The sequence below is a fragment of the Peptostreptococcus anaerobius 653-L genome, from assembly GCF_000178095.1.
GTDB classification, from domain to species: domain Bacteria; phylum Bacillota; class Clostridia; order Peptostreptococcales; family Peptostreptococcaceae; genus Peptostreptococcus; species Peptostreptococcus anaerobius.
Map to the genome: position 1 here is coordinate 1 of NZ_ADJN01000002.1, position 57671 is coordinate 57671.

General features: G+C 35.4%; 60 protein-coding genes (1 of these 60 running past the window's edge). 47 read left to right on the plus strand and 13 right to left on the minus strand.

Annotated elements, in window-relative coordinates; all coding sequences use genetic code 11:
• Positions 1 to 52 precede the first annotated feature (52 nt).
• Complete coding sequence (gene nagB / locus HMPREF0631_RS00065) at positions 53 to 784, minus strand: glucosamine-6-phosphate deaminase (protein ID WP_002842558.1); 732 nt, start codon at positions 782 to 784, stop codon at positions 53 to 55.
• A 387-nt stretch (positions 785 to 1171) separates the two neighbouring features.
• Between nagB and HMPREF0631_RS00070 the strand changes: the two genes are divergently transcribed.
• The 7 genes from HMPREF0631_RS00070 to nagA all read left to right on the plus strand — a co-directional run bounded on the left by HMPREF0631_RS00070 (position 1172) and on the right by nagA (position 7984).
• On the plus strand, positions 1172 to 1870 hold the full coding sequence (locus HMPREF0631_RS00070) for an N-acetylmannosamine-6-phosphate 2-epimerase (protein ID WP_002842525.1): 699 nt from the start codon (positions 1172 to 1174) through the stop codon (positions 1868 to 1870).
• A 107-nt stretch (positions 1871 to 1977) separates the two neighbouring features.
• A complete protein-coding gene (locus HMPREF0631_RS00075) occupies positions 1978 to 2898 on the plus strand; it encodes a dihydrodipicolinate synthase family protein (protein WP_002842580.1) in 921 nt (306 codons plus the stop codon).
• Positions 2899 to 2911: 13 nt separating this feature from the next.
• A complete protein-coding gene (locus tag HMPREF0631_RS00080; protein WP_002842556.1) occupies positions 2912 to 4423 on the plus strand; it encodes a sodium:solute symporter in 1512 nt (503 codons plus the stop codon).
• 13 nt (positions 4424 to 4436) lie between these two features.
• Positions 4437 to 4886: a YhcH/YjgK/YiaL family protein gene (locus HMPREF0631_RS00085; RefSeq protein ID WP_002842533.1), complete on the plus strand. Its 450-nt coding sequence runs from the start codon at positions 4437 to 4439 to the stop codon at positions 4884 to 4886.
• 125 nt (positions 4887 to 5011) lie between these two features.
• A complete protein-coding gene (locus HMPREF0631_RS00090) occupies positions 5012 to 5923 on the plus strand; it encodes an ROK family protein (protein ID WP_002842520.1) in 912 nt (303 codons plus the stop codon).
• 10 nt (positions 5924 to 5933) lie between these two features.
• Positions 5934 to 6758 carry a MurR/RpiR family transcriptional regulator gene (locus tag HMPREF0631_RS00095; protein WP_002842532.1) on the plus strand — a complete coding sequence of 275 codons (825 nt, stop codon included), beginning with the start codon at positions 5934 to 5936 and terminating at the stop codon, positions 6756 to 6758.
• A 77-nt stretch (positions 6759 to 6835) separates the two neighbouring features.
• Complete coding sequence (nagA, locus tag HMPREF0631_RS00100) at positions 6836 to 7984, plus strand: N-acetylglucosamine-6-phosphate deacetylase (RefSeq protein ID WP_002842555.1); 1149 nt, start codon at positions 6836 to 6838, stop codon at positions 7982 to 7984.
• 173 nt (positions 7985 to 8157) lie between these two features.
• Here nagA and yaaA read toward each other — a convergent pair whose 3' ends face one another.
• Entirely contained in the window at positions 8158 to 8928 is a 771-nt protein-coding gene (gene yaaA / locus HMPREF0631_RS00105; protein ID WP_002842493.1) for a peroxide stress protein YaaA, read from the minus strand.
• Positions 8929 to 9368: 440 nt separating this feature from the next.
• Between yaaA and purE the strand changes: the two genes are divergently transcribed.
• From purE to HMPREF0631_RS00160, 11 genes are all read left to right on the plus strand, one after another.
• Entirely contained in the window at positions 9369 to 9845 is a 477-nt protein-coding gene (gene purE / locus HMPREF0631_RS00110; RefSeq protein WP_002842575.1) for a 5-(carboxyamino)imidazole ribonucleotide mutase, read from the plus strand.
• 111 nt (positions 9846 to 9956) lie between these two features.
• Positions 9957 to 11033 (plus strand): phosphoribosylformylglycinamidine cyclo-ligase, encoded by a 1077-nt coding sequence (gene purM, locus HMPREF0631_RS00115; RefSeq protein WP_002842489.1) that lies wholly within the window; start codon positions 9957 to 9959, stop codon positions 11031 to 11033.
• A gap of 26 nt (positions 11034 to 11059) precedes the next feature.
• The gene (purN, locus tag HMPREF0631_RS00120) at positions 11060 to 11653 is read left to right on the plus strand and encodes a phosphoribosylglycinamide formyltransferase (protein ID WP_002842557.1); all 594 of its coding nucleotides are present in this window, start codon (positions 11060 to 11062) and stop codon (positions 11651 to 11653) included.
• A gap of 15 nt (positions 11654 to 11668) precedes the next feature.
• Positions 11669 to 13198: a bifunctional phosphoribosylaminoimidazolecarboxamide formyltransferase/IMP cyclohydrolase gene (purH, locus tag HMPREF0631_RS00125; RefSeq protein ID WP_002842534.1), complete on the plus strand. Its 1530-nt coding sequence runs from the start codon at positions 11669 to 11671 to the stop codon at positions 13196 to 13198.
• Positions 13199 to 13266: 68 nt separating this feature from the next.
• Entirely contained in the window at positions 13267 to 14535 is a 1269-nt protein-coding gene (purD, locus tag HMPREF0631_RS00130; RefSeq protein ID WP_002842528.1) for a phosphoribosylamine--glycine ligase, read from the plus strand.
• Entirely contained in the window at positions 14519 to 18301 is a 3783-nt protein-coding gene (locus HMPREF0631_RS00135; protein WP_002842565.1) for a phosphoribosylformylglycinamidine synthase, read from the plus strand. The genes purD and HMPREF0631_RS00135 overlap by 17 nt, the downstream gene beginning before the upstream one ends.
• Positions 18302 to 18556: 255 nt before the next feature.
• Positions 18557 to 18841 (plus strand): ArsR/SmtB family transcription factor, encoded by a 285-nt coding sequence (locus HMPREF0631_RS00140; RefSeq protein WP_002842538.1) that lies wholly within the window; start codon positions 18557 to 18559, stop codon positions 18839 to 18841.
• A gap of 36 nt (positions 18842 to 18877) precedes the next feature.
• Positions 18878 to 20608 (plus strand): CoA-disulfide reductase, encoded by a 1731-nt coding sequence (locus HMPREF0631_RS00145; RefSeq protein WP_002842505.1) that lies wholly within the window; start codon positions 18878 to 18880, stop codon positions 20606 to 20608.
• Positions 20609 to 20906: 298 nt separating this feature from the next.
• Positions 20907 to 22319, plus strand: a complete 1413-nt coding sequence (locus HMPREF0631_RS00150; RefSeq protein WP_002842503.1) for a sulfurtransferase — start codon at positions 20907 to 20909, stop codon at positions 22317 to 22319.
• A 64-nt stretch (positions 22320 to 22383) separates the two neighbouring features.
• Positions 22384 to 22845, plus strand: coding sequence for a hypothetical protein (locus HMPREF0631_RS00155; RefSeq protein ID WP_002842543.1), 462 nt, complete (start codon positions 22384 to 22386; stop codon positions 22843 to 22845).
• Between the two features lie 64 nt (positions 22846 to 22909).
• Positions 22910 to 23278, plus strand: a complete 369-nt coding sequence (locus HMPREF0631_RS00160) for a Spx/MgsR family RNA polymerase-binding regulatory protein (RefSeq protein WP_002842563.1) — start codon at positions 22910 to 22912, stop codon at positions 23276 to 23278.
• Positions 23279 to 23409: 131 nt separating this feature from the next.
• On the opposite strand, the gene HMPREF0631_RS00165 is transcribed toward HMPREF0631_RS00160, so the two are convergent.
• Together HMPREF0631_RS00165 and HMPREF0631_RS00170 are read right to left on the minus strand one after the other, a co-directional pair.
• The gene (locus HMPREF0631_RS00165; RefSeq protein WP_002842567.1) at positions 23410 to 24783 is read right to left on the minus strand and encodes an MATE family efflux transporter; all 1374 of its coding nucleotides are present in this window, start codon (positions 24781 to 24783) and stop codon (positions 23410 to 23412) included.
• Positions 24764 to 25249, minus strand: coding sequence for a MarR family winged helix-turn-helix transcriptional regulator (locus HMPREF0631_RS00170; protein ID WP_002842570.1), 486 nt, complete (start codon positions 25247 to 25249; stop codon positions 24764 to 24766). The genes HMPREF0631_RS00165 and HMPREF0631_RS00170 overlap by 20 nt, the downstream gene beginning before the upstream one ends.
• A 204-nt stretch (positions 25250 to 25453) precedes the next feature.
• Here HMPREF0631_RS00170 and HMPREF0631_RS00175 point away from each other — a divergent pair, with 204 nt between their 5' ends.
• The 5 genes from HMPREF0631_RS00175 (at position 25454) to HMPREF0631_RS00195 (ending at position 28307) form a co-directional block, all read left to right on the plus strand.
• Positions 25454 to 25933, plus strand: a complete 480-nt coding sequence (locus HMPREF0631_RS00175) for an NUDIX hydrolase (protein WP_002842518.1) — start codon at positions 25454 to 25456, stop codon at positions 25931 to 25933.
• Positions 25934 to 25949: 16 nt separating this feature from the next.
• Positions 25950 to 27485 (plus strand): protein adenylyltransferase SelO, encoded by a 1536-nt coding sequence (locus HMPREF0631_RS00180; protein ID WP_002842516.1) that lies wholly within the window; start codon positions 25950 to 25952, stop codon positions 27483 to 27485.
• A gap of 123 nt (positions 27486 to 27608) precedes the next feature.
• A complete protein-coding gene (locus HMPREF0631_RS00185; RefSeq protein ID WP_002842571.1) occupies positions 27609 to 27860 on the plus strand; it encodes a ribonuclease domain-containing protein in 252 nt (83 codons plus the stop codon).
• A complete protein-coding gene (locus tag HMPREF0631_RS00190; RefSeq protein ID WP_002842578.1) occupies positions 27860 to 28075 on the plus strand; it encodes a barstar family protein in 216 nt (71 codons plus the stop codon). The genes HMPREF0631_RS00185 and HMPREF0631_RS00190 overlap by 1 nt, the downstream gene beginning before the upstream one ends.
• Before the next feature lie 40 nt (positions 28076 to 28115).
• The gene (locus HMPREF0631_RS00195; RefSeq protein ID WP_002842560.1) at positions 28116 to 28307 is read left to right on the plus strand and encodes an XRE family transcriptional regulator; all 192 of its coding nucleotides are present in this window, start codon (positions 28116 to 28118) and stop codon (positions 28305 to 28307) included.
• A 64-nt stretch (positions 28308 to 28371) separates the two neighbouring features.
• Here the strand turns inward: HMPREF0631_RS00195 and HMPREF0631_RS00200 are convergent, their stop codons facing one another.
• On the minus strand, positions 28372 to 28887 hold the full coding sequence (locus HMPREF0631_RS00200) for an ECF transporter S component (RefSeq protein WP_002842531.1): 516 nt from the start codon (positions 28885 to 28887) through the stop codon (positions 28372 to 28374).
• A gap of 114 nt (positions 28888 to 29001) precedes the next feature.
• Positions 29002 to 29418 carry a MarR family winged helix-turn-helix transcriptional regulator gene (locus tag HMPREF0631_RS00205; RefSeq protein WP_002842513.1) on the minus strand — a complete coding sequence of 139 codons (417 nt, stop codon included), beginning with the start codon at positions 29416 to 29418 and terminating at the stop codon, positions 29002 to 29004.
• Positions 29419 to 29753: 335 nt separating this feature from the next.
• Between HMPREF0631_RS00205 and HMPREF0631_RS00210 the strand changes: the two genes are divergently transcribed.
• The 3 genes from HMPREF0631_RS00210 to HMPREF0631_RS00220 all read left to right on the plus strand — a co-directional run bounded on the left by HMPREF0631_RS00210 (position 29754) and on the right by HMPREF0631_RS00220 (position 33549).
• A complete protein-coding gene (locus HMPREF0631_RS00210; protein WP_002842530.1) occupies positions 29754 to 30500 on the plus strand; it encodes a DeoR/GlpR family DNA-binding transcription regulator in 747 nt (248 codons plus the stop codon).
• Positions 30501 to 30697: 197 nt separating this feature from the next.
• Complete coding sequence (gene pfkB / locus HMPREF0631_RS00215) at positions 30698 to 31630, plus strand: 1-phosphofructokinase (protein WP_002842527.1); 933 nt, start codon at positions 30698 to 30700, stop codon at positions 31628 to 31630.
• A gap of 20 nt (positions 31631 to 31650) precedes the next feature.
• The gene (locus tag HMPREF0631_RS00220; protein ID WP_002842541.1) at positions 31651 to 33549 is read left to right on the plus strand and encodes a PTS fructose transporter subunit IIABC; all 1899 of its coding nucleotides are present in this window, start codon (positions 31651 to 31653) and stop codon (positions 33547 to 33549) included.
• Positions 33550 to 33700: 151 nt separating this feature from the next.
• Here the strand turns inward: HMPREF0631_RS00220 and HMPREF0631_RS00225 are convergent, their stop codons facing one another.
• Positions 33701 to 34144, minus strand: a complete 444-nt coding sequence (locus HMPREF0631_RS00225) for a C-GCAxxG-C-C family protein (RefSeq protein WP_002842523.1) — start codon at positions 34142 to 34144, stop codon at positions 33701 to 33703.
• Between the two features lie 186 nt (positions 34145 to 34330).
• On the opposite strand from HMPREF0631_RS00225, the gene HMPREF0631_RS00230 reads away from it, so the two are divergent.
• Positions 34331 to 35173 carry a DUF5685 family protein gene (locus HMPREF0631_RS00230; protein ID WP_002842546.1) on the plus strand — a complete coding sequence of 281 codons (843 nt, stop codon included), beginning with the start codon at positions 34331 to 34333 and terminating at the stop codon, positions 35171 to 35173.
• 15 nt (positions 35174 to 35188) lie between these two features.
• Positions 35189 to 36556 (plus strand): MATE family efflux transporter, encoded by a 1368-nt coding sequence (locus tag HMPREF0631_RS00235; protein WP_002842529.1) that lies wholly within the window; start codon positions 35189 to 35191, stop codon positions 36554 to 36556.
• Between the two features lie 29 nt (positions 36557 to 36585).
• Here HMPREF0631_RS00235 and HMPREF0631_RS10075 read toward each other — a convergent pair whose 3' ends face one another.
• Both HMPREF0631_RS10075 and HMPREF0631_RS00240 read right to left on the minus strand, forming a co-directional pair.
• Positions 36586 to 36732 carry a hypothetical protein gene (locus HMPREF0631_RS10075; protein WP_330360444.1) on the minus strand — a complete coding sequence of 49 codons (147 nt, stop codon included), beginning with the start codon at positions 36730 to 36732 and terminating at the stop codon, positions 36586 to 36588.
• 38 nt (positions 36733 to 36770) lie between these two features.
• Positions 36771 to 37259 carry a class A sortase gene (locus HMPREF0631_RS00240; RefSeq protein WP_242821646.1) on the minus strand — a complete coding sequence of 163 codons (489 nt, stop codon included), beginning with the start codon at positions 37257 to 37259 and terminating at the stop codon, positions 36771 to 36773.
• A gap of 277 nt (positions 37260 to 37536) precedes the next feature.
• On the opposite strand from HMPREF0631_RS00240, the gene HMPREF0631_RS00245 reads away from it, so the two are divergent.
• The 9 genes from HMPREF0631_RS00245 (at position 37537) to HMPREF0631_RS00285 (ending at position 45723) form a co-directional block, all read left to right on the plus strand.
• Positions 37537 to 38778, plus strand: coding sequence for a SpaA isopeptide-forming pilin-related protein (locus HMPREF0631_RS00245; RefSeq protein WP_002842544.1), 1242 nt, complete (start codon positions 37537 to 37539; stop codon positions 38776 to 38778).
• 222 nt (positions 38779 to 39000) lie between these two features.
• A complete protein-coding gene (gene sufC / locus HMPREF0631_RS00250) occupies positions 39001 to 39792 on the plus strand; it encodes a Fe-S cluster assembly ATPase SufC (protein WP_002845041.1) in 792 nt (263 codons plus the stop codon).
• Entirely contained in the window at positions 39782 to 41194 is a 1413-nt protein-coding gene (gene sufB / locus HMPREF0631_RS00255; protein ID WP_002842512.1) for a Fe-S cluster assembly protein SufB, read from the plus strand. Before sufC ends, sufB begins: the two co-directional genes overlap by 11 nt.
• 11 nt (positions 41195 to 41205) lie before the next feature.
• Entirely contained in the window at positions 41206 to 42036 is an 831-nt protein-coding gene (locus tag HMPREF0631_RS00260; RefSeq protein WP_002842539.1) for a SufB/SufD family protein, read from the plus strand.
• Between the two features lie 111 nt (positions 42037 to 42147).
• The gene (locus HMPREF0631_RS00265) at positions 42148 to 43383 is read left to right on the plus strand and encodes an aminotransferase class V-fold PLP-dependent enzyme (protein ID WP_002842524.1); all 1236 of its coding nucleotides are present in this window, start codon (positions 42148 to 42150) and stop codon (positions 43381 to 43383) included.
• On the plus strand, positions 43373 to 43819 hold the full coding sequence (gene sufU / locus HMPREF0631_RS00270; protein WP_002842581.1) for a Fe-S cluster assembly sulfur transfer protein SufU: 447 nt from the start codon (positions 43373 to 43375) through the stop codon (positions 43817 to 43819). Before HMPREF0631_RS00265 ends, sufU begins: the two co-directional genes overlap by 11 nt.
• Positions 43820 to 44020: 201 nt before the next feature.
• Positions 44021 to 44605: a hypothetical protein gene (locus tag HMPREF0631_RS00275; protein WP_002842536.1), complete on the plus strand. Its 585-nt coding sequence runs from the start codon at positions 44021 to 44023 to the stop codon at positions 44603 to 44605.
• 11 nt (positions 44606 to 44616) lie between these two features.
• Complete coding sequence (locus HMPREF0631_RS00280) at positions 44617 to 45165, plus strand: chromate transporter (RefSeq protein WP_002842551.1); 549 nt, start codon at positions 44617 to 44619, stop codon at positions 45163 to 45165.
• Positions 45166 to 45723, plus strand: a complete 558-nt coding sequence (locus HMPREF0631_RS00285) for a chromate transporter (RefSeq protein ID WP_002842508.1) — start codon at positions 45166 to 45168, stop codon at positions 45721 to 45723.
• Positions 45724 to 46355: 632 nt separating this feature from the next.
• On the opposite strand, the gene HMPREF0631_RS00295 is transcribed toward HMPREF0631_RS00285, so the two are convergent.
• The gene (locus tag HMPREF0631_RS00295; RefSeq protein ID WP_002842579.1) at positions 46356 to 46766 is read right to left on the minus strand and encodes a hypothetical protein; all 411 of its coding nucleotides are present in this window, start codon (positions 46764 to 46766) and stop codon (positions 46356 to 46358) included.
• A gap of 57 nt (positions 46767 to 46823) precedes the next feature.
• A complete protein-coding gene (locus HMPREF0631_RS00300; RefSeq protein ID WP_002842561.1) occupies positions 46824 to 47555 on the minus strand; it encodes an HAD family hydrolase in 732 nt (243 codons plus the stop codon).
• Positions 47556 to 47706: 151 nt separating this feature from the next.
• On the opposite strand from HMPREF0631_RS00300, the gene HMPREF0631_RS00305 reads away from it, so the two are divergent.
• From HMPREF0631_RS00305 to HMPREF0631_RS00320, 4 genes are all read left to right on the plus strand, one after another.
• Positions 47707 to 48855 carry a hypothetical protein gene (locus HMPREF0631_RS00305; protein WP_002842559.1) on the plus strand — a complete coding sequence of 383 codons (1149 nt, stop codon included), beginning with the start codon at positions 47707 to 47709 and terminating at the stop codon, positions 48853 to 48855.
• A gap of 123 nt (positions 48856 to 48978) precedes the next feature.
• Positions 48979 to 49635, plus strand: a complete 657-nt coding sequence (locus tag HMPREF0631_RS00310; protein ID WP_002842553.1) for a helix-turn-helix transcriptional regulator — start codon at positions 48979 to 48981, stop codon at positions 49633 to 49635.
• 252 nt (positions 49636 to 49887) lie between these two features.
• On the plus strand, positions 49888 to 50178 hold the full coding sequence (locus HMPREF0631_RS00315) for a hypothetical protein (RefSeq protein WP_002842535.1): 291 nt from the start codon (positions 49888 to 49890) through the stop codon (positions 50176 to 50178).
• Between the two features lie 116 nt (positions 50179 to 50294).
• Complete coding sequence (locus HMPREF0631_RS00320) at positions 50295 to 51242, plus strand: hypothetical protein (RefSeq protein WP_242821647.1); 948 nt, start codon at positions 50295 to 50297, stop codon at positions 51240 to 51242.
• Positions 51243 to 51336: 94 nt separating this feature from the next.
• Here HMPREF0631_RS00320 and HMPREF0631_RS00325 read toward each other — a convergent pair whose 3' ends face one another.
• Positions 51337 to 51591: a hypothetical protein gene (locus HMPREF0631_RS00325; protein WP_002842548.1), complete on the minus strand. Its 255-nt coding sequence runs from the start codon at positions 51589 to 51591 to the stop codon at positions 51337 to 51339.
• Positions 51592 to 51724: 133 nt separating this feature from the next.
• Between HMPREF0631_RS00325 and HMPREF0631_RS00330 the strand changes: the two genes are divergently transcribed.
• Genes HMPREF0631_RS00330 through HMPREF0631_RS00345 form a run of 4 tightly spaced genes read left to right on the plus strand, consistent with a single transcriptional unit; the run spans position 51725 to position 54722 of the window.
• Positions 51725 to 52636, plus strand: a complete 912-nt coding sequence (locus tag HMPREF0631_RS00330; protein WP_242821648.1) for an MBL fold metallo-hydrolase — start codon at positions 51725 to 51727, stop codon at positions 52634 to 52636.
• A 22-nt stretch (positions 52637 to 52658) separates the two neighbouring features.
• Positions 52659 to 53465: a GTP pyrophosphokinase gene (locus HMPREF0631_RS00335; RefSeq protein WP_002842577.1), complete on the plus strand. Its 807-nt coding sequence runs from the start codon at positions 52659 to 52661 to the stop codon at positions 53463 to 53465.
• Between the two features lies 1 nt (position 53466).
• Positions 53467 to 54162 (plus strand): metallophosphoesterase, encoded by a 696-nt coding sequence (locus tag HMPREF0631_RS00340; protein ID WP_002842496.1) that lies wholly within the window; start codon positions 53467 to 53469, stop codon positions 54160 to 54162.
• On the plus strand, positions 54159 to 54722 hold the full coding sequence (locus HMPREF0631_RS00345) for a 5' nucleotidase, NT5C type (RefSeq protein WP_002842491.1): 564 nt from the start codon (positions 54159 to 54161) through the stop codon (positions 54720 to 54722). Before HMPREF0631_RS00340 ends, HMPREF0631_RS00345 begins: the two co-directional genes overlap by 4 nt.
• A gap of 91 nt (positions 54723 to 54813) precedes the next feature.
• Here the strand turns inward: HMPREF0631_RS00345 and fba are convergent, their stop codons facing one another.
• Positions 54814 to 55737 carry a class II fructose-1,6-bisphosphate aldolase gene (gene fba, locus HMPREF0631_RS00350; RefSeq protein WP_002842547.1) on the minus strand — a complete coding sequence of 308 codons (924 nt, stop codon included), beginning with the start codon at positions 55735 to 55737 and terminating at the stop codon, positions 54814 to 54816.
• Between the two features lie 254 nt (positions 55738 to 55991).
• Between fba and HMPREF0631_RS00355 the strand changes: the two genes are divergently transcribed.
• Positions 55992 to 57149 (plus strand): MGDG synthase family glycosyltransferase, encoded by a 1158-nt coding sequence (locus HMPREF0631_RS00355; protein WP_002842537.1) that lies wholly within the window; start codon positions 55992 to 55994, stop codon positions 57147 to 57149.
• A 126-nt stretch (positions 57150 to 57275) separates the two neighbouring features.
• Positions 57276 to 57671, plus strand: the 5' portion of a protein-coding gene (locus HMPREF0631_RS00360) for a polysaccharide deacetylase family protein (protein WP_002842526.1). It continues 294 nt past the right edge of the window; 396 of the gene's 690 nt are visible here — the first part of the coding sequence; its start codon is at positions 57276 to 57278; its stop codon lies off the right edge, out of view.

Below are 57671 nucleotides of genomic sequence, written 5' to 3' on the forward strand. Positions count from 1 at the left end.
TNTTTTGTTTTTGAATCTAAATTTTGTAATATATATGAAAAGTATTGGATTCTTATTTTGACCACTTTGAAAGTGCAGCCTTATCTGCTACAACAATTACATCGTTATGTAACTGTAGTATACTGGCTGGAAGTTCAGGAGTGATTGGTCCATTTAGGGCCTTGTCTAGTATTTCTGCCTTGTCTTGACCAGATACTATAAGTACGATCTTTTTTGCCTGCATTATTGACTTGATACCCATTGTATAGGCCTGCTTTGGAACATCATCCTCAGAATCAAAAAATCTCCTGTTGGCCTCTATTGTAGTCTGTGCTAGATCAACACAGTGAGTTTCCTTTTCAAATTGTTCGCCCGGTTCGTTAAAGCCTATATGACCATTGTGGCCAAGTCCTAGTAACTGTAGGTCAACTCCACCTGTGTTTCTGATAATTTCGTTGTATTTTGAGGTGGCTTTTTCAGTATCCATTTCAAGTCCGTCTGGTACGAAAGTTTTTTTCTTATCTATATTGATATGATCAAAGAAGTTTGTGTTCATAAAGTAACGGTAACTCTGTTTGTTATTTGGATCTAGTCCCTTGTATTCATCTAAGTTAACACTTGTAACATTAGAAAAATCTATGTCTCCCTTTTCATACCATTCTATAAGCTGCTTGTAAGTACCAAGTGGTGAAGAGCCTGTAGCAAGTCCTAGTACACAGTTTGGTTTCATTATTACTTGGGCAGAAAGTATGTTTGCTGCCTTTCTACTCATATCTTTATAGTCTTGAGCCTTATAAATTATCATAAATATGTCCTCCTATTGATTGTTTTTTATTTATAGTACTGAATTATATTATTTGCATTTTTTAATTGTGTCATTTTCCTTATTTAATATCAAAATGTATTATTTTCTTGACTTAATGTCAAAAATAGATTTTTTAATAAATCCACTTCATAAATCCACTTCTTAGATACTAGTATAAATGAGAAAAAAATTATTTCAAGGATAAGTAGAATATTTGAAGGAACTTTCAAGAATATATATAATTAGGACTGGGAAAATGGGAAAATGGTATCATTGTTAAAGGTAATATGAAACATATTTCAGAATGAATAATATATATTGAAATATAATTCACACTAGTATATACTTAGTGGCATAGGAAGACAAATGGAAATAAGGAGGTTGATCATGACTGATAAAAGTAAGATAAAGTCTATTGAAGGCAAATTAATAGTATCTTGTCAGGCTCTAGAAAATGAACCGCTTCATTCTTCTTTTATTATGGGAAGGATGGCAAGGGCAGCTAAAGAAGGTGGAGCTGTCGGCATAAGAGCCAATACAAGAGAAGATATAGAAGAGATTCAAAAACAAGTAGACCTGCCAATTATTGGTATAGTAAAAAAGGATTACGAAGGATCTAAGGTATATATAACACCTACTATGGATGAGGTTGATGATTTGATGAAGGCTAGACCAGAGATAATAGCCATGGATGCAACTAGCGACCTTAGACCAAACAATAAGAGCCTAGATGATTTCTTTAAAGAAGTAAAGGCCAAGTATCCAGATCAATTATTTATGGCAGACTGTTCTACAGTTGAAGAGGCAGTACACGCAGATGAATTAGGTTTTGATTTTATAGGCACTACAATGGTTGGTTATACAGACCAGTCAAGAGGAGACAAGATTGAAGCCAATGATTTTGAAATCCTTAGAAAAATTGTAGAAAAGGTGAGCAACAAGGTAATCGCCGAAGGAAATATAAACACACCTGAGAAGGCAAAGAGAGTGATTGAACTTGGAGCCTACAGTGTAGTAGTTGGTTCTATAATTACAAGACCACAGTTGATTACAAAGTCTTTTGTAGAAAAGATGGAAGAAAAATAATATATAAAAACAGTAAGTAAATACAAGATATATACTACTAGTATTTGATAAATTAAAAAATGAAATTATAATATTAAATTATTTGCGATAGGGAGGAAAACGTAACTATGAAAAATCTTGAAAAGTACAAGGGAGTAATACCAGCATTTTATGCATGCTATGATGAAGAGGGTAATGTAAGTCCTGAAAGAGTAAGAGAACTTACAAAATACTTTATAGGAAAGGGAGTTAAGGGTCTATATGTAAATGGTTCTTCTGGAGAGTGTATCTACCAGAGCGTGGAAGATAAAAAGGTTATTCTTGAAAATGTAATGAAAGAAGCAAAGGGTAAATTAACTATAATTGCCCATGTTGCTTGCAACAATACTAAGGACTCACAGGAATTAGCAGCTCATGCAGAAAGCCTAGGAGTAGATGCTATAGCAGCTATACCACCTATATACTTTAGACTACCAGAATATGCAATAGCCCAGTACTGGAATGATATATCAGATGCAGCTCCAAACACTGATTTTGTAATATACAACATACCTCAGTTAGCAGGTGTTGCCCTAACAGATAGCCTATTTGCTGAGATGAGAAAGAACCCAAGAGTTATCGGTGTTAAGAACTCATCAATGCCTGTTCAGGATATACAGATGTTCAAGAAGGCTGCTGGAGAAGACTACATAATATTCAATGGTCCAGATGAACAGTTTATCTCAGGTAGAGTAATCGGTGCAGAAGGTGGAATAGGTGGTACATATGGTGTTATGCCTGACTTATTCCTAAAGATGGATGAGTATGTAAGAGCTGGTAAGTTCGATATAGCAAGAGAAATCCAGTATGATGTAAACGAAGTAATATACAAGATGTGTTCAGCTCATGGCAATATGTATGCTGTGATAAAGGCAATTCTTAAGATAAATGAAGGTCTTGAAGCTGGTAGCGTAAGAAAGCCGCTAGCAGCTCTAATAGAATCAGATATGGCAATAGTTGAAGAGGCTGCCAAGATGGTTAGGGATGCAAGAGCTAAGTACATAGGATAATCGGGAGGACTATATGCAGGGATTTACTAAGATTGATTTAATAATATTAATTGCCTACCTATCAGCAGTTTTATTTGCTGGTCTTCACTTCTCAAAAAGGGAGATGAAGGGAAAAGAATACTTTAAGGGTGATGGAACAGTACCTTGGTGGGTAACATCAGTATCAATATTCGCAACACTACTTAGTCCAATTTCATTCTTGTCATTGGCAGGTAACTCATATGCGGGAACATGGATCATGTGGTTTGCTCAGTTGGGTATGCTAGTTGCGATACCTTTTACAATAAGATTTTTCTTACCTATATACAGTAAGTTAGGTATAGATACAGCCTACCATTACCTTGAAATAAGATTTAAGAGTAAGGGACTTAGAATACTTGGAGCAGTGATGTTCATAATATACCAGGTTGGACGTATGTCTATCATAATGTACCTACCATGTATGGTACTTTCTAAGTTAATGGGTGTAAATGTAAACATATTAATTATAATAATGGGTGTTATAGCAATTATTTACTCATATACAGGTGGCTTAAAGTCAGTACTATGGACAGACTTTATCCAGGGAGCTGTCTTACTTGTAGGTGTTACTTTTGGTCTTATATACCTTCTTGCCCACATAAATGGAGGTATGGGAGCTGTTATGGAACAGTTGGCCAATAACCACAAGTTATTAGCTGTTGATCAGCCATTATTCGATGCCAATATATTTAGGGATAGTATCTTCCTATTGATAGTAGGTGCTGGTCTAAATACAATGGGATCATATGTATCAAGTCAGGATATAGTTCAAAGATTTACAACAACAACTGATACTAAGCAGTTAAACAAGATGATGGTAGCAAATGGATGCCTATCAATATTCATAGCTACAGTATTCTACCTAATAGGTACAGGACTATATGTATTCTATCAGGTACAGGGTAATATGCTACCACCAGCTGCCCAGCAGGACCAGATATTTGCATCATGGATAGCATTTGAGCTACCAGTAGGTGTAACAGGGATACTTCTTGCCGCCATATATGCAGCTGCCCAGTCAACACTTTCTACTGGACTTAACTCAGTAGCATCAAGTTGGACTCTAGATATACAGGCTCGTATAAACAAGAAAGAATTGAGTTTTGAAAAGCAGACTAAGATAGGTCAGAATGTATCTCTAATAGTAGGTATATTTGCAATAGTAGTAGCTATAGTACTTGCTCATGGTGGAGTAAAGTCAGCATATGAATGGTTCAATGGATTTATGGGACTAGTTCTAGGTATACTAGTAGGTACATTTGTACTAGGTGCCTTCACTAAGGTTGCCAACAAGTTTGGCGCTACACTTGCCTTTATAGCTGCATCATGTGTAATGGTATATATTAAGTACTTTGTTGACCCAGCTAAGATTTCTTTCTGGTCATACTCAATTATATCAATAGCAGTTTCTTTGGTTGTCGGTCTTGTAGCCTCAGTAGCTTGGGCAAAAATCAAGGGCATAAAAGAAGAACCACCAGCAAACACAACTATATACGGAGACTAGCAGGAGGTACAAAATGATATTTGGAAATGTAAAAAATTTAAGTGAATACTCATATCTTGAAGATCAAATAAAAGAGTGTTTTGACTACTATAAAAACAATGATTTAAAATCTTTTGAAAAGGGATCACACGAAATAGATGGTCAGAGATTATTTGTTAATATAGTTGAGTATACAACTACTAAGCCAGAAAATAGGTTTTGGGAAGCACATAAGAACTATTTAGATCTACATTTGATGTTGGATGGTTGTGAGCAGATAGACCTAAACTTTATAAACAACATGAAGCTAGGTGAATTTGTTGAAAAGGATGATTTCCTACCAATGGAAGGCCCTAAGAACTCTTCTGTAGTCTTAAGAGATGGAGATTTCTTGATATGTTATCCTGCAGATGCTCATATGACAGCAGTAGCAGTTGATGAGCCTCAAAAAATAAAAAAAGCTATTTTTAAGATTCAGATATAATCTTGAGTTATAATAAAGAGGCAGGATGCAAATAAGCATATGCCTCTTTGTCATGTACATATATAAATTGTATGTAACTAATAAAATTATTTAACCAATAAAGAGGACTACTAAGGAGTAATATTATGAAAAAGTATATCAGTATAGATATAGGTGGTACAGCAATTAAGTATGGTCTAATAGATGAAAATGACCAAATATTAGAAAGACACCAAATGTATACAGAAGCATCCAAGGGTGGCCCACAGATATTGACTAAGGCCATATCAATTGTGGAATCATATCTTGGACAAGGAAAAGAAAATAAGGACGATATAGTCGGCATATGTATATCTACAGCAGGAGTAGTAGATACTAAAAAGGGTATGATATATCACTCAGCTCCACTTATACCAAACTATACAGGTGTTAATTTCAAGGGGACTATGGAAGAAAGATTTGGAATAAATTGTGAGGTAGAAAATGATGTCAATTGTGCTGGTATAGCCGAATATATGTCAGGATCATCAAAGGATAGCAAACTTGCCCTTATGCTCACAATTGGTACAGGTATAGGGGGTTGTGCTATATTAAATGGTCAGGTTCTTCATGGAGTGTCTGGATCAGCTTGTGAAGTTGGCTATATGAAGATGGGGGATAGCGACTTTCAGACACTTGGTTCAGCCAAGACTCTTGTTGAAAGTGTAGCCAATATGAAGGGGGACGATATTGGTGAATGGAATGGAATAAGAGTATTTGAAGAAGCTAAGAAAAATGATAAAATATGTATGAGGGCAATAGACAATATGTGTGATGTTCTAGGTCAGGGAATAGCAAATATATGCTACATCCTAAATCCTGATACAGTTGTATTAGGTGGGGGCATCATGGCTCAGGGAGACTATCTTAGAGACAAGATAGAAAATAGTTTAAGAAGAAATTTGGAGGACGGTATATCTAGACATACTAGTTTGAAGTTTGCAAGCCATAAAAATTCAGCTGGTATGTTAGGCGCCTACTACAATTTTAGGAATATAGAAAAAATGAGCCTTAGATAGGAGGTAAAAAGTGGGATATTATATTAAGTCTGTGGTTGCTATAATAGAATCCAACTATGAAAAATTTACTACAGTAGAGAAGAACATAGCTGACTTTTTCATTCACAATGACAAAAGACAGGATTTTTCTGGCAAAAAGCTGGCACAAAAATTATTTGTATCTGAAGCATCACTTTCAAGATTTGCTCAAAAGTGTGGTTTTAGAGGTTATAGGGAATTTATTTACCAGTATAGCGAGAATTTTGTTGAGAAACAGGAGGATATGGCAGACAATGTCAGTCAGGTACTGAGCACTTATCAAGAATTGCTTAATAAGACCTATAGTCTTGTAGATGAAAACCAGTTAAAAAGAGTAGTTGACTACCTAAACACATCTGAAAAAGTATTTGTATGTGGCAAGGGATCATCAGGACTAGCTGCAAATGAAATGGAGCTTAGGTTTATGAGAATAGGTGTTAATATAGACTCTATTATAGATTCAGACCAGATGAAGATGAGGGCTGTGTTCCAGAATGAAAACAACCTTGTTTTTGGAGTGAGTATAAGCGGTGAGACTCAAGAAGTCTTATACTTTTTAAAAGAAGCCCACAAGAAAAATGCAAATACTGTATTGATTACTTCACAGACTAGGGATTCTTACCAAGAATATTGTTCAGAGGTTGTCCTAATACCATCTCTTAGACATTTAAACCACGGTAATGTCATATCACCACAGTTCCCCATATCTATCATGGTTGATATAATGTATTCTCACTTTGTACAAAATGACAAGAACAAGAGAGCTAGAATGCATGGAGATACAATCAAGGCCTTGGGAGACGGTTTTAAAAGGTAAGATGATAACTAACTAGACTAGATAAGAGTATATTAATTTATGATGTTAGTTAAATTTTAAGCTTTAAGGAGGCTAATATGATATTAAAAGCAAAATACATAGTATTAAAAGATAGAATGCTGGAAGATTCAGCTATATTGATAGAAGACAAGAAGATTAAAAAAATCCTAAGTTCTGATGAACTTGAAGGCAAGAAAGTAATCGACTATAAGGACTCTATTATTTGTCCTGGATTTGTAGATACACACGTTCACGGATTTTGTGGGCATGACTTTATGGACAAGTCTGATGAAGGGCTAAGGTCTATATGTAGGGATATACTAAAGGCGGGTGTTACTTCAATCCTACCTACGACACTTACAGCATCAGAAGACGACATAATGGAGGTTGTAAGAATAGTCAAGGACAACAAGGATGCCTACGGTGCCAAAATCCAGGGAATCTTTCTTGAAGGACCATTCTTTACTGAAAAGCACAAGGGGGCCCAAAACCCAAGTTATTTCCTAAAGCCTGAAATAGAAAAATTGAGAAAGTGGCAGGGAATAGCTGGTGGCATGATTAAGAAGGTAGCACTTGCACCTGAACTTGAAGGCAGTGAAGAATTTGTACAAAAGGCAAGAGAGATGGGTATATATGTAGCCCTTGGTCACAGCGATGCTAGCTATGACGAGGCCAAGTCAGCAGTAGATGCAGGAGCTAATATATTTGTTCATACTTATAACGGAATGAGTGGACTTCACCACAGAAATCCTGGAATGGTAGGTGCTGCTATGACCTTGGAGGATGTTTTTGCTGAACTTATATGTGATGGCCACCATGTACATCCAGTGGCAGCTGATGTCTTGATAAGGTCTAGGGGTTACCAAAGTGTTGCCCTAATCAGTGACTGCATGATGGCAGGTGGAATGCCAGTAGGTAAGTACAAGCTTGGAGACTATGATGTTGTCCTAGATGGAGAGACTGTTAGATTAGAAGAAGGCAACCTAGCTGGATCTGTCTTAAAGATGAGAGATGCTGTCAAGAATCTAGTTAAGTGGGGAATTGCAAGTCCCTTTGAGGCTATACAGATGGGAACACAAGTACCTGCAAAATCAGTAGGCATAGATAATGTCTGCGGTGTTATAGAGGAAGGAAGAGCAGCGGATATACTTGTATTAGATGATGAATTTTCAATAGTAGATGTTTATCTTAATGGAGAAAAGGTAGACTTTGGCAAGGAAAATTAATAGACTATAAATTTTGGTAAGTAGATTTATCACAAAGAAAGTTTTGTTTGGTGAGTAGACTTATTACAGAGGATATTTTAAAACTATAAAAGTCTTCTAGAATACTATTTGCGAGTGTTCTAGAAGACTTTTTATTGTATATATTCATAGGAATTTATACAGTTTTTTTGTTTTTATAGGGTGTTTTTAGTAAATATTAATTCAATTTCATTTCCTTCTGTTTTTGACAGTTCTTTTCTAAACTCGTACCCATCTTCAGTGAAGTTCATCAGATCTCTATAGTCATTTATTTTATTTTTTGCTATATATCTAAGCATCTTGCCTCTTGCTGACTTTGAGGCGGTAGATTCAATCTTTAACTTGTCTTTTTTAATAACTTTGAATGTACAAGTCACAAATATAATATCTTTTTTGACGTATTTTTTTATGACCTTAGAGTATTCATTTGATGCCAAATTTACAATTACACCCTCGCTGTTTTCTTCCAGGTCCTTATATATGGAGTCAGACCAGAAATCGTATAAATTTTTATGTAAGGTATTTCCATATTTCAGAGGTAACTTTGTCAGCATCTCAAGCCTATATGGGTATATTGAATCGCTTGGTTTTAGACAACCGTACAATCCACTTATTATACGCAAGTGCTTGTCCATATAGTCTAAGTCATCCTTGCTAAGACTAGTTGGGTCAATATTTTTATATTGGATTCCGCTATATGCAAAGAGAGCTGATAGGCCATTTTGATCAAATTTAAAGTCTTTGAACCTTTCTATATTAAGACTTGCCAAATCTTCCTTTATTTTCATTAGTTTTGATAATTCTTCAAGACACATATTTCTGAGTGAATCAATAATTATTTTAGATTTTTCAATTTGACTAGGTATTTGTTTGGGCGAAGGGCTTGTTTCATTAAATCCCTTTGCCGGTGATATAAATATTATCATAAATTTTCATCTCCATATTATATTTTTATTTGTTACTTATTATCTATATTACGATCTTAGATATATAGTATACCATAGCTTGTATAATTGAAAGTAAAATTTGACTTTAATTTAGGATATATGAAAAGTTTAATTTAGTTATTATTTACGTAGACTATTATAGGCCTTTTTAGTAAAAGTACGTGATTTTTTTGTGGTGTAAAATAAAAATTGAACATTTAAATACATAAAAAGCCTTAAAGTTCGGGAAAAAGCCTTAAATTTTTGATTTTACGGAAAAAAAGCTTGAAAAAATCTGTATATTGAGTTATTATTTTATTATAAAGTTCGTATATTATTCGTATATCAATAGATATATATTCGTGTATAGCTACTATCTGAGTATATAGAAAGTTTTATGATATTAGTTAATGTAAATAGTTTAAGAAGGAGAATTTATAATGAAAATAGCAGTAGTAATGGGATCAAAGTCAGATCTACCAAAGTTGGAGTCAGGAATAGCCTTAATAAAGGAGTTTGGTGTTGAGGTGGCAGTAAGAGTTCTATCAGCCCACAGAACACCGGTTGAACTAACTAAGTTTCTAGAAGATATAAAGGATGATACAGATGTAATCATTTCAGCTGCAGGAAAGGCAGCACATCTACCAGGTGTTGTAGCTGCTCAGACAGTAACTCCAGTGGTAGGACTACCTATCAAGTCATCTACAATGGACGGTTTGGATTCCCTACTTTCAATGGTTCAGATGCCTGGTGGAATACCAGTTGCAACTGTAACTATAGATTCAGGACTAAATGCTGCTCTTATGGCACTTGAGATCATAGGTATCAAGTACCCTAAGATAGCAGAAAAGTTAGTTGACTACAGACAGAAGATGGCTGACAAGGTTCTAGCTGACGACGCATCTTTGGAAATATAATTTTATATAGTGATTTCAAAAGTTATCATATGTAGGGGATATATATCCCCTCATTTGCTTGAAATATAGAATAAAAAATATATTATAAAATAAATTTAAAAGGAGAAAAATATGTTAACTTATAAGGCTTCAGGTGTTGATATTGACGAAGGTAATAGAGCGGTTGATCTAATAAAAGGAAAGATAAAAGAAACTTATGATTCAAATGTAATAGGAGACTTGGGTAACTTTTCAGGCCTATATTCATTAAAAGACTTTATGGGTATGGAGGAGCCAGTTCTTCTTGCTTCGACAGATGGTGTAGGAACAAAGTTAAAGATAGCCCAGCTTATGGACAAGCATGACACAGTAGGTATAGACTTAGTCGCTATGTGTGTAAATGACTTGATATGTCAGGGAGCTAGACCTATGTTCTTCCTAGATTATATAGCCCTTGGAAAACTAGTAGCTGAACACATAGAGAAGGTAGTTGGTGGTATAGCTGACGGATGTAAGATGTCTGGATGTGCACTAATAGGTGGTGAAACTGCTGAAATGCCAGGTATGTATGCTGATGATGACTATGATTTAGCTGGTTTTTCAATAGGTATAGCTGATAAGAAGAAGATAGTAAGCGGTAAGGATGTTAAATCTTCAGATGTGCTTGTAGGTGTATCATCAAGTGGTATCCACTCAAATGGTTTCTCATTTATAAGAAAGATATTCCTAGAAGAGTACAAGTATGACCTAAGCACTCAAATAGAAGAGCTAGGTATGACACTTGGTCAGGCTCTTCTTACTCCAACAAAGATATATGTTAAGCTAGCACTTGATATACTAGCAAAGCACAATATAAAGGCAATTGCCCACATAACAGGTGGGGGACTTGTGGAAAATGTAGTAAGGGTTATACCTAAGGGACTAGGATTAGATATAGATACAAAGTCTTGGGACAAGGCTCCTATATTCAAGATGATTGAAGGTTTTGATGCTATTGAAAAGAGAGAATTACACAAGTCATTTAACATGGGAGTTGGTCTAGTGTTTATTGTAGACAAGGAAGACGCAGATGCCCTTGTTAAGTTTATAAATGAAAGACCAAATGACAATGCCCAGTATGTTGATCCAATATACAAGGACCTTATGGAAGATAAGGCCTATATAATTGGTTCAGTTACAGATTCACACGAAGGTGTAGAACTTTTATAAAAACAATTAATATATGAGGAGTTAACATGAAGAATATAGGGGTATTGGTTTCAGGTGGTGGTACCAACCTCCAGTCAGTGATAGACAATATAGAGTCTGGCAAAATAAATGGTCAAATAAAGGTAGTAATATCAAATAAGGAATCAGCTTATGCTCTTGAAAGAGCTAGAAAGCAAGGGATAAAGGCTATTTACTTAAATGGTGAAAAAGAAATAATCGAAGAATTAAAAAATAATGATGTAGACCTAGTAGTTTTGGCAGGTTTCTTGAAGATACTTAGCCACGATTTTACAAGGGCATTTGAAAATAAGATAATAAATATTCATCCATCTTTAATACCGTCATTCTGTGGCAAGGGTTACTATGGCTTAAAGGTTCATGAGGCTGCTGTAGAATATGGTGTTAAGGTAAGTGGAGCGACAGTACATTTTGTAGATGAAAATACAGATACTGGTGCAATCATCATGCAAAAGACTGTAGATGTCTTACCTGATGATTCTGCTCAAGACCTTCAGAAGAGGGTTCTATGTGTAGAACATGAGATACTTAGTCAAGTGATTGCTAAGTTCTGCGAGGATAAGATTAAGTTAGTAGGTAGAAGGGTTTATATAGAAGACTAGAGGAGGTCATTTAGAATGAAGAGAGCTTTAATTAGCGTTACAGATAAGACAGGTGTTGTAGGGTTTGCAAAGAAGCTAAACGACCTTGGTTATGAAGTAATATCAACAGGAAATACTTTTAAGAAATTAGATGAAAATGGTGTAAAGGTAATCCAGGTAGAAGAAGTAACAAACTTTCCAGAAATATTGGATGGTAGAGTTAAGACTTTAAATCCATACATCCATGGTGGTATACTATATAGAAGAGACCTTGAAAGTCATGTTGAAACTGTTAAGGAACACAATATAGGGTCTATAGATATAGTTGTAGTCAGCCTATATGATTTTGAGGGGGCTGTAAAGAGCAAAAAGTCACATGAAGACATAATTGAAAATATAGATATAGGTGGACCATCAATGATTAGGTCTGCATCAAAGAACTACAAGGATGTAGCAGTTGTTGTAGATATAGCTGACTATGATATGATAATAGAAAAGTTAGAAAATGGTGGGCTTACAGAAGAAGATAGAAGAAACCTAGCCTATAAGGCATTTGCAACAACAGCTAGATATGATGCCTTGATATCTTCATATTTTGCAGGTGTTGTAGGAGATACATATCCAGATATGATGACGCTTACATTTGAAAAGGATACAGAACTTAGATATGGCGAAAATGGCCACCAGAGAGGATTCTTATATTCTCAGCCAAATGCCAAGAACCCAATCCTTAATTATGAACAGCTAAATGGCAAGGCATTGTCTTTTAACAATATAAATGACCTACATGGTTGCCTAGAGTTTATGAGGGAATTCAAGGATGATGACCAGGTAGTTGCTGTTGCCATCAAGCACGCTAATGCTTGTGGTGTTGGTCTTGGTAAGGACAGTCTGCAAGCATACACAAAGTGTTTTGAATCAGACAAGATATCAATATTTGGTGGTATAGTAGGTATAACATCTACAGTGGACGTAGCTACAGCAAAGATGCTAAAAGAGATATTCCTTGAAATAGTTGTAGCATATGATTTTGAAGATGAAGCCCTAGAAATACTAAAGACTAAGAAGAACCTAAGAGTCCTAAAGTTGGCTAAGATAGAAGAAAGCAAGCAAGTGCTTGATATGAAGTATCTTGACGGAAAATTGCTTGTTCAGGACAAGGATGTAATAAGAAATGAAAAGAGAGATGTAGTGACTAAGATTGCTCCATCTGAAGACCAGTTAAGAGACATGGACTTTGGAATGAAGGTAGTCAAGAACCTAAAGTCTAATGCAATAGTGATAGTAAAGGATGGTCAGACTTTGGCTTCTGGCTGTGGTCAGACATCTAGAATATGGGCCCTATCTAATGCCCTAGTAAACAATAAAGATAAGAACTTTGAAGGTGCAGTACTTGCATCTGATGCCTTTTTCCCATTTGATGACTGCGTAAGACTTGCTGCTGAATACGGCATCAAGGCTATAGTGCAGCCAGGTGGATCTATAAGGGATGAAGATTCTATCAAGGCTTGTGATGAACTTGGATTATCGATGGTATTCACAGGTGCTAGACATTTTAAACACTAATTAAAAATACAGTGCTAGTCTCAAGTGGGCTAGCACTATAATGGACTAATCGTGTATGGGAGGTTTGTATGAAGATTTTAGTAGTAGGTGGCGGTGGTAGAGAACACGCTATCTGTTGGAAGTTAAGTCAGGAAAAGAATGTTGAAAAAATCTATTGTGCACCAGGTAATGCGGGAATATCTAATGTGGCTGAATGCCTTGATATCAAGGATACAGAACTAGATAAGTTAGCTGATTTTGCATATGATAATAAGATTGACCTTACAATAGTAGGACCAGAAGTTCCGCTAGTGATGGGTATAACTGATATATTTAAAGAGAGAGGTCTAAGGGTATTTGGACCTGATAAGTCTTGTTCTAGGTTAGAGGGTAGCAAGTTATTCTCTAAGGAGTTTATGGTAAGACATGATATTCCAACTGCAAAGTACAAAGAATACACTGATATAGAAAAGGCTAAGGCTGAAATAGATAGCTTTGGGTATCCGGTCGTAATAAAGGCTGATGGTCTTGCAGCGGGTAAGGGGGTTGTGATACCTACTACAAGAGAAGAAGCCCTTGAAACTCTTGATATAATAATGAAGGACAAGAAGTTTGGAGAGGCTGGTGACCTAGTAGTTGTAGAAGAATTCTTAACAGGCGTTGAGACATCAATCCTTGCCTTTGTTGATAAGAATACTATAATACCTATGGAATCTGCTAAGGACCACAAGAAGATATTTGAATTAGAAACTGGACCTAATACTGGTGGTATGGGTACTTTCTCACCATCAACTATATATACAGACGAACTTGCAAAGAAGGTATATGATGAAGTATTGATAAAGTCTTTAGAGGGATTCCAGAAAGATGGCTTAGAATTTAGAGGTATCCTATTTGTAGGTCTAATGCTTACTCCAAATGGAGAAAAGGTACTTGAGTACAACTGTAGGTTTGGAGACCCTGAAACTCAGTCAGTACTTATGAGACTGGAAACTGACCTATCTGAAATTATGATGGCTGTTACAGAGGACAGACTAGAAGATGTACATATCAAATACACTGATGAGGCTGCAGCTTGTGTAGTACTTGCATCTGGTGGATACCCTGAAAGCTATGAAAAGGGCAAGGTAATAAAGGGACTTGATAATGTAGATGACTCTATAGTGGTATTCCACTCAGGAACAAAGTTTGTAGACCAAGATATAGTTACAAATGGCGGTAGAGTACTAGGTGTATGCTCTAGAGGTAAGACTGTAGAAGATGCCGCTAATAATGTATATGCTAATATAGATAAGATAAGCTTTGAAAAAATGCACTATAGAAGGGACATAGGAGTTAAATATGAGCAGAGTAAATAGAGTTTTTGTTGAAAAAAAGGACGGATTTGACCTAGAGTCAAAAGCAATGCAAAGTGACATACTTGATAGTCTTCATATATCAGTTGAAGGACTAAGAGTTATAAATAGATATGATATAGAGGGTATAGGACAAGATGTCTATAAGAAGGTCGCTGAAACTATTTTATCAGAGCCAAACCTAGACAATGTATACTACGAAGAAGTGCCAACAAGAGGTCATGAAAGGATGTTTGCTATCGAATACCTACCAGGCCAGTATGACCAGAGGGCTGACTGGGCTGCTATGTGTGCAGAAATAGTGAATGATGGTAATAGACCTATAATCAACTCATCTAAGCTTATAATAATAGGGTCTAGCATCAGTGACGAAGAATTTGCCAAGATAAAGGACTTCTCAATAAATGCAGTGGATTCAAGAGAGGCATCTTTAGATAAGCCTGAAACTCTTGAAATGGTATATGACTTACCAGAGTCAGTTGCAACTATGGATGGATTTATAGACCTTGACCAGGCTGGGCTTGAAAGTTTTCTTGCTGAACTAGGACTTGCTATGACAATAGATGACCTAAAGATGGTTCAGGAATACTTTAGGGATGATGAAAAGAGAAACCCAACTATAACAGAAATCAAGGTCCTAGATACTTACTGGTCAGACCATTGCAGACATACTACATTTATGACTAGACTAGCAAATATAGATATACCAGAGGGAAGATTTACTAACATAGTAAAGGAAACATACGATAGATACCTAGAAGATAGAAAGTTTGTATACGGTGACAGGGAAAAAGACATATGTCTAATGGATATGGCAACTGTTGCTATGAAGAAGCTAAAGAAGGAAGGCAAGCTGGCTGACCTTGATGAATCAGAAGAAATAAATGCTTGTTCAATAAATATAGACGTTGAAATAGACGGCAAGAAGGAAGAGTACCTTCTAATGTTCAAGAACGAAACACACAACCACCCAACTGAAATAGAGCCATTTGGTGGTGCAGCTACTTGTCTAGGTGGAGCTATAAGAGATCCATTGTCAGGTAGATCATATGTATATCAGGCCATGAGAGTTACAGGTTCTGCAGATCCAAGAACTTCTCTAGAAGATACACTTGCAGGTAAGCTAATGCAAAAGAAGATAACTACTGGTGCTGCTAACGGATATTCTTCATATGGTAACCAGATAGGTCTATCAACTGGGCAGGTATCAGAAGTGTACGATGAAGATTTCGTTGCTAAGAGGATGGAAGTTGGCGCAGTAATAGCAGCGGCTCCAAAGGAAAATGTAATAAGAAAGAGACCAGATGCTGGTGATGTAATCATCCTACTAGGTGGTAAGACTGGTAGAGATGGTTGCGGAGGTGCTACTGGTTCATCTAAGGAACATTCAGAAGAGTCTATATCTACTTGTTCAGCAGAAGTACAGAAGGGTGATGCTCCTAACGAGAGAAAAATCCAGAGATTCTTCAGAAATGCTGAAGCAGTAAAGATGATAAAGAGATGTAATGACTTTGGTGCAGGTGGAGTATCTGTTGCCATAGGTGAAATAGCAGACTCACTAGACATCAACCTTGACCTAGTTCCTAAGAAGTACGATGGTTTAGATGGTACAGAGCTTGCTATATCTGAATCTCAGGAAAGAATGGCAGTTGCTATCGAGCCACAGAACATGGCTAGGTTTATAGAACTTGCCAACCTTGAAAACCTTGAAGCAACTCATGTTGCTACAGTAACAGATTCAGGATATATGAGAATGAACTGGAAGGGCAAGGATATAGTAAATATCAAGAGAGCCTTCCTAGACAAGAATGGTTGTAAGCAGGATGCAGATATCAAGGTAGAAAAAATAGACGACCAATCTAGCTATACAGACCTAAGAGAAGTTACTAAGTCTGAAACAGGTATCAAGGACAAGTATATGGCAGCCTTCAAGGACCTAAATGTTTGTTCACAGAGGGGTCTTGTAGAGAAGTTTGACAATACTATAGGTGCATCCACTGTAATTCTACCATTTGGCGGTAAGTACCAGGCAACACCAGCCAATGGTATGGTTGCCAAGATACCTCTATTAAAGGGTACAACTAATACTTCATCAATAATGACATATGGATATAATCCAAAGATAGGTAAGTGGTCAACATTCCACGGGGCTATGAACGCAGTTGTAGAATCAGTTGCCAAGCTAGTTGCCCTAGGTGGTGAATATTCATCAGCTAGACTTACATTCCAGGAATACTTTGAAAGACTAGGAAAGAACCCTTCATCTTGGGGTAAGCCATTTGCAGCCCTACTAGGAGCTTATTATGCCCAGACAGAATTTGAGATACCAGCAATAGGTGGTAAGGACTCAATGTCAGGTACTTTCAAGGATATCAATGTACCACCAACACTTGTATCATTTGCAGTTAATACTCAGGATGCAGGCAAGGTAGTATCTCAGGAAATAAAGAAGGCAGGATCAAAGTTAGTCCTAGTTGAAGCAGTAGAAAAAGACTATGCCTTCCCAGATTTTGACCAGATGAAGAAGAATTTTGATATTATAACTAAGGCTATCATGGAAGAAAAGGTACTTACAACTTATGCCCTAGGATTTGGTGGACTAGGTGAAGCCCTTGCCAAGATGGCATTTGGTAACAAGATAGGTCTAGAACTTTCAGCTGATTTTGAAGCTTCAATGGAAAGTGCAGACGACTTATTTAGACCAAGCTATGGCTCAATAGTTCTAGAAATGGCAGAAGAAGACCTTGGATTACTTGAAGGTGCTACATATAAGGTTATTGGACAGACTATTGAAGTTTCATCAATTAAGGCCTTTGGTGAATCTATCAGCCTAAATGAATTATTAAAGGTATCTGAGGGTGTACTTGAATCAACATTCCCAACTAAGGCTTCAAAGATATTAACTGACGATATAAGAAATATAAGCTTTGAAAGAACGGGAGAGCTTAAGAAGGCATCTATATCAATAGCCAAGCCAAGAGTATTTATACCAGCCTTCCCAGGAACTAACTGTGAATATGATTCGGCTAGAGCCTTTGAAAGGGCAGGAGCAGAAGCTAAGATAGGCGTATTTAGAAATATGACTTACAAGGATATAGAATCATCAATAGATATGATGGTTGATGAGATAAATAATAGCCAGATAATAATGATACCAGGCGGTTTCTCAGCAGGTGATGAGCCAGATGGTTCAGCCAAGTTTATAGCTACAGTATTCAGAAATCCTAAGATAGAAGAGGCTGTAATGAAGCTATTAAACGAAAGAGATGGTCTAATGATAGGTATCTGTAATGGATTCCAGGCCCTAATCAAGCTAGGTCTTGTTCCATACGGTGAAATCATGACTCCATCAGATCATATGCCAACACTTACTTACAACAATATAGGTCGTCACCAGGCCAAGATGGTAAGGACTAGAGTTGCATCTAACAAGTCACCATGGCTTGCTGGAACAAAGGTTGGAGACGTTCACTCAATAGCCATATCTCATGGTGAAGGTAAGTTCGTCGCATCTGAAGAAGTGATGAAGAGCCTGATCGAAAATGGCCAGATAGCAACCCAGTATGTTGACTTTGACGGAAACGCTACATATGATATAGACTTCAACCCTAATGGTTCATACTATGCAGTTGAAGGTATCACATCAGCTGATGGTAGGGTCCTAGGAAAGATGGGTCACTCTGAGAGAATCGGTGAAAACGTGGTAAAGAATATAGTTGGAGCAAAAGACCAGCACTTATTCGAATCAGGAGTTAAGTACTTTAAATAGGAAATATATTAGTATGAGCCGCTCCCCAAGAGCTTAGAAATAAAATCTAAGGCTAGGGGGCGGTTTTTATATAGTTAATATGTTACTATTATGTTTTTATACTGGTCAAACTTGAAATTTCACAAGCTAGGTATAAAATCGATGGAATTTTCTGTTGACTTATATATAGCAATATTATAATATTAGAATATAATGATTAAGCGATACTTTTTTGGAATATATAAAATATAAGAAAGTAAAAATAGAGGTGATTTAATGGAATTAAAAACTAAGAGCGAAGAACTAACAGAGTATGCTGATCTCTTAAAGGCTATAGCACATCCTGTTAGGTTGTGTATTGTAAAGGGACTTATTGAAAATGGACCCCACAATGTGTCGGATATGCATTCATGTCTTGAGATGGCTCAGTCAACAGTTTCCCAGCATCTTGCAAAATTAAAGTCAGCAGGAATATTGACAAGTGAAAGAGTAGGAACTGAGATAATATATTCAGTAGATAACAAGTTTATAGAGGAAATAATAAAAAAAATTGAGATATAAATATTTTGTCGCTTTGACAAGAAAGGTGGTAAGAAAATGAAAAAGATATTAATAGTTGGTGGTGTTGCTGGTGGTGCTACAGCAGCTGCAAGGTTGAGAAGACTGGACGAAACTAGTCAGATTATAATGTTTGAACGTGGCGAATATATATCATTTGCCAATTGCGGTCTTCCATATTATATAGGTGGAGTGATTGAAAATAGGGAAGCCCTACTAGTTCAGACAGTTGAAGGTATGTCTAAGAGATTCAACCTAGACATCAGAAATTTCAGTGAGGTAGTGAGCATTGACCCAGAAAATAAGACTATAAGCGTCAAGAACTTAAAAACTAATGAAGAATACAAAGAATCATATGATGAATTAATCTTATCACCAGGTGCTAGCCCAACCAAGCCACCTATTCCAGGTTTGGACAAGGCAGACAATGTATTTACTTTGAGAAATATACCTGATACAGACAGGATAAAGGCCTATGTAGATGACAATAGACCAAAGGAAGCAGTAGTAATTGGTGGTGGTTTCATAGGTGTTGAGATGGCAGAAAACTTGGTTGAAAGAGGAGTAAAGGTTCACCTAATAGAAATGCTAGAGCAGGTCATGGCTCCATTTGATTATGAAATGGCTCAAATCCTACATGGACATATGGAAGACAATGGAGTTGACCTAATACTTGGAGATGGTGTTGATTCCTTCAAAAACGATGGAAATACAATTGTCTTAAAGAGCGGTAAGCAAATAAGTACTGACATGACTATTCTATCTATAGGAGTTAGACCAGAAAACAAGTTGGCAAAGGATGCGGGTCTAGAACTAGGACCTAGGGGACACATATTAGTAGATGAAAATATGATGACTTCAAAAGACCATATATATGCAGTAGGTGATGCTATACAGACAAAGGACCTAATATTCCAGGAAGGCGCAAGTATTGCCCTGGCGTCTCCAGCCAATAGACAGGCCAGAATAGTTGCAGACAGGATAAATGGTATAGATTCTAAGTACAAGGGTGTTCTTGGTACATCAGTAGCTAAGGTATTTGATATGACTGCTTCTTCAACAGGAAACAACGAAAAGAAGATAAAGCAGATGGGAATAGAAAACTACGAAACAGTCCACCTACACCCACTATCAAATGCAGGTTACTATCCAACTGCTAACCCAATGGATTTAAAACTTATATTTGAAGTTCCAAGTGGTAAGGTCTTAGGAGCACAGGCAATAGGATATACAGGTGTAGAAAAGAGAATAGATGTAATAGCTACTGCAATAGCTGCAGGTATGACAGTTAGAGAACTTCAGGATATAGAGCTAGCATATGCACCACCATTCTCTTCTGCCAAGGACCCAGTTAATATGGCAGGATACGCAGCCAGTAATATACTAGACGGACTAGTTAAGAAGGTTGATGTCATGGAAATTGACCAGTTAGTTGAGGATGGAGAATACCTACTAGACATAAGAACTGAAGAAGAGTATTCACTAGGCAACATCAATGGATCTGTAAATATACCGCTTGATGAATTAAGAGACAGGATGGATGAAATACCAAAGGATAGAATTATATACGTTAACTGCCAGGTTGGACTAAGAGGTTACCTAGGTTGTAGAATACTAAACCAGAATGGATTTAACACTTATAATTTAGATGGTGGTTATTCATTGTATTCAAACTACAAGAGGGTGATCAAAAAAGACACTTCATGCATCCAGGGCAAGGGTATAGCTTGTACAGATAATTCCGATGCTTTGCCAAAAAAAAGTAATTAATGACGAGAACATAATATAGAGGACTACAGTGCCAAGGTCCAATAGTCAAGATATTCACTGCTTTATATAGGGCTCGACAATAGATTAATGATAAAGTAATAAATAAACTATATAGATATAGATTTTTAAAATAGTAATTATTTTAAAGATATAAAATATCTATTTATAAAAAAGTTTATTTTATGCTTACATCTTATTTGTTATGGTATAATTACGATGTATGCAAAAATCCAAAGTATAAACGTAAATTGTTTGGATTTTTTATAGCATTAATTAATTTATTTATTTGGAGGTTATTATGAAATTAAAGAAAAAAGCTCTACTTACATTGAGTGCTTTCTTGATGCTATCTTCTCTAAGTGCTTGTGCACCTAAAAAGACAGAAGATACTTCTAAGAAGGAAGAAACAAAGATCGAGACAGCTAAAACAGAAGATGTAGAAGCAGCACTTAAGGATGGAAAGACAATAGTTCTTGATGCGAGAAGCAACGATGCCTATAATGGTTGGGCTCTTGATGGCGCCAAGAGAGGTGGTCATATCAAGGGTGCATCAGATTTTTCTGCAAAATGGTTAAGTAGTGACTATGATGAAAAGGGTAACCTAGAAGCATACTCAAGAGAGCAGGTTCTTAAAGACGCTATGAAGAATAAGAACTTGACTAAGGATTCAAAGGTTATAGTATATGACACAAATGACAAGGATGCTATGGCAGTTGCCCAGTACCTATCTGGAAAGGGCATCAAGGATATAAAAACATACAATGCCAAGGAATGGATAGATGGTGAAAAGGAACTTGCATCATACAAGAACTACCATCTTTTAGTTGCTCCAAGCATTGTAAAGTCAATTGTTGATGGTAAGACTCCAGAAGGTTTTACAACAGCTAAGGATATTAAGGTTGTAGATGTAAGATGGGGAGGCAACAAGGAATCAGGATATTTGCAGGGCCATGTACCAACAGCAATACATATAAATACAGATGATATTGAGCCACCTAAGAAGAATAAGAAAGGTGACACAGAATGGAAGCTTGCAGATGACAAGGCTTTAGTTAAGTTGTTACTAGACAATGGCATAACTTCTAGTGACTGTGTTATAGCAACAAGTCCAGAACCAATGGCAGCAGCTAGATTTGCAGTTGTATGCAAGTATCTTGGTGTTAAGGATGTTAGAATAATGAATGGTGGTCTAGTTGGATGGTCATCAAATGGTTATGAACTAGCTACTAAGGAAGAAACTCCAAAGAAGGCAAGTGATTTTGGTGTTACTGCTCCACAGAATCCTGCTTTAATTGATACAATGGAAGAAGCTAAGGCTATGCTTGAAAACAAGGATAAGAATGTACTTGTTGACAATAGAACTATAGGCGAGTACCAGGGTAAGGTAACAGGTTATTCATACCATAAGAAAAAGGGTAGAATACCAGGTGCAGTATATGGTCATGCTGGAATTAAGAATTCAAGCTCAATGTACTACTATAGAAATATAGATAAGACTATGAGAAATGCCCAGGAAATAGAAGAATTATGGAAGAAGGATGGAATTGATACTTCTAAGCACCTATCATTTATGTGTGGTAGTGGTTGGAGAGCATCTGAAATACTATGGTACTCAATGGTAATGGGTATGGAAAATACATCTTTATACAGTGATGGATGGATAGGATGGTCAAATTCAGGCCTACCTACTGAAGCTGGGGATAACAAGTAGTAAATATAAATTAATATATAAAAAATGTAAATTTTAGAGTATATTAGTAGAAATTTGGAGTAATATGTTTGAAAGAATTAAAAAAATATTAATTGTATTATTATGGTTTGTGCAATTTGCATTATGTCTAGCAATAAAATACCTGGAGAAACTTTCAAGAGTTAAAGCAGGTGTTAACCATCACTTGTATTTCAAAAAAGAAGAGTATATGCAGATGTTTTTTACAGATGAAAAGATAAGGATTATGTTTATCTGTGCTCTGGTATTATTGGCTATTGCCCTACTACTTATGATGGTTGCAAAGAATAAAAAAAATATTTGGATGGGACTTGGAACTATTAACCAATGTCTCTGGTCATCTGTATTTATATATGACCTAATTGCAAAATCAGCACTTGAAAGCATTGTTTATCCTTATGCTATGTTTGTACTTTCTATTAATATAGTCATAGCCGTTGTCATGATTTTATTGGGAGCAAGCTTACAAACAAAAGTCAAAATACAAGAAAATATTAATAACAAATAATAAATCACGGCATCATAAGGTTATGGTGCCGTTTTCAAAAATAAATATTTTTAAGGAGGGTTTAATGAATACTTTAATATGCTACAAAAAATGTACTACTTGCAAGGCAGTAGAAAAATTGATGAAAGATCAGGCTATTGATTATGGAATAAGGGAAATAGACAAGGACAATCCAACAAAAGATGAATTAAAGAAATGGAAGGAAATGTCAGGTCTAGATCTAAAGAGATTTTTCAATACTAGTGGTAAAATATACAAGGAAATGGGTCTATCTAAAAAGCTAAAGGATATACCAGAGGATGAACAGTTTGATATGCTTGCTAGTGATGGTATGCTAGTTAAAAGACCCATATTATTGTTAGATGATAGTAGAATATTTGTAGGACCTGATGTTAAAAAATACCTTTTAGGAGAGCTTGATGAAGATAAATAAGTACATGGACTTGGTGGACTATACGATGTAGTAAATGGCTTATATCTTGATTAAAAATATATAAAGGTAGACAAATAATAAATCCCCGGAAATTACATTATCTGGGGATTTTAATTAATATGAAAGATTTCCTAATTTGCGGGAGTATTTTTCAATTTTTTCATAAAACTAAAGAAAAATGTTGATGTTAGTATTGCTGAGCTCAGGTCTGCAAACGGGGCTGAATATAGAATACCATTTAGACCTGCAATTTTAGAGAATATAATTATAGCAGGCATCAATATTATAACTTGTCTAGTTAATGTAAGCAACATGGCTATTTTTGGTTTTCCTATAGCTTGGAAGAAGTTGGATCCAACTATCTGGAAACCTACGACTGGAAGACACATTATCCAAATTCTCAGGGCCATTACTCCGAAGTTCATCAGATTTTCTTGTCTATTAAATAGTCCGACTAACGCACGTGTTCCAAACATGGCGAGAAGAAATCCTGAGAAGGATATTATTGTGGCAACTATGATAGATGCAGTTGCAGCTTGCCTTACCCTTGTGTAGTTCTTTGCTCCGTAGTTAAAGCTTACAATAGGTTGTAGACCTTGGTTTAGACCTATTATAGGCATGATCATCAGCATCTGTATGGAGTTGATAATACCCATGCCAGAGATAGCTATGTCGCCACCATATCTTGCAAGATAGGTATTTAGTATAAGGTTAAGCACACTAGTTGCTAACTGAAGCATAAAGCCTGGTAATCCCAACATTAATACTTCCTTAGATATTTCGGGAACGATTTTCATATTTTCTATTCTTAGTCTATGAGGGGCATCCTTTTTTAGGAAGTGGCTTGCAGACCAGACAAGAGATACAATCTGAGATATTACAGTTGCTGTAGCAGCTCCACTCATTCCCATCTTGAAAACAAATATAAATAAAGGATCAAGTAAAATGTTTATACCAGCCCCTACAAACATAGTTATCATAGCAAGTTTAGGTTCACCACTGGCTCTCAAAAAATTATTAAATCCCATACCAAGGACTTGGAAAATAGTTCCCATAAAAATTATTCTCATATATTCCATTGAGTATGGAAGGACAGCCTCACTTGCTCCAAAGACTGTCATAAGGGGCTTTAGAAATACTTCTCCAAGAATTGTTATCACGGATCCTACAATTATGAGCATAGCTACTGCATTTCCTATTGATTTTTCTGCCTTATCGATTTTTCCCTGACCCAAACTTATTGAAAAAACTGTTGCACCACCTTGACCGAACAGTATTCCTATAGCAAGGGTTATAATCATAGCTGGAAATGAAATTGTTATTCCAGCTAATCCATTTGCACCCAAATCTGGCGCATTACCAATGAACATTCTATCTACTACATTATATAGGGCATTAACCATCATGCCAATAATAGCAGGAATAGAAAACTGATATAGTAATTTAGAAATTTTTTCATAACCTAGTGGGTTATTTATCTGTATTTTATCTCTTGTTTGTTCCATTAAATATCCTTTCTACATTATTTGCCATTCTATTTAAATAGTCATAGGCTAAATTTTTTTCTTCTGGTGTCATATCATAGGTTAGTATGTCTACCCATGACTCCAATATGTAATGCATGGGCTCTATTATTTCTATACACTTGTCGGTTAGGTATATCTTATTTTGTCTTTTGTCGTGTTGACACCTAATCTTTTCCACCATACCCTTTTTTATTAGGGACTGTATGGCTCTTGCTGTGGAAGCCTTGTCTATATTCAAATAACTTGATAAATATTCTTGAGATACACCCTCATTTAAATATATAGTTATTATAAAGGGCTGTTCCGAACTTGTAATATTCAAATCTTTCAGATGGATGTTTTTATAAACCTGTCCCTTTCTGTATAGGAGAGAAATTATTCTACTAGGACTTATTTTGGCAGATTCTTTTATTGTTTCCATGCTTATATTGGTTTTTTTTATCATAAGTACCACCTCTTTTTATATTGTTATATTAAAAATAGACTTAAGAGTCTTATATTGGATAATGTATTTATGAAACTCCTATTTAGTTGATATGACAACTATATAAGAGTATATATCTTTTTAGTTGTTATGTCAACTAAAAAGTTTATATGGATGTATATTATGGTATAATCAAAATATATAGTCACATTTTGGGAGGTTATTATGAAATTTACATTATGTTACCTAATAAGGGATGGGAAGTATTTGATGCTTCACAGGACCAAAAAAGAGGTGGATGTCAATAAAGGCAAATGGATAGGTGTTGGTGGTAAGCTTGAAGAAGACGAAACTCCAGCTCAGGGTATAGTAAGAGAAATTAAGGAAGAAACTGGATACGATGCTCATGATTGTATATTTAGGGGAGTGGTGGTATTTAAGTACAATAACAACCCACCAGAAGATATGTATTTGTTTACATGCCAAGACTTCTCTGGTAGCCAAAAAATATGCGATGAAGGAGACCTAGCTTGGGTAGATATAGACAAGATAGAAGACCTCAATATATGGGATGGTGACAGGATATTCCACAGGTTGTTAAGAGAGGGTAAGGGGCTTGGTGAAGACAAGATATACCTTACACTCGACTACAAGGATGACGTGCTCATGTCTGATAAGCTTGAGTACAGGAAGGACTTGATATAGTCTAGAAAGGAATAGTATGAGATTAAAAAATACATATAGGGGCTTGCCCAAGGAACTTTACAGTGATCTTTTAGATAGGGTTTGGTTGGGCGAGTGTGATATGGATAAGTTAGAAAATTTTACATATAACAAGGGCGGTGTAAGCACCCTACTTGTAAATGAAGATCTTGCCAAGGATATGGGTCTTGATCCAAAGCTACTATATAGCAAGGATATGGCCTTGGTCTTGACTGGGAAAAATAAAATTAAGGGTACAGAGCCTATAGCACAGGCCTACATGGGTCATCAGTTTGGCTATCTAAATATGCTAGGTGATGGTAGGGCAATTCTACTAGGAGAGCTTGAAGTAGGTGACAAACTAGTAGATATACAGTTGAAGGGTTCTGGAAGGACTATCTACTCAAGAGGAGGAGATGGCAAGGCAAGTCTAGGGCCTATGGTCAGAGAATACCTTATAAGCGAGGCTATGGCTGGATTGGGCATAGCTACAACAAGGAGTCTTGCAATTTGTTTGACTGGCGAAGATGTGTTCAGGTACAAAAGAGAAAAGGGGGCAGTCTTAACTAGGATAGCAGATTCCCATATAAGGGTTGGAACATTCCAATTTGCTGAACAAACGGGTGGCAAAGATATGGTCAAAGACTTGGCAGATTACTCAATTAAGAGACACTATAAGGATATTTTAGATGATGAAAACAAATCATCTAGTTCAAATATATACATAGAATTTTTCAGACGAGTTTTGAATAGACAGGCCAAGTTAATAGCTGATTGGATGTCTGTAGGATTTATCCATGGGGTCATGAATACGGATAATATGGCTATATCAGGTCAGACTATAGACTATGGACCATGTGCCTTTATGGATACTTACAGGCTGGACACAGTATATAGCTCAATCGATAAGGCTGGTAGGTATGCCTATAAGAACCAGCCTACAATAGGGGCTTGGAACCTATCATGGCTAGCCCATAGTCTTGTTGATTTGTTTGACCAAGACCATGAAAAGGGCCTTGATATAGCGAAAAAAGAGTTAGAGAAGTTCCACTTGATATTTCACTCATTCTGGTTTGATAAGCTAAAAAAGAAAATAGGTATATACGGTAGTGAAGAAGATGATAGTAGGTTATTATTTGAATTACTGACTATGCTTGAAAAGTATGAAGCAGACTATACAAATACATTCCTTGCAATGACCTATGATGAGCTAGATTACAGGGAACTTACAGGAATAAAAAACTTATTTGAGTCAGATGAGTTCAAGGCTTGGAAGGACAAGCTTGACTCTAGGAGAAGCCTAGACATACAAAAATCAAGGGCAAAAGAAAACGACTATAAGAATTTGATGAAACAAAACAATCCTGTGATTATAGCTAGAAACAGATTGGTAGAAGATATTATAAGCGGTCTTGAAAACGGTGGTGACTTGTCAGAACTAATTGAACTTGCAAGTGCCCTTAAAAACCCATACGAATTAAATCAAGTCAATATAAAGTTGGCGAAAAAAGATATTTCAACACCACTTACTTATAGGACATATTGTGGTACATAGGAGCCATGATATAGGACACATATACACTATGAAATACAAGATATATACAATATGTATATAATAAATACTCCATTTATGGTAGAATAGTCTATAGTATAGCTCTAGGTTAGAGGCGGAAAAAAAGTGAATACTAAAGTGATTATGGAAAAGTTTAGAAGGGCTATTTCCTACTTGATGATCTTGTTACTTGTTGTCACAATGGCAACAGGATGCTCTCAGAATCTTACGGATTCACAAAAGAGTAATGTTTCATCGAAGGACAGGGAAGTTAGCCAGAGAGGGCCAAAGAGGATAATATTTTCAAATGACGGATTGATTTATTATACTGGTGACCACTATAAGACGTTTGAAAAATTGTATGAGGAGGATGAATAGTGAAATTAATAGTTGACTTTAACAAGATAAATAGTTTAGATGAGTTCCATGAATTTATGGCTAAGGAACTAAATTTTGGGGATGAATATGGATATAATTTAGATGCACTACATGATGAAATCAAGTCTTACAAGGATTTAGATATAGAAGTAATCAAGGGTGGCAAGGTTCAAATGGAGATGCAAGAACTAATAGAAGACATGCTGACTAGATAGGCCTAGTTATAAATTTAAAATATTTTATTAAGGTGATATTATGTTGGATATAAAAAATATAATGGAAGATAGGGGTCTTGATATAGGACTTCTAGGAGCAGCCTTGAATATTAGCGATGAAGAAATATCTGAGATCTTAGAAAATAATGATCCTAGTATGCTGGATGACATATTGTTAGGAGAATTGGCTAGGGTCTTGGATATAGATGTTCAAGAATTGATAGTTGAATAGTAAAAGTAAAAAAACCTAGTTGGGACTCAGTCCTGACTAGGTTTTTTGATAGTAAGTTTGGTATTTATTTTTTTAAAGCTTTTTTAACACCTGTATATATCAGTAAAGAAGTAACTATACCAAATAAGGCCTGTAGAGTATTGGCAGGAGCCGCTGCTATAGACTGCTTAATACCGCCGTACATGAATATTTCACCTATGAAATAACCACTCACCATAATAGCACCACCTACAATACTTGCTATAATGTTACCCTTTTTATTGGGAATCTTTTCGCAAATTAGACCACAGACGTAACCTTCCAAGCCCTTGGTAATAAATGTTACTGGTGCATATACGCCATAACCTGATATAAGATCAGCTAGTGCAGAACCTACACCACCTATAACAGCACCATGTTTCCTACCTAGGTACATAGCAGAGAATAAAACTACTGTGTCACCCATATTTACGTAACCATTTGCTCCAACTACTGGTATCTGAACAATCATAGTCATTACAGTCGTAAGTGCCATCAAGACTCCGCAAAGGACAAGGTCTTTGGTTGTAAAACCGTTCTTTGTCAATGCATTATCACTCATAATAACCTCCTAAAAATAAATTAATAAGAATAATATCTATATTCATGATAATACACTTTTTTATCTTGTTCAATTTATATTGGATATAAAATGAAATTGTACTAGTACACTAATTTATTTGGCTGATAAGTCGTTGAAAATATTTATAAGTGTATTCTTTTCATTTGAACCTACACTAGAGAAAAATTCCTTGATAAGAGCATCATGCTCAGGAATCACCTTGCTAATTAAGTTGTTTCCAGCATCTGTAAGACTTAGTAGGTATCTTCTCCTATCAGCTTCATCCTGTTTTCTAACAAGTAGACCCTTCTTAATTAAGTTATTTACTATAACAGGTATATTACCACCTGTCATAAGTATAGTTTCCTGAACGTTACCTATACATAACTCACCATTTTTATGTAGGACTTCCATAATAGAAAACTGGCCCCTAGTAAGGTCGTATTTTGAAAATATTTTTTCTGCATCTCTCTGTATCATATTTATAGTTCTGTTAATAGCATAGTACAGATTTTTATCTTGATTCTTCATAAAATCCTCCTTTTAAAACAATTTTTGTGAAATACGCATATTAAAACAGTTTTTGTGAAAATACACATAACTGAATATATTTATAGTAAATTTATACCACTATTTAAAGCATTAAAACAGTTACTAACTATTAATTTATTTAAAATACAGATTGCATATGTTGAGGCTCTTCTTGATATGATAATTTACATCTAATATAATGGATGATATAATGGTAGATAAACAATGATGCCGCAGTAGTAGATAAAAATATGTACAAACAAGATCGAATCGTGGTAGATAAAAATGTGTACAAACAGGATCAAATCTAAGTATAGGATGATGGATGTGAAGATATGTTAACAGAAGATAGGTACGAATATATAATTGAAAACATAAACAGAAATAATTCAGTCAAGCTAAAAGACCTAGTGGATATACTAGGGACTAGTGAGTCTACAGTGAGACGAGATCTTGACGAATTGGAAGCAAGAGGTTTCTTAAAAAGAGTGAGGGGAGGAGCTATTTCGAGCTCTAATTTTACCCAAGATATTAGCATTAATACTAGAAAGCACGAAAATACTGACAGTAAAATAGCTCTTGGTAGGTATTGTGCAAGTTTGGTAGAGGATGGTGACTGCCTGTATTTAGATGCGGGGACTACAACCAATGAGATCATACCCTTTTTAAAGGGGAAGGATATTGTGGTAGTGACAAACGGAATACACAATATAGACAGGCTTGTAGAAAATAAGATAAGGTCTTATATAATAGGTGGCTCTATAAAACCTATGACCAACACCATTGTAGGTGAAATGGCAGTAGAAAATTTGTCTCATTATCGATTCACTATAGCTTTTATAGGGGCCAATGGAATAAGTTATAAATCTTCTATAACAACACCAGATGTTAGCGAGGCGGCTGTAAAGAAGAAGGCAATACAGCTATCCAAGAGGCCTTATGTTGTTGCTGATTCAAGTAAGTTTGATAAGGTGTCATTTTCCGAGATATGTAGGCTAGAGGATGTAAGTATCATCACAAATGTCAGTGAGGATGAAATAGATCCTAGGATAGTTGAGGCCAGTGAAGTAATAACAATATAATAATGACCTAATCCACCTGATTTAACGCAGGTGGTTTTTTATTGTTTATAAAAAAGTGCTTCAAAATGATAGCATTTGAAAGAAAATGATAGTAAATGATTGAAAAGATGTTTTTTTGGTGGTATAATCAACTTAAAGATAAGATAAAACCCAAGAAAACGGTTTAATAATTTGGAAAAATGAAAGGTTGTGAGGGAATGATATATTCTGTGACCTTAAATCCTTCAATTGACTATATTGTGAAGTTGGATAATTTTACAGAGGGTGAGTTGAATAGGTCAAAGGGAGAATACACCAATGCAGGTGGCAAGGGAATTATGGTCTCTAAATTGCTTTCAAATTTAGGCATAGACAATATAGCCCTTGGTTTTTTGGGAGGCTATACAGGACAATATATAAAAGATTGGTTTAATCAAGAAGGCTTGAGAGAAGACTTTACTAGGGTAAATGAAAATACTAGGATAAACGTAAAGCTAAAATCCATGTCTGATTCAGGTCAGATTATAGAGAGTGAAATCAATGGAAGAGGTCCTAAGATATCGGCCTCTGAACAGGATGATTTCTTAAATAAAATAAGGAAGCTAAATCCTGATGATACCCTGATAATTTCTGGTAGTTCTAGTCCAGGTTTAGACAAGGATATAGTAGACCAAATGATAAATATATGCAAGGATAGGGGGTCAGACTTTGTTGTAGATACTACTGGAGGAGCTCTGATGGAGGCTATGAGACAAAGACCCTTGCTTGTCAAACCTAATACAGTAGAACTTGCTCAATTATTTTCGGTGGAACTTGAAACCAAGGATGATATAGTAAAATACGGTAAGAAGTGTTTGGAAATAGGTGCCCAGTATGCAATAGTATCAATGGGTGGTGACGGAGCCATGTTCTTTGATAAAGATAAAGTATACTATTCACCGGTGGTCAAGGGCCAGTTAGTCAATTCAGTTGGTGCTGGTGATTCAATGATAGCTGGATTTGTAGGAGCTATCAAGAGTGGTAGGAGCCCTATCGATAGCTTTAGGTATTCAGTAGCAACAGGTACGGCAACTGCCTTTTGTGAGGACATAGGTAAAAAAGAAGAAGTAGACAATATCCTATCTAGGGTAGTTGTTGAAGAATATATTTAGTAAATTATAAAGGAGCAATTATGAGAATTTCGGAATTATTGAAAAAAGAGATAATGATCATGGACCTTAAATCAGACTCTAAGCTAGCTGCTATAGATGAGATGGTAGCCATGTTAAAAGAGAAAAACATGATAAACGATGAAGAAGTCTTTAAGGCAGAAATCCTAAAGAGGGAAGAGTCTTGTTCTACAGGATTGGGAGATGGTATAGCCATGCCTCATGCCAAGACAAGTGCAGTAAACAGGCCATGTGTCCTATTTGCTAGGAAGAAAGATGGACTTGACTATGAAGCCTTGGATGGCCAACCATCAAGACTATTCTTTATGATAGCTGCAGAAGAGGGAGCCAACAATACTCATATAGAGACACTTGCTAATCTTTCTAGGCTACTCCTAAATCCAGATATAATAGAAGCATTGATCAATGCTAAGGATGAAGATGAGGTTCTAGCTATATTTGCCAAGGGTGAGTCAGAGGGTGAGGAAGCTAAAAAGGCTGATGATGCCCAGAAGGTGGTAATGGCAAATGACACTGAAAAACCCCTAGTAGTAGCTGTAACAGCTTGTCCAACTGGTATAGCCCATACCTATATGGCAGAAGAGGCCCTGAAGGAAAAAGCAAAGCAGATGGGTGTAAATATAAGGGTTGAGACAAACGGAAGTGATGGAGCAAAGAATGTCCTTACTAAGGAAGAAATAGAAAAGGCTGTAGGGGTGATTGTTGCAGCTGATAAGAATGTTGAAATGGATAGGTTTGACGGTAAAAAAATAATTAGAGTACCTGTTTCAGAGGGGATAAGAAATCCTGAAGCTCTTATAGTAAAGACCTTGAACAAAGAAGGAAAAATATATAAGTCTGAAAATAGTACTAGAGAAGATGTAGCTACTGAAAAAACTTCTCTAGGAAGCAAGATATACAAGGATGTTATGAATGGTGTATCACATATGCTACCATTTGTAGTTGGTGGAGGTATCTTGATAGCTGTTTCATTTATGGCTGAGAGCGCATTTGGTGAAAAAAGTCAGATCTTCAAGTTCCTTATGGACCTAGGTGGCAATGGTGCATTTACCTTCTTGATACCTATATTGGCAGGTTATATAGCCATGTCTATAGCTGATAGACCGGGTCTAATGCCGGGTATGGTTGGTGGTCTAATGGCAGTGAATGCAGGGGCAGGTTTCTTGGGAGGTCTTGCTGCAGGTTTTATAGCGGGTTATTCTGTAAACTTATTAAAGAAGCTAACATCGTCAATGCCTAAATCACTAGAGGGAATCAAACCAATGATAATATATCCTATATTTGGTCTACTTCTTACTGGTTTAGCCATGTTCTTTGTAATTGACCCGATATTCTCAGTTGTCAACACATATATGAACAATACCCTTACTCATCTAGGTACAGGTAATGCAATCTTGTTGGGAGCAATCCTAGGTGGAATGATGGCAGTTGATATGGGTGGTCCAGTCAACAAGGCTGCGTATGCATTTTCAATAGGTGTTTTCACATCTACAAAGATGGGATATTTGATGGCGGCAGTAATGGCTGGAGGTATGGTACCACCACTTGCCATAGCCCTTGCTACAACAGTATTTAAGAAAAAGTTCACTCAAAAAGAGATCCAGTCGGGTCTTACAAACTGGATACTTGGATTAACATTTATAACAGAGGGAGCGATACCTTTTGCTGCGGCAGACCCAATCAGAGTAATTGTCAGCTCAGTCATAGGTTCAGCCATAGCAGGTGGACTCACTCAGTTATGGCACGTAAATGCACCAGCACCACATGGTGGAGTCCTAGTATCATTTGTTATGAGCGGTCATGACGTGGCTTTCTTCTTGTTATCAATCCTAATAGGTATGCTAGTATCAGGTATGATATATGGGGTATGGAAAAGACCAAACAATATGGAAGTAAAATAAGCTAGACAATAATATGAGTTCAAACAAGTGTTAGATAAATTTTAAAGTCAAAAAATAAATACAATATAAAGAGGCTCCTAGTAATTTCTTGGGAGCCTTTTAGAATACTGTAATTTTTGTGCAAGATAGCAATTAAAAATATAGTAGTTAATTATAAGCTTCTTACTATATTTATTATATCCAATGTCAATTTTGGACAGACTGTAGTAAGTAGTCCTTTTTCCTCTAAAATTTTAGATTCTTCAGGTATCGATAGGTTGTAGCCCAAGATATCTGAACAGACACTAGATTTTTGGATTTTTTCATATTTTTCCTTGTATTGGAATATCTTTGATATCATTTGTCCCTTTGCTGGGTCATCTTCCTTAGAATGTCCATATTTTAGTCCAAGAGCGATTAGACCGCCTATATATGAGCCACAAATTTCTCCCTTAAATACACCACCACCGAAAGTAGCAGCAGACTTTAGGGCCATATCTGTATCCATACCAAGGTCACTCGCTATAGCATACACTATCACCTGGCCACAATCAAGGCCTTTGCCGAACATAGACAGTACGTCTTCAACGGTATTGATTTGAGCTTTAAAAGTCATAATTATATCCTCCTAAAATTATTGTTTTATTGTTTGAAATATACATATTATTATATCATAGAAGTATGGATATATGTAGGCTAATAGTATATACTATAGAATAAAGCGTCCTAGTCTAACTTGAGAAACTTGGTAAAATGCTTGTAATTTACCTGAACTAGTCTGGGATTAATAAGGAGGTAATAGATGTTTGGATACGTTAGAATAAATAAACAAGACCTAACTTTTAGGGAGTATGAACACTACAAGGCTTATTATTGTGGCTTGTGTAAGTATTTAAAGAGAAACCATACAGAGGTATCTAGATTGAGTATAAATTATGATATTACATTTTTGATATTGATACTGACTTCACTTTATCAACCGGATTCAGAGATATTCTATGAAAAGTGTATAACTGATCCGGTCAAGAAGAAAAAGCATATATCAAATGAGTACACAGAGTATGCTGCTAGTATGAATATACTCTTGACATATTATAAGTTGGAGGACAATGTAGAGGATGAGGGAGGACTTGTCAATAATATAGCTAAACTAGGATATAGGCCTAGTTTTAAGACTGCCTACTCAAAGTATCCTAAAAAGGCAGCCTACATTAAAAAATGTCTATCAGACTTGTCTGAACTAGAGGCTAATAATGAAAATAATATAGACCTTGTATCAAATACTTTCGGCGACCTGATGGGTGAGATATTTGCCTACCAAGATGACCAGTATCAAGATAGGCTCAGGGACCTAGGATTTAATATAGGCAAGTATATCTACATACTCGATGCCTACGAAGACCTAGACAAGGACCTAAAGTCAGGATCTTATAACCCATTTAAGGACTACGAGGATAAGAGAGAGGTCCTTAAAGAAAGGGTGGATAGGCTCATTCAAACATGCCTATTTAGGTTGGAGTCATCGGTTAATTCTCTAGATATAAAGGTCAATAAACCTATAATAGATAATATAATATATTCCGGCATATTTTTTAGGTATAAGGGAATATTAAATGGTGTAAACAATAAGAAAAATCAAGTATAAAATAGGAGGAAGAAATTGAAGTCTGGTGTAGATGAAAAATTGGGTCAAATGCCCATAAAAAAGTTAATATTATCAATGTCAGCTCCGATTGTAATATCCATGCTTGTTCAATCAATGTATAATTTGGTGGATAGTATATTTGTCGCTCAAATTGGAGAGGATGCCCTTACGGCTGTATCCCTTGCCTTTCCACTTCAGCAATTATTTTTTGCTGTCGGAATAGGTACAGCTACAGGAGTTAACTCATACATATCTAGATGTCTAGGTGCTCAAAATAGGAAGAATGCAAATAAGGCTGCCAATAATGGTATAGTTCTAGCATTACTTTCTTATCTGGTATTCTTTGCAGTAGGACTCTTATTTGCAAGGGACTTTATAATGCTTCAAACTCAAGATCCTAGTATTATAAGTCAGGGACCTATATATTTGAGGATATGCTGTATGGGGTCTGCTGGTATCTTTATGCATCTTATGGTCGAGAGAATACTTATGGCAGCAGGATCTACAATGCTTACTATGGTTGCACAGATGACAGGGGCTATACTCAATATTATATTGGACCCAATACTAATATTTGGACTTTTTGGTATGCCTAGTCTGGGGCTTATGGGAGCAGCGGTTGCAACTGTTACATCACAGACTGTAGGCGCAATCATAGTGACAGTCTTTTGTATTAAATACAATAAGGATATCAAGCTATCTCCAAGGTACATGAAGTTAGATCCACATATAGTTATGAATATATACAAGGTGGGGCTTCCATCAATAGTGATGATTTCCATAAATTCACTAACGGTATTTTCCCTTAACAAGATATTGGCTAATTTTTCCAATACAGCAGTTGCCTTGATGGGTGTATACTACAAGTTGCAGGGATTTATATTTATGCCTATTTTTGGCCTAAACAACGGGGTTGTACCAATAGTTGCATATAGTTATGGTGCCAAAAACCAAGATAGGTTAAGAGAAGTAATAAAAATTGCTATGGTATATGGACTAGCAATTATGTTAGTTGGAATGGTTATAATGCAGCTTATGCCAGATAAATTGCTAATACCATTTAAACCGTCTCAATATATGATAGACGCTGGTGTAATAGCATTTAGGATTATGAGTATGAGTTTCTTATTTACTGGAGTATCTATAATATCTTCAGGTGTATTTCAAGCTATTGGTAGTGGATTTTTGAGCATGAGTATATCCATAATAAGGCAGTTGGTGGTACTTGTTCCTGCATCATACCTATTGTCACTCACTGGCAACTTAAACAATGTATGGTGGGGTGTATTTATAGCTGAGTTGGTATCTTTTATTGTGTGCCTATTTGTACTCAAACGGGATATATTCAGCATTGACGGAGTTAAGTTTAAGCAGATAAATTGATTATTGATATAAAAAAGGAATCCAAGATTTTAGTCCTGGATTCCTTTTAGCATTTGATCTGCACTGTATGGATACAACTTGTCGAATTTACCGAATACAAAATACCTGTAGTTACTGTCATCATAATAACATGACATAAGGCTTACAACTGCCTTACCATCTGCCTGTGAAGTCATGGAATCCTGTATTAGGTCTAGTCTGTCATTTTTTACTTTTAGGGTCTTAAAAACAGTGTACTCATATATATTTTTTTGTTTGTAAGTTTGATCTTGTCTCCAAGCTTTACATTCATTAGTCCACCAAATAAGAGTTTTTCATTCTTCATATAGTGACCGGCAATTGCATAGTTACCTAGCCCCATCCTTTGGTTTGGTTTCATTGTACAAGCACCGAACATAAGGTTATTATTTTCAAGTCCATCGAAAATAGCGATATTTTTGTTTATAGATGGAATTGTAAGCTGTCCGACAACCTTGGACATATCTGCATCTTTTGCATTGAGAATAGCTCCATTGATATCTATGGGTTTAACCTTTGATTGGTCGAAGTTTTTATCACCTGAATTGGCATTTTGAACAAGTTCTTTACTTGAAACATCTTCGACTATGCCTTGATTTTTGTTCAGAAGGAACAATTCAGCTATTTTTGGGAAGGAGAAGAAAACAACTCCTATAAGGATTAATAGTATACCTAATTTTTTCATAATAATTAGCAGATTTACTGCAACCTCCAAATCTTTTTTATTTTTATAATTCAATATCAAAACCAATAAGTAAGTTAAAATCAATAAAAATCCATTTATTGATTTATTATAACATAATAATCTATTTAATATAAGATATCATTTATGTATTATTTTTGTTTTATTTTTTCTTAAAATATGATATTATATAGATAAATATATATATAATTTATATCAATTTGTAGAGAAATAGGAATTTTAGTATGATTAAGGACACGATAATATAGGGGGTAAAATTATGAAATATGGTAAAAAATTAGCCAGTTTATTATTGGCAGCAGCAATAGCCGTACCAATGACTCTAGCTAGTATTTATGCGGATGAGTCAAGTGATAAGGAATTAAAGGCAAGTATTCCTTTTACTAAGACTGATGAAGCCGGCAACAAGTTAGCAGGGGCTACAGTAGAGTTTTACAAGGAAACACAGTTTTTATTTAAGGCTACAACTAGGGATGATGGTAAACTAAATCCATCGGATGCACCTAAGTATATCAATGAGAAGGGTGAGTTGATGCTTAAGAACGGAGACTATTCTTATAGAGAGGTAAAGTCACCTTCAAACTATATGTTAAATACAGATATAAATAAATTTTATGTAATAGGAGACGTAGCTGATTCGATAAATCTTGAAAATAAGAAAATTCCAGAAGGTAAGGGTCAGATAATAATAAAGGCAATAGACAAGAAAAACCGTAATGGACTTGAAGGTGCAGAAATAGAAATATACAGTAAAAAGAATGGTACTAAGAACGATATAGTTGCAACACTTAATACTGATTCTAATGGTAATGTTATATCTTCATTCTCACAGGGTGTTGCAGATTCAGGCATAGAGCCAGTTGGAAGTGGTATAGCAATCAATCCTGGTACATATTACATTAAGGAAAACAAGGCTCCTCAGGGTTATTATCTAGCTGATAAAGAATTAAAAATTGTAGTTAACAAGGCTAGCCAGTCTACTGTTACAATAGAGCATAAGCTAAACGATGGCAAAAAGCCAAATCCACAGGCAAGAGAGACTGGTGTTAAGATAAAGGGAATTAATATAACAACAAACAAGCCTATGCCAGGCTTAGAAGTTGCTATCTACATGTATGATAACAATGGTAAGCTTGTAGAAAAAGAAATATTTATTGGTAAAACTGGTAGTGATGGATACATTTCAAGTTCATCTCTAGGAAGCAACCTACTATCAAAGGGCGTAGTTACTTTAAATCCAGGTAAGTATGTAGCCAAGTTACACAAGCTTAAGGATGCTAAGAACCATGAGTTTACAGTTGTAAAAGACAAGGTGACTCCACTTGAATTAAAGACTAAGACTATAAGTACAGGCCTTAAGCCAGGTGCTAAGAAGTCTAGTCCACTAACTAAGTCTAAGAGAGCTACACTAGCTAAGACAGGATCAAAGAATACTAGAGCCTTATCAGTTTTAGGTCTTGGTATAGTTGCAGCTGGAGTTTTCCTAGTAAGGAAAAAGTAGTATAAAAACAATGATAAAAATTTGTTATTGATAACAATTTGCAAAAAATAAGGGCTGGTTTTAGCCCTTATTTTTTTATGCTCAAAGCAGCAAATAAAAAGCCTTTCAGCTAAAATACATCTTGTTAAAAGAAAAACAAAATAATTCCTAGTAAATTAGTCGAGATTGATTGATTTTTTTGGGTAAACATAGTAATATAGTCTTGTACAATGAGAAGATTAAATGTTAATAGAAAGGAACGTGAACCTAGTGAACGATAAATTATTAGAAATTAAGGACCTATGTGTTAAGGTTGGAGAAAAAGAAATATTAAAGGGTGTTAACCTAGTTATAAATAAGGGTGAAACACACGTAGTAATGGGACCTAATGGCTCAGGTAAATCTACACTTGTAAATACTATAATGAGCAATCCTAAGTATGAAATTACTTCAGGTAAGATATATTTTGAAGGTGAAGATGTAACTGATATGGCTGCTGATGAAAGAGCAAGAAAAGGTATTTTTATGTCATTCCAGCATCCGGTAGAAGTACCAGGTATCAGTGTTGAAAACTTCATCAGAACATCTAAGAATTCTGTTGAAGAAAAGCCAGTATCTGTATTGAGATTCAATATGGACCTATCTAAGAAGATGAAGGAATTAGAAATGAAGTCTGAATACGCTGGAAGATACTTAAACTATGGTTTCTCAGGCGGTGAAAAGAAGAAGACAGAAATACTACAGATGCAGATTCTTAATCCAAAGCTTGCTATGCTAGATGAAACTGACTCAGGACTAGATGTAGACGCAGTTAGAATAGTTGCTGAAGGAATAAAGAAGTATAAGAGTGATGAAAATGCACTTCTTATAATAACTCACCACAAGGAGATAATACATAACGTAAAACCAGACCACGTTCATGTTATAATTGACGGTAAAATCGTGAAAGAAGGAGATTTCTCAGTTATAACTAGAATTGAAGAAGAAGGATATGGCTGGATTAGAGATGAGGTGAATTCATCTAATGGAAACTAAGAAGAGAACTCAAATAGAAGAACAGGATCGTGGCATATACGATATAAAAAATGAATTTAAGTTCAAGTCAAAGACAGAAAAGGGATTAACTGAGGAAATAGTAACTCAGATATCAAGGGAAAAGAATGAACCAGATTGGATGCTTGAGATAAGACTTGCATCTTTAAAAAAATTCTATGAGCTTGATAATCCTACATGGGCACCCAACCTTGATGAAGTAAATATTGACGAGATAACTACTTACATCAGACCGGATGCTGACCTTGTTGAAGACTGGGACCAGGTTCCAGAAGACATAAAGAATACATTTGATATGTTAGGTATACCAGAAGCCGAAAGAGAAAAGAATCTTTCAGGTGTTGGTGCCCAGTATGACTCAGAAGTTGTATACCACAATATGCAGCAAGACCTTCTAGACCAGGGAGTAGTTTATACTGACTTTGAAACAGCGGTAAGAGAGTACCCAGATATAGTTAGACAGTACTTTATGAAGTGTATAACTAATGCAGACCACAAGTATGCTGCCCTACACTATGCTGTATGGTCAGGTGGTTCATTTGTATACGTACCAAAGGGCGTAAATGTAAACGTACCACTACAGTCATATTTTAGATTAAATGCACCAGGAGCTGGTCAGTTCGAACATACGCTTATAATAATTGAAGAAGGTGCCTACTGCCACTTTATAGAGGGATGTTCAGCACCTAAGTACAATGTTGTAAATGTACACGCCGGAGCAGTTGAGCTATTTGTAAAGGAAGGCGCAACTCTTAGGTATTCTACAATAGAAAACTGGTCAAGAAATATGTACAACCTAAATACTAAGAGATGTATAGTTGAAAAAGATGGTAAGATAGAGTGGGTATCTGGATCATTTGGTTCAAAGGTATCATGTCTATATCCGATGTCTATACTAAGAGGAGAAAATGCCAAGTCTGAATTCACTGGTATTACATTTGCAGGTAAGGGCCAGTACCTAGATACAGGTACAAAGGTAGTACATGCAGCACCTAATACATCATCAACAGTAAATTCCAAGTCTATATCTAAGGACGGAGGAGTTGCAATATACAGGGGTCTTGTAAAGATGACTAAGAATGCTACTGGTTCAAAATCTACAGTATCTTGTGAGTCTCTAATGCTAGACCAGGAGTCAAGGTCTGATACTATACCAGTAATAGATATAGCAACTCAGGATGTCGATTTAGGCCACGAAGCAAAGATAGGTAGAATAGATGATGAAGTTATCTTCTACTTGATGTCAAGAGGTATAAGTGAAGCTGAGGCCAAGTCAATGGTTGTTAGAGGATTCGCTGAACCTATAGCAAAGGAACTACCACTTGAATACGCAGTTGAAATGAACAACTTAATAAATCTTGAACTTGAAGGTACAATAGGTTAGGAGGAATTACGATGATAGCAAATACATTACCACTAATAACTTGGAGATGGCTAAAGGTAAACGACTCTATAATCGAATTGCCAGAGGTAAAAGACCAAGTTCACAATATAGTAGCAGAAGAAGGGGACAACATATCAACTCTATTTGATATAAATGAACTTTCTAGTGAAAACAAGGCTAGACATACTAAGATAAATATAGAAGCTAAGAAGGGGTCTAATGTAGACCTATACTATGTAGCTAGGTGTACAGATGAAGAAAAGGCCCTAACTGATATAGTTGCAGATGTAGCAGAAGATGCGTGTGTAAACTTTATCCAGGTTGAAGCAGGTGCCCACCAGGCTATTACAAACTATACTGCCAACTTGAATGGCAAGAAGTCTCAGACAAATGTTGAATCAGTATACTTTGTAAACAAGGACAAAAAACTTGATATAAACTATATAATCAACCATATAGGTGAAGAGACTAATTCAAACCTATTGATAAATGGGGCCCTAAAAGACCAGGCAAAAAAGGCCTTTAGGGGAACAATTGACTTTAAGAGAGGGTCAAAATTATCTAAGGGGGCTGAGGAAGAATATGCAACACTTCTAGATGAAGGTGTAAGAAATATCGCAGTTCCAGTCCTACTATGCCAGGAAGATGATGTTGAAGGTCTACATGCGGCCAGTGCAGGTAAGATAGACCAGGATATACTATTCTACATCATGTCTAGGGGTCTAGATATAGATTCAGCTAAGAAGATGATAGTTGAGACAAAGCTAGCACCTACTATCCACAAGCTACCTAACAAGGAGCTTAGTGAATCTGTATGGAAGCATATAGAAGAAAGAATATAATTTAATTGAAATAAAAGATATGATTGGGATTGTAGCACAAGAGTTCAATCCCAATTGTAAAATAAAATAAATAATACTATAGGTATAATTTAAGGAAGAGAGGCAAGCCCGATGGACAAGGAAAGAGTAAATGAAATAAGATCAGAATTCCCTTACCTAAATGAAGAAAAAATGGGAAGAAAGATAGTATATTTTGATAATGGAGCCACATCTCAGAAGCCACAGTGTGTTATTGACGCCCTAAGTAACTACTATAGTTACCAGAATGCAAACCCACACAGGGGTGCTCATTATCTAGGTATGCTGGCTACTGACCTTTATGAAGATGCAAGAAAGACTACAAAAGAGTTCTTGAACGCAAAATCAGAAAATGAAGTTATATTTGTAAGAAATACAACTGAAGCCCTTAACTTGATTGCCTATTCTTATGGATTGGACAAGTTAAATCCAGGAGATGAAATATTAATCTCCATCGTGGAACACCATAGTAACCTTGTTACATGGCAGTTTGTTGCCCAAAAGACAGGCGCAGTTCTAAAGTATGTATATTTAAATGACAAGAATGAAATAGATATGGATAGTTATAAGGCAGCCCTAAGTGAAAAGACTAAGGTTGTAGCACTTGCAGGAGCTTCTAACACAGTTGGTGGAGTTATAGATGTCAAGGAAGTTGTAAGACTAGCCCATGAAGTTGGAGCAGTTGTATCACTTGACTGTGCCCAGTTGGCACCTCATGTAGTGATGGATGTACAGGATTGGGATGTAGACTTTTTATCTTTCTCAGGTCACAAGATGTATGCGCCAATGGGTATAGGTGTCCTATATGGCAAGTATGAGATACTTGACTCAATGGTACCATATATGTATGGTGGAGATATGATAGAATATGTTTATGAACAGAATACTACATTTGCACCAGTACCAGCTAGGTTTGAGGCAGGTACTCAGAATGTAGGTGGAGCAGTTGCCCTAGCAGAGGCTATTAGATTTATGCAAAGAGTGGGAATAGACAATATCCATGAGCATGAACTAGCACTTACAGACTACTGCTATAAGAAGATGGCAGAACTTGACTTTGTAGAGATATATTCTACGGACTCATACCTAAGATCTCCACTTATAGACTTTAATATCAAGGATATACATTCACATGACGTGTCTACTGTACTAGATACTTACGATATAGCTATAAGAACAGGACACCACTGTGCGATGCCACTACATACTCATTTGAAGTTGAATTCTACATGCAGGGTAAGTTTTGCAGTTTATAATACATTTGAAGAAATAGACTTCTTTATTGATAAGTTAAAAGAAGTAAGAAAGGTGATGGGATATGGATCTTAAGAGTTTATATACTGATATGTTGCTTCAGGAAAGTAACAATAAGGCAAATAGAAGGGATTTAGATGATCCTACATTTAAGGAATTGGGTCATAATCCATCATGTGGGGATGAAATCACCCTACAGTTAAAGATGGATGGTGAAACAATAGAGGATGCCAGCTTTGTAGGCGAAGGTTGTGCTATATCAAGGGCATCTACATCAATGATGATTGACCTTATAAAGGGCAAAAATATACATGAAGCCAAGGAGTTGACAGAGAAATTTATAGGCATGATTAAGAAGGAAGTCGAAGTTGATGATGACCTAATTGATAGCCTAGGAGATGCAGTAGTACTTGAAAATGTATCAAATATGCCTGCTAGGGTAAAGTGTGCAGTGCTTGCATGGCATACACTAGCAAATATAATAGACAACAACTATTCTGAAACTAAGTAAGGCTTGTTTAGGCAAATTAAAAATTTTTCAATTAAGTAATGTCATAGTTTTGGCATTACTTAATTTTCTATTTAGACTTTTTGATAAGTGTGGTAAAATGTACTTGTAGCTTGATATATATAAAAGTATATTTATTGTACATTATTAGTATTTCAATAGGGCTACTTAAACAAATTTATTAATAATAAATGAGGTATGTTTATGTTTGATGAAAATAAGAAACTTTTAAAGTTTGAAGATGAAGAATTTAATTTAGAAGTAGACTACCAAAACAAGAATAGTGTATCTCAAGATACTATTGAGAGAGTAAGTATCAAAGATTCTGGTATGGATGATATATTGGATGTAGAATACGAAAACAAAAAAACAGACCAGTCGGAAGGTTTTGACCTTGATGATTCAGGCCATATACCAATGCTTGAACAATTGATGGCAAGCTCTAATAAGAATGTGTATTATGAAGAAGACCAAGAAGATCACTATGAAGAAGACGAAGATCACTATGAAGAAGACGAAGATTACTATGAAGAAAATGAAGATGATTTTGTTCCTATAGGACTTAAAAAACCAAAGCCTAGAATGTATGATGATTCCTTGGATAGTATTAGAACAGTCTTGCTTGATGAGTACGAAGATGATTTTGTAGATAATGAAAGTGATTTAGAAAATTTATCAATCAATTTTTACGATGATGATAATGAGGGCATAGAGTCTAAGAAACTTGAACAACTTGAAAGGATAGCGAGTGCCCTTGAGAGAATTGCTGATATGATGGAAAAAAGATAGGACTTGATAAAATGAAGATTTTATTTGAATTATTTGTAACCTTTATGAAAATAGGTGGTTTTACTTTTGGTGGTGGCTATGCTATGTTGCCGATGATTCAAAAAGAAGTTGTAAATAACAAAAAATGGGCTACTGATGGGGAAGTTTTGGACTACTTTGCTATCAGCCAAGTAACACCAGGTGTTATAGCCGTAAATACTGCTACATTTATAGGATATAGGTTGGCAGGAGTAATGGGTGGTGTATTTGCCACTATAGGAGTTATTTTCCCTTCAATAATTATTATTGCAATTATAGCTGCATTTTTAAATAACTTTGCCACTTTGCCGGTAGTTATCCATGCTTTTAATGGGATTAGGGCCTGTGTATGTGTACTGATTTTGACTGCTGTTTATAATATGGCTAAAAAGTCTATTGTTGATATAGCTACAGCTATCTTGTTTATTGCGGTTACACTAGTTACAATAATGAAAGTGGTATCTCCATTTGTACTTGTAATATTATCAGGTATTTTTGGGGTCATAATACAATTGATAAAGACTAGGAAGAAGGTGGGATAGTTGGGAAATATATATCTACTAGTCTACTATTTCTTTACAACAGGTCTATTTTCTATAGGGGGTGGACTTGCAACCCTTCCATTCCTATATGATATAGGTCAAAAAACAGGTTGGTATACTGCTATGGATGTCGCCAATATGGTTGCTATAGCCCAGTCAACTCCAGGACCTACAGGAATCAACATGGCTACTTATGTTGGATTCAAGCAGTTTGGAATACTTGGGGCATTTATTGGGCCTATATCTATAGTAGCGCCATCTTTGATCATAATTATCATAGTGTCTAAGATTTTGAATAAATTTAAAGAATCAAAGCTAGTAAAGGATGTATTTTATGGCATTAGACCTGCATCTACTGGTCTAATACTAGCTGCGGCCTTTAGTGTTATTCAAATATCCCTAATAAATATGGAGTCAGATTCTGGATTTGTAGGATATTTTAGGTGGCCAGCTCTAGGACTGGCAGCCTTGGTATTTGCACTATATAAGTGGAAGAAGCCCCACCCTATAGTCTTGATAATTCTTTCTGGTCTATTGGGAGTTATATTTAAAATATAAATGCCTAGAATAGGATAGCGACTTATTTTTTTGGAATTTGTCGCTCCTTATTCTAGGCTGTTTTTTAGTTGAAAAATTTAATCCTACTTTTGATTTTTTGATAGTAAAATTCTATTGCCATACTAAACATATAATCGTAGGCAAAAAAGCCTACTTGATATAATAAAAAACCTCCAAGCAGGTAGATTGGCTTTATATTTACAAGACCGACAAAATATCTTATCTCAAAATATATAAGCAATAAAACAAGGTTGGCATAGAGGATTTTTATAGGGGTTTGCCTATTAAAAATCAATTTAAAAGGAGAGTCCGTTGTCTGTTTTTTATACTTTGACTCTATAAGAGCTTTTACAATGCCGTAATTTCCTATCGAGCTTAAATATACAATAGCCCTTAGTTTATTACTGACCAAGAGCAGACAAAGTAGGGACAAGGCCACGAAATATAGACCTGCATACCTTAGATCGATTTCAACTATTACTGCAAGTATAATAAAAGATGAGACGACCATTAGGGCTATGGTATTTGTATCTATTATATTTACTAGTATAAAAATGATTGAACTAAAGGCGAGAAGGAGACCACAAAAGGCCAATTTTCTCGCCGTAGTATTTTTATTCATATTTATAGACCTAGCAGCAGGCTATTAAGTCTCCACCACAGCACTCACACATTGTGTCCAAGCACCATAGTTTGCAGCAGGTATCACAACAATTTCCACCACAGCAACAGCATCCAGCATTGTCTAGCCCGTTTCTGCTCCTATTGTAGTAGCCTGCCCTATTGTTGTAGCCACTTCTAGCATAGATGTATTGGTCATAGGCATCTTGATATTCCCTATTGCCTGGTTCCATAAACTTAGCCCTCTTAAGATAGTCTTCACCTTCTTCATAATAACCAAGTCTCATAGCTGCTAGTCCCCTAAGATAAAACCATTCAGAAGTCCTATCATCAAGTCCAGAAAGTGAATCATAGGCTCTTTTAAAATTTCCTTCTGATATCATTCTTCTTGTGTACGAAAAATCTGTAAATGTTGCTGTCATATATATCACTCCTTTAATTACATAATAGTATTATAAACTTTACTTATTCTTAGCTTCTTATAGATTGTCTATGTGGTTAACACCAGGTTTCAATTCATATATAACATCTTTTCTTTCTACCATTATTTTTGCCTTTTTACTCAAGTCACCATCCTGGGATATCTTGTTGAGCAATTCCCTAGATGGGTTTATGGCAATTGGGTTACCGACCCTTTTAAGCATACAAAAATCTCCGTTTGTATCTCCATAGGCATATGAATTTTCCATATCTATATCGTATTTTTTGATAAATTCATCTATGGCCCTGTCTTTACTATGGGAGTCCCACATAGGGGTCACATTTCCAGTGAGTATGCCATCCTTATTTTCATAGGTTGAACCTACCCAGTCATCGACCTGGTATTTTTTTGCCATCCTGTCAACTAGGTAGTCTGGTGAGCCAGATATAAATATTAACTTGTGGCCTTGGCTCTTGTGCCAGTTGATCTGTGACCTAGTATACCTGTAGACCCTGTCAGACTTGAGCCTTATAACTTGGTCGCTTGTAAAATCAAGGACCAACTGGTCAAGCCCTCTTATAACGTCTATATACTGGTCGGATATCTCATGTATATAATCATCGTAATTACCCTGCCTCTTATCCCAGTTGTTGTAGGTAGAGGACAGGCTATCGGACCATTTTTCTTCTTCTACAACATCGTATTTTATCAATTTTTTGAAGTGTTCTATTAGTAGGGAATCTCTGAACAAGGTCCCGTCTATGTCAAAAAATGCTGCTATATTTCCCATTCACTACCTCCTAGCAGTTAATATTAACTCTAGTATATCATAATGTCTGAAAAATGTAACAATAATTTATAATATTATTTGCTTATACTTGATGCTTTACACAAATTGTTTTTTCCTTTAATATAGAACTATAGGCATTTGGAGGTGAAATATGAAGTTTAAAAGAGCTTTTTGTACAGATACAAGGCTTATGGGAGCTATGATGCTTGTTGTAGAATGGATTGGTGAGTCAGGTATAATAGAGGCACATATATTTTTAATGGATTCAGAAGGACTTGGTTTGACTGATTTTTATAAATATGAATCTAGTGATATGAATTATCTAGAAAGGGTCTACAAGTATAGGACTGGTGGACTTGGAGGACATAATGTAGGTGTAGAAATGACTATGGCAGCCTATATGGTCAAGTCTTATAGGGACAGGACTATCAGGTATTCAAAGGCCCTACCTGAAAATTTGGATATAGGTTTATATGAAGACATAGATACAAGTAGTTTGTCGGTTGAAGATATGCTAGATTTGACCTGTAAGGATATATCCTGTGACAATGAATTTATAAACTACTGTGTTATGAGGTTTATTGCTAGAGATAGGGAAGGCTTGCTCTATATTTCGGACAATCAAAATGTTGCTGACCACCATATAACGGAAATTAATGGAACACTTTTATATAATAAAATAGAAAAAAAGTCTGATGATCGTTTTGTGTGTATATGTGCCTACGAAGACAAGGATGGATACTATGAGGCAAAGTTGATTGTTAGTATAGATAAGACGACAGTGAGACAGGTTGAGGGTATATATAGTGATTTTATAAATATAGAGGAATATAAGTCTTACTATAAACTAAGGTCTATAATGGTCATAGATAAGTATCCCATATCGGAATATGATGCATTCTGCCTAATATCTAAGCCGGAATTAATAAAAAAATATAGGATCCTAGATGATATGAAGAAATATGATATATCTAGAGAATTAATTAATATGTGTCCGGCAATACAGACTAATGACTATGAGCGTGGTATTCTCCTTACTCAATACTATATGGACAATAGCCATGTTGAAGAAGATGAGTATATCATAAACAATGACATAATGTTTAATATTTACATAGATGAGAAATACCTTTATTTAGCAGCCTATGATTATGATGAATTAGATCAAGTGAGTTTTAGCATGGAGAAAATATTTTCAGAAGCCATAATTGAAGAAAAATTATATGATTTTGACGATTTAATCCTATTCGACTTTATAGAGTCGGGAAATGAAGATTTTGAAGATTTCCTAGATGAATAGTAGAAAATTCAAATAAAGATTACAAGATGTGTAAAATTGTGGTAAAATAGAATTAGCAATTATATAACAAACGGAAGGAGTGTAAAACAGATAATTAATGGTTATATCTGTTGGTAAAAAAATATGGAAATCGGCACATACAAGGGTGAAGTAAAAGATTTTGAAAGTTTTATTGAGTACATTAATACACTAGCTGTTATTATTTCCGAGATGTTTGGTCAGAATTGTGAAGTAGTAGTCTCAGACTTGGATAATCCGGACCACGCAGTATTGGCTATCTATAATGGTGAAGTAACAGGAAGAAAGGTGGGAGATCCTCTAAACACTAGGTCAGAAGAGTTGATAGAAAGAAGTATCGGTGGATATAACATCAACTATAAAAAGGCTAATAAGAAGATTAAGAAGGAAATAAAATCATCTACAATAGTTACTAAGGCATTTGGAAGAAACATTTCTTTTTGTATAAATTATGATTGTGATGACTTAACAATGCTACAGGGCAAATTAAAGAAGTTCCTTTCTATGGGCAATGAAGCCTATGATGAATTTGATTCATACAATAATGGGGAGCTAGTAGAGCAGAAATTAATGGTAGAAGTAGAGAAGATGGGCAAGTCTATTGTCAGCATGAATAAGAGCGATAGGATAAATTTGATAAGGAATTTGAAGGCTACAGGTGTATTTAAGATACAAAAGTCGGTCCCGTATGTAGCTGAGCAGTTGGGGGTATCCAGATATACAATCTACAACTACTTAAATGAGATAGAAAAGAATAAATAAAAAAAGTATGACAAAATTTGTTATTTGTGTTTATGAAAAGAATTATTGGGCAAATATATAATACAAACATAATAAATTAAAATACTCAATCTCCCAAGAGAAGACCTCATCCCCCTGAGGTCTTCTCTTACTTTGTAATCAAAATTTATTGATTGACATTATGAATTGATCGTGATAAGATTTAATTAAATTTAACGTTACTATAATTGTCACATATAAATTTTTTACTAATATTTTGATAGGAGAATTGTAATGAAAAAAATGTCTTTATGTGTTATTTCTGGTATGGTTTTGAGTTTACTGATGACTGTGCAAACGTTTGGAGCTGAACTTTCTGGAGAAGTAGAAGCTAACTACAGGGCTATGGGTATGACAGAAGCAGAAATTATGTCAGTGAAAAATGAACTAAGTGACGTAGATGACCCCAATTACATAACTAATACCGAAAAAGAATTCTATATTAGGATGGGTATTAAGCCAGAAGATATATACCCACCAGAAATGATAGATTCTGGATATGTGTATAGGATTTATATACAGTAATGAGTACTAAGAAAAGTAATTTATGTTATATCATCGCTATATTTTGCATATTTTTTCTCCTAACAGCTTGTACTACAGGTTCAAATAATACCAAAATAGAGGAAGATATAATAGTAGTGGAAAATGAACCAGGTGGAGGAAGCACACATTTTAATATTTTTGATAAAAGCTTAAACCTAAAAAACAGTAAAAAAGCTAGTTATAGCGTTATGGGTACAAGGATACAATCAATAGCAACTGATGAAGATAATGTTTACATTACCACCCAATATGAAAATAGTCCTATTGGCGAGAAAATGTCGGATGATTTGCTTGTATATTCATTGGATGATTTTAAGGAATCCAGTATCAGGTTGATGTCGCATATGGCTGATTCCATCGTGGTGGATGATACTAGTATATACACAACTTTTAATTGGGATGAAGGTGTTCTAATATGTAAACAAGACAAGGAAGGTAAAAATCACATAAAGAGAAACTTGGATCCATCTCACCAAGGTCTCATAGAAAATATGGTTGATATGGGAGAAAAGATAGGTTTGGTTTATACAAATATGAACGAGAGAACTACATACTTACATGTAGTATCTAAAGACACTCTTAAAACTACAGAGACTTTAAAACTTGAAAGTGATAAATTTTCTACTTATCGTTATATTATGTATAGAGGTGGATATATATACTTGGCAGGAAGCACAGAGGATGAGAACTATAGAGGAGTATTAACTATAGTTGATCTCGCAAATAAGAGATCAAAAAATATCTATACACAGAAAAAAGAGGAATTTGTATCGATACATGATAAAGGGGATAAGTTAATATTGTTTGCCTGTGACAGTGTAAGAGATGAAAATTCAGGTTCAAGTGTATATGAATTTGATAAAAAAACGACCCATATCGCTCAAAAATCAAGATATGATTTACCAATTGAAAGGGTTGTTCAGACGGATGACCAGTATTTTACAATTGGATACGGCAATATTTGCAGGATAAATAAAAACTATAAAATAGATAAACAAATAAAAGCAAAAAGTACATATACCAGTCAGATTTTTGTGAGGTAGTGTACAGGAGATAAAAATGAGGTCACGATTCATCTACACTAGATTTGAATATGTGACCTTTACTTTTGGTGTATATAACAATAGTGGTTAAGCACTATTTTCTACGCTTTTGAATAAATGAAGATCCAAGATACTTCTTAATATCTTCTTCAGAAGAAAAATCATCTACTAGGATTTCACGTCCTGTATCTTCAAATACAACTAGGATTTCGCAATCTCCCTGTAGGAAAAACTTTCTTACAGTTTCTTCTTTTACTTCTCTAACTTTAATTATATTTTTCTTTTCTTTTTCAAAATCTTTAGTGTAGTAACTACCCATCATGTTGATAAATTTTGTGTATCTGTTCATAACTTTTCCTTTCTTTAAATACATATTTACCATTATACAGAATAACAACTTATCTTACAAGCTAAAATATTTGTCTTAAATCCGTTTAAATATGGTAAAATATAGAGGGTAGTAATTTATGAGAGAGGTAGCTATGGAATTAAAAAACCTTAAAGGGAATACTAACTGGATAAGGGGTGGGACAAATACAGGTGTTTATGTATTTGAAGACAATACAGCCCTTTTGATAGATGTTGGATTAGGTGGAGATAGACCAGACAAATTAATAAAAATATTAGAAGAAAATAATATAGTACCTAGTCATATAATCTGTACCCATGAGCACGAAGATCATGTGGGTGGAAATAAACAGATCAGGGACAGGTATCCCGACATCAAGATATATGCATCTAAGAAGAGTAGGGTCTATATAGAAAATACAGACATATATATGGATTTCTTGGTTGGTGGAAGAAGATCAGGCTTAGTTGTTGATGCTATTGCAAGTTATATGGATGAGTCTAAGGTTGATTTTACTATTTATCCAGACCAGGTACTGACTATCAATGGGCATGACTTTAAGATATTTGATTGTTCAGGTCATACAGAAGGAAGTATAGGCATAGTGACCGACGATGGGGTAGCTTTTTTCTCAGATTTGATGGTGACAGACAATTCACTGGATAAATTTGATTTTTTATTTATGTGCGATTATTCAGCCCAGATGAAGTCGCTTGCTAGTCTTGCCTATCTTGACTTTGATAGGGGAGTGTTGGGTCATTCTTCAAGAGTTTTTACTAAGGATGAGATTATGGTTGTTGCAGACTATAACTATAAGAACCTCCTAGCTATACTGGAGTTTTTGATGAATAGTATTGAGGAGCCTAAGACCTTTGATGAGTTGATTAAGGTGTTTATAGATAGCAAAAATTGGCCAACAAACTATATAGCATATTTAGAATATAGAAATTCACTGAATGCTGCAATATCATATTTGTTGGATTCAGTGATAATAGACTATACATTAGATGACAATATTATGAAGTTTAAGATGAAAAACATATAAAAGTAGATAGGAGGATGAATATATGAATTATGAATCATGGAAAAAAATAATAAGTCCCTATTCATTCGCAGTTGAAGAGTTAAAAATCAAATTTAGAAATATAAGAAAAGAATACCTGGACAAGGGTGAGCATAGTCCGATTGAATTTGTAACTGGTAGAACAAAAAATATATCTTCAATAATGTCTAAGATGCAGAGGTTAAATGTAACAGATATAGAAGGAGATATAGAGGATATAGCAGGTATAAGGCTGATGTGTCAGTTTGTTGAGGATATATACGTAATAGTAGATATAATCAGACAAAGAGCTGACATGAGGGTTATAATGGAAAAGGACTATATACAAAATGTAAAGGAGAGTGGATATAGGTCCTACCATATGATCATAATGTATCCTATTCACACTATAGACGGTTCAAAGGAAATCCAGTGTGAGATACAGATACGTACTCTTGCTATGAACTTTTGGGCTACTATAGAGCATTCATTAAAGTATAAATTTGATCATTATTTACCGGATGAGTTTTCTGCTAGGCTTCAAAGGGCGGCTGATGCGGCCTTCCAGTTAGACCAGGAAATGGGTGCAATTAGAGAAGAGATAATAACAGCCCAGGTTCTATTTAGTGAAAAAGAGAGTGTAGCATCTGATGTATACACTAGGATTTATAAGCTTAGGGAATTTGGAGATTTGGAGCAGTACTTTAAATATAGGGCGAGGATAGATGAATTATCATCAAATAACGATGTATCGGGATTGATAGAGTTAAAGAGAGAGTTGGATGAAATACTAAAGTCTCTTAGGATCAAAAACGATAGGAAGGAAGACTAGTATGAAGTTGTTTGCTATAGGTGATCTTCATATGTCCAGTGCGATTGACAAGCCTATGAATGTTTTTGGAGATAACTGGGATAGGCATGAAGAGAAGATATTTGATGATTGGACTACTAGAGTTAGGGATGAAGATACAGTATTAGTTGTAGGTGACATATCTTGGGCTTCAAAAATAAATGATGCCAAGATGGACCTAGACAAGATAGAAGAGATGCCAGGCAGGAAGATATTTATAAGAGGCAACCACGACTACTGGTGGACTACGGCCTCAGCCTTAAATAAGTTATGTGGTGATTCTATGATATTTATGAATACAAACTATGAGACCTATGGAGATTATGCTATCTGTGGTACTAGGGGATGGCTTTGTCCTAATGACTTTAAGTTTGACGAAAGGGATGAGAAGATATACAAGAGAGAGGCTAATAGGCTAAGGATAAGTCTTGAAGCTGCAAAAAAAGATGGCTATGAGAAATTTATAGTCATACTTCACTACCCACCTACTAATGACAGGTTTGAGAATTCACTTTTTAAGGATATAATAGATGAATATAAGCCAGACCACGTGATATATGGTCACTTGCATGGTCAAGATAGTTTTGATGGTGGCTTGCTAGGAAAACATGGTGATAGTATGTACCACCTAGTTTCATGCGATTTTTTAGATTTCAAGTTAAAGGAGATAAATATATGAATCAAATAAAGTGTGTTTGTATAGATATTGATGGTACCCTTACAGACCCTTATTTTTTCATACCAATACTAAATGAGATAACAGGTAAGAATCTTACAAAAGATGACTATACATCTATTAATTGGTTGGATACATATGGACCAGACTATAGTGAAATGTACAAGACCTTTGATGATGAGTACAGTTATGTATATAAGACCTCAACTATAGTTGAAGGGGCTAAGAATGTAATTGAGAATTTGAAGGCGAGGGGCATAGAGATACATTATGTTACAGCTAGGAGCAAGTCCATACATGATATAACAGCTCAGTGGATAGCAGATCAAGGCTTAGACCCTAATAGGGTACATTCCCTAGGTGGAAACCACGGTAAGGTTGAAGCGGCTAAAGAATTAGGCTGTGATGTTTTTATTGAAGATGACCCTAACAATGCCAAAAATTTGGCAGAAGCAGGTTACAAAGTTATCTTGATGGATACTAACTATAATAAGGGAGTATCTGGAAACAATATCACCAGAGTAAATGGTTGGGATCAAGTAAAAGATATAATAATTAATTAAATAAAAAAGAACTCCAGCCTAGGCTGGAGTCTTTTTTAAGTATCAAAACTTATAAGGTTTTCAATTTAATCTTATCAGAATTCTGGATTTCTTATAAAGAATCTTTTGATCCTAGAACTACGTCAATCTTTCCTTCTACTGTAGCCTTGATTGCTTCTTTACCTGCACCAATGTACTTTCTTGGGTCGAATGCTGAAGGATTTTCAGCTAAAAACTTTCTTATAGCTGCTGTCATAGCAAGTCTTAGGTCTGTATCCATATTGATCTTGCATACTGCCATTGAAGAAGCCTTTCTTAGCATATCCACTGGAACACCCTTAGCACCAGCTATGTCACCACCGAACTTGTTGCATGTAGCAACTGATTCTGGATCAACAGCAGAAGCACCGTGAAGTACGATTGGGAAGTTTGGTAGCTTGCCCTGGATTTCTTCAAGTATGTCGAATCTTAAGTTAGCTTCGCCCTTGAACTTGAAAGCACCATGAGAAGTACCTATAGCTATAGCTAGAGAGTCTACACCAGTTCTGTTAACAAAATCAACTGCCTGATCTGGTTCTGTATACTTGTGAACGTCTGAAGAAACTTCATCTTCAACACCTGCAAGAACACCTAGTTCAGCCTCAACTGATACATTGTGCTGGTGAGCGTACTCAACTACCTGCTTAGTTATAGCAACATTTTCTTCATAGTCTAGGTGAGAACCGTCAATCATAACTGAAGTGAATCCTGCATCTATACACTTTTTAGCTACTTCAAAGCTTGGACCGTGATCTAGGTGTAGAGCACAGTCAACTCCGATTTCTTCAGAAGCTGCCTTTACCATAGCTACTAGAGTATCCATACCAGCATAGCTGATAGCTGACTTAGAAGCCTGAATAATTACAGCTGAATTTCTAGACTTACAAGCCTCTAGAACTGCCTGTAACTGTTCTAAGTCACTGATATTGAAGGCACCTATAGAATATCCACCCTCATACGCTTTTTTAAACATCTCTTTAGTATTAACTAATGCCATAATTTCCTCCTTATAAACTTTTAAAACTTACCCATCATGAATATTATACCAAAAAAAATAGCTTGAGACACATATTTTTGGATTTTTGTGATAGTAATATTATAAATATTAAGCTATATGTCAAGTAAAAAAATATAACTTAAAGAAAATTTAAGAAAATACAGCGGTCCTTTTTTAGTTTTATTGTGTATAATATGTTAAGGAACTAAGGTAATAAGTGTTTGATTGTGAAGTATGAGGAAAGGAGAAGGATGATGAAAATATTAATTTTAACAGCCAAGTATGGTATGGGACACGTTTCTGCAGCCAATTCAATTAAAGAAGAAATAGAAAAATTCCATCCTGGAGCTCAGGTTGAGATTGTTGATTTTTATGAGTACTCTATGCCTTTCCTAGCTAAATATATGTATAAGGCCTTCAAGGCTATAGTTAAATACACTCAGTCATTTTATATCAAGTTTTATGAACAAAATGACAGGGAAAAAACAACTACTGATATAATCACCAAAAAATTTGCTTGTATGACATCTCAAATTATAAGCGAAGAAAAACCAGATATGATTATATCTACTTTCCCTATAATATCTCAGGGAGTAGGCTACTACAAGGAAGTGTATGGAGGCGATATACATCTTGTTACCGTAATAACTGATGTTAGTAGTCACTACGAGTGGTTGAATCCTTACACTGATGCTTATTTGGTTGCAAGTCATCAATTAAAAGAAAAGATAGTTGAAAAGGGTATTGACGAAGATAAGGTCCATGTATTCGGTATCCCTGTGTCCAACAAGTTTAAGAAAATAAGGATTAATAAGGCGCGTAAGCTATACTCCAAAAAATCTGACAAGTTGGCAGTATTGGGTGAGTACAAGAAAAAGAAAGAATTACTTATAATAGGTGGTGGATTGGGTATTTTACCTGATGAAGACACTTTTTATGATAAATTAAACAGGATAGATAATTTACATACAACTTTGGTTGTGGGCAACAATGAAAACCTATATAACTTGATAAATGGTAGGTATGAGAATATTGAAGTACTAGGATTTACTGATAGGGTACCTGAGCTTATGGAAAAGGCTGATTGTGTAATGACAAAGCCAGGCGGAATAACCGTTTTTGAAGCTATTTACTCTATGACACCTATTATATCATTTGATACAAAACTACCTAATGAACTCAAAAATCAGGACTTTATTGTAGACGAGGACTTTGGTATAGTCCTACATACAGGTGCTAGTGGATGTTTGGACATGGTAGAGAGGTTTGTCAATAATACAAAGAGACTAGATAGGATTAGAAATTCAATGTTCAATTATGTTAATGGTCTGGAGAGAAACTACTTCTATAAGGAGCTATACATAAATGGGGATTTTGGTGTCCAGCCTAATAAGAAAGTTAAAAATATGTAGAGTATATATAAAAGTTGCCTCTAAATTTTAGAGGCTTCTTTATTTATATGGGGATATCTGCTAGAGTATATGTAGCGGGAGTATTTTATTTATTGGTTGGAAATTTTTAAAAGTTAGAGGTGAAATATGATTGTTTTAAAGATATTATTGGGACTGTTGGCGGTATTTTTTGTACATTCAATTGTCCCGACCTATTACAACAAGCTATTTAATAAAAGGGTTGTAAAGGAAGTAGACGGTGATAAGAATATAATGCTTACCTTTGATGATGGACCTGATAGAAGGTATATATATGACTTGATGGATCTCTTGGACAGGCATGATGTCAAGGCTATATTTTTTATGGTAGGAGAAAATGCAGAAAAAAACAAGGACATTGTCAAGGAATTAGTAGATAGAGGACATAGGGTAGGTATGCATTCATGGCAACATAAAAACGCCATGCTTTATTCCTACTTTTATACCAAAAAAGATTTTGAAAACTCAATAAGGATAATGAAGGAATTAAACTTAAATACAAGA

Bases quoted from the DNA above. Each gene is read 5' to 3' on its own strand.
- nagB (WP_002842558.1), bottom strand. From the start codon at position 784: ATGATAATTTATAAGGCTCAAGACTATAAAGATATGAGTAGAAAGGCA.
- HMPREF0631_RS00070 (WP_002842525.1), top strand. From the start codon at position 1,172: ATGACTGATAAAAGTAAGATAAAGTCTATTGAAGGCAAATTAATAGTA.
- HMPREF0631_RS00075 (WP_002842580.1), top strand. From the start codon at position 1,978: ATGAAAAATCTTGAAAAGTACAAGGGAGTAATACCAGCATTTTATGCA.
- HMPREF0631_RS00080 (WP_002842556.1), top strand. From the start codon at position 2,912: ATGCAGGGATTTACTAAGATTGATTTAATAATATTAATTGCCTACCTA.
- HMPREF0631_RS00085 (WP_002842533.1), top strand. From the start codon at position 4,437: ATGATATTTGGAAATGTAAAAAATTTAAGTGAATACTCATATCTTGAA.
- HMPREF0631_RS00090 (WP_002842520.1), top strand. From the start codon at position 5,012: ATGAAAAAGTATATCAGTATAGATATAGGTGGTACAGCAATTAAGTAT.
- nagA (WP_002842555.1), top strand. From the start codon at position 6,836: ATGATATTAAAAGCAAAATACATAGTATTAAAAGATAGAATGCTGGAA.
- yaaA (WP_002842493.1), bottom strand. From the start codon at position 8,928: ATGATAATATTTATATCACCGGCAAAGGGATTTAATGAAACAAGCCCT.
- purE (WP_002842575.1), top strand. From the start codon at position 9,369: ATGAAAATAGCAGTAGTAATGGGATCAAAGTCAGATCTACCAAAGTTG.
- purM (WP_002842489.1), top strand. From the start codon at position 9,957: ATGTTAACTTATAAGGCTTCAGGTGTTGATATTGACGAAGGTAATAGA.
- purN (WP_002842557.1), top strand. From the start codon at position 11,060: ATGAAGAATATAGGGGTATTGGTTTCAGGTGGTGGTACCAACCTCCAG.
- purH (WP_002842534.1), top strand. From the start codon at position 11,669: ATGAAGAGAGCTTTAATTAGCGTTACAGATAAGACAGGTGTTGTAGGG.
- purD (WP_002842528.1), top strand. From the start codon at position 13,267: ATGAAGATTTTAGTAGTAGGTGGCGGTGGTAGAGAACACGCTATCTGT.
- HMPREF0631_RS00135 (WP_002842565.1), top strand. From the start codon at position 14,519: ATGAGCAGAGTAAATAGAGTTTTTGTTGAAAAAAAGGACGGATTTGAC.
- HMPREF0631_RS00140 (WP_002842538.1), top strand. From the start codon at position 18,557: ATGGAATTAAAAACTAAGAGCGAAGAACTAACAGAGTATGCTGATCTC.
- HMPREF0631_RS00145 (WP_002842505.1), top strand. From the start codon at position 18,878: ATGAAAAAGATATTAATAGTTGGTGGTGTTGCTGGTGGTGCTACAGCA.
- HMPREF0631_RS00150 (WP_002842503.1), top strand. From the start codon at position 20,907: ATGAAATTAAAGAAAAAAGCTCTACTTACATTGAGTGCTTTCTTGATG.
- HMPREF0631_RS00155 (WP_002842543.1), top strand. From the start codon at position 22,384: ATGTTTGAAAGAATTAAAAAAATATTAATTGTATTATTATGGTTTGTG.
- HMPREF0631_RS00160 (WP_002842563.1), top strand. From the start codon at position 22,910: ATGAATACTTTAATATGCTACAAAAAATGTACTACTTGCAAGGCAGTA.
- HMPREF0631_RS00165 (WP_002842567.1), bottom strand. From the start codon at position 24,783: ATGGAACAAACAAGAGATAAAATACAGATAAATAACCCACTAGGTTAT.
- HMPREF0631_RS00170 (WP_002842570.1), bottom strand. From the start codon at position 25,249: ATGATAAAAAAAACCAATATAAGCATGGAAACAATAAAAGAATCTGCC.
- HMPREF0631_RS00175 (WP_002842518.1), top strand. From the start codon at position 25,454: ATGAAATTTACATTATGTTACCTAATAAGGGATGGGAAGTATTTGATG.
- HMPREF0631_RS00180 (WP_002842516.1), top strand. From the start codon at position 25,950: ATGAGATTAAAAAATACATATAGGGGCTTGCCCAAGGAACTTTACAGT.
- HMPREF0631_RS00195 (WP_002842560.1), top strand. From the start codon at position 28,116: ATGTTGGATATAAAAAATATAATGGAAGATAGGGGTCTTGATATAGGA.
- HMPREF0631_RS00200 (WP_002842531.1), bottom strand. From the start codon at position 28,887: ATGAGTGATAATGCATTGACAAAGAACGGTTTTACAACCAAAGACCTT.
- HMPREF0631_RS00205 (WP_002842513.1), bottom strand. From the start codon at position 29,418: ATGAAGAATCAAGATAAAAATCTGTACTATGCTATTAACAGAACTATA.
- HMPREF0631_RS00210 (WP_002842530.1), top strand. From the start codon at position 29,754: ATGTTAACAGAAGATAGGTACGAATATATAATTGAAAACATAAACAGA.
- pfkB (WP_002842527.1), top strand. From the start codon at position 30,698: ATGATATATTCTGTGACCTTAAATCCTTCAATTGACTATATTGTGAAG.
- HMPREF0631_RS00220 (WP_002842541.1), top strand. From the start codon at position 31,651: ATGAGAATTTCGGAATTATTGAAAAAAGAGATAATGATCATGGACCTT.
- HMPREF0631_RS00225 (WP_002842523.1), bottom strand. From the start codon at position 34,144: ATGACTTTTAAAGCTCAAATCAATACCGTTGAAGACGTACTGTCTATG.
- HMPREF0631_RS00230 (WP_002842546.1), top strand. From the start codon at position 34,331: ATGTTTGGATACGTTAGAATAAATAAACAAGACCTAACTTTTAGGGAG.
- HMPREF0631_RS10075 (WP_330360444.1), bottom strand. From the start codon at position 36,732: ATGACTTCACAGGCAGATGGTAAGGCAGTTGTAAGCCTTATGTCATGT.
- HMPREF0631_RS00240 (WP_242821646.1), bottom strand. From the start codon at position 37,259: ATGAAAAAATTAGGTATACTATTAATCCTTATAGGAGTTGTTTTCTTC.
- HMPREF0631_RS00245 (WP_002842544.1), top strand. From the start codon at position 37,537: ATGAAATATGGTAAAAAATTAGCCAGTTTATTATTGGCAGCAGCAATA.
- sufC (WP_002845041.1), top strand. From the start codon at position 39,001: ATGTTAATAGAAAGGAACGTGAACCTAGTGAACGATAAATTATTAGAA.
- sufB (WP_002842512.1), top strand. From the start codon at position 39,782: ATGGAAACTAAGAAGAGAACTCAAATAGAAGAACAGGATCGTGGCATA.
- HMPREF0631_RS00260 (WP_002842539.1), top strand. From the start codon at position 41,206: ATGATAGCAAATACATTACCACTAATAACTTGGAGATGGCTAAAGGTA.
- HMPREF0631_RS00265 (WP_002842524.1), top strand. From the start codon at position 42,148: ATGGACAAGGAAAGAGTAAATGAAATAAGATCAGAATTCCCTTACCTA.
- sufU (WP_002842581.1), top strand. From the start codon at position 43,373: ATGGATCTTAAGAGTTTATATACTGATATGTTGCTTCAGGAAAGTAAC.
- HMPREF0631_RS00275 (WP_002842536.1), top strand. From the start codon at position 44,021: ATGTTTGATGAAAATAAGAAACTTTTAAAGTTTGAAGATGAAGAATTT.
- HMPREF0631_RS00280 (WP_002842551.1), top strand. From the start codon at position 44,617: ATGAAGATTTTATTTGAATTATTTGTAACCTTTATGAAAATAGGTGGT.
- HMPREF0631_RS00295 (WP_002842579.1), bottom strand. From the start codon at position 46,766: ATGACAGCAACATTTACAGATTTTTCGTACACAAGAAGAATGATATCA.
- HMPREF0631_RS00300 (WP_002842561.1), bottom strand. From the start codon at position 47,555: ATGGGAAATATAGCAGCATTTTTTGACATAGACGGGACCTTGTTCAGA.
- HMPREF0631_RS00305 (WP_002842559.1), top strand. From the start codon at position 47,707: ATGAAGTTTAAAAGAGCTTTTTGTACAGATACAAGGCTTATGGGAGCT.
- HMPREF0631_RS00310 (WP_002842553.1), top strand. From the start codon at position 48,979: ATGGAAATCGGCACATACAAGGGTGAAGTAAAAGATTTTGAAAGTTTT.
- HMPREF0631_RS00315 (WP_002842535.1), top strand. From the start codon at position 49,888: ATGAAAAAAATGTCTTTATGTGTTATTTCTGGTATGGTTTTGAGTTTA.
- HMPREF0631_RS00325 (WP_002842548.1), bottom strand. From the start codon at position 51,591: ATGAACAGATACACAAAATTTATCAACATGATGGGTAGTTACTACACT.
- HMPREF0631_RS00330 (WP_242821648.1), top strand. From the start codon at position 51,725: ATGGAATTAAAAAACCTTAAAGGGAATACTAACTGGATAAGGGGTGGG.
- HMPREF0631_RS00335 (WP_002842577.1), top strand. From the start codon at position 52,659: ATGAATTATGAATCATGGAAAAAAATAATAAGTCCCTATTCATTCGCA.
- HMPREF0631_RS00340 (WP_002842496.1), top strand. From the start codon at position 53,467: ATGAAGTTGTTTGCTATAGGTGATCTTCATATGTCCAGTGCGATTGAC.
- HMPREF0631_RS00345 (WP_002842491.1), top strand. From the start codon at position 54,159: ATGAATCAAATAAAGTGTGTTTGTATAGATATTGATGGTACCCTTACA.
- fba (WP_002842547.1), bottom strand. From the start codon at position 55,737: ATGGCATTAGTTAATACTAAAGAGATGTTTAAAAAAGCGTATGAGGGT.
- HMPREF0631_RS00355 (WP_002842537.1), top strand. From the start codon at position 55,992: ATGAAAATATTAATTTTAACAGCCAAGTATGGTATGGGACACGTTTCT.